General features: G+C 47.3%; 27 protein-coding genes and 3 pseudogenes (1 of these 30 only partly in view). 24 read left to right on the plus strand and 6 right to left on the minus strand.

Annotated features, from left to right (window positions below; translation table 11 throughout):
- The 4 genes in view from GC101_RS27310 to GC101_RS27325 are tightly spaced (at most 16 nt apart) and all read left to right on the plus strand, a layout consistent with a single transcriptional unit that may run on beyond the window.
- Nucleotides 1-953 carry the 3' portion of an ATP-grasp domain-containing protein gene (locus GC101_RS27310; RefSeq protein ID WP_171719892.1) on the plus strand. The gene continues 397 nt to the left of window position 1, outside the view, so 953 of the gene's 1,350 nt are visible here — the last part of the coding sequence; its start codon lies off the left edge, out of view; it ends in the stop codon at nt 951-953.
- A 16-nt stretch (nt 954-969) separates the two neighbouring features.
- Complete coding sequence (locus GC101_RS27315) at nt 970-2,091, plus strand: glycosyltransferase family protein (RefSeq protein WP_171719893.1); 1,122 nt, start codon at nt 970-972, stop codon at nt 2,089-2,091.
- Nucleotides 2,091-3,284: a radical SAM/SPASM domain-containing protein gene (locus GC101_RS27320; protein ID WP_171719894.1), complete on the plus strand. Its 1,194-nt coding sequence runs from the start codon at nt 2,091-2,093 to the stop codon at nt 3,282-3,284. Before GC101_RS27315 ends, GC101_RS27320 begins: the two co-directional genes overlap by 1 nt.
- Complete coding sequence (locus GC101_RS27325; protein ID WP_171719895.1) at nt 3,281-4,294, plus strand: Gfo/Idh/MocA family protein; 1,014 nt, start codon at nt 3,281-3,283, stop codon at nt 4,292-4,294. The genes GC101_RS27320 and GC101_RS27325 overlap by 4 nt, the downstream gene beginning before the upstream one ends.
- A 70-nt stretch (nt 4,295-4,364) precedes the next feature.
- On the opposite strand, the gene GC101_RS27330 is transcribed toward GC101_RS27325, so the two are convergent.
- The 3 genes from GC101_RS27330 to GC101_RS27340 all read right to left on the minus strand — a co-directional run bounded on the left by GC101_RS27330 (nt 4,365) and on the right by GC101_RS27340 (nt 8,412).
- On the minus strand, nt 4,365-5,162 hold the full coding sequence (locus GC101_RS27330) for a nucleotidyltransferase domain-containing protein (RefSeq protein ID WP_171719896.1): 798 nt from the start codon (nt 5,160-5,162) through the stop codon (nt 4,365-4,367).
- Between the two features lie 72 nt (nt 5,163-5,234).
- Nucleotides 5,235-6,899 (minus strand): cellulase family glycosylhydrolase, encoded by a 1,665-nt coding sequence (locus tag GC101_RS27335; RefSeq protein ID WP_171719897.1) that lies wholly within the window; start codon nt 6,897-6,899, stop codon nt 5,235-5,237.
- 214 nt (nt 6,900-7,113) lie between these two features.
- The gene (locus GC101_RS27340) at nt 7,114-8,412 is read right to left on the minus strand and encodes an MFS transporter (protein WP_171719898.1); all 1,299 of its coding nucleotides are present in this window, start codon (nt 8,410-8,412) and stop codon (nt 7,114-7,116) included.
- A gap of 308 nt (nt 8,413-8,720) precedes the next feature.
- Between GC101_RS27340 and GC101_RS27345 the strand changes: the two genes are divergently transcribed.
- Together GC101_RS27345 and GC101_RS27350 are read left to right on the plus strand one after the other, a co-directional pair.
- Complete coding sequence (locus tag GC101_RS27345) at nt 8,721-9,710, plus strand: tRNA dihydrouridine synthase (protein WP_171719899.1); 990 nt, start codon at nt 8,721-8,723, stop codon at nt 9,708-9,710.
- A gap of 41 nt (nt 9,711-9,751) precedes the next feature.
- Nucleotides 9,752-10,321: an SF0329 family protein gene (locus GC101_RS27350; RefSeq protein WP_171719900.1), complete on the plus strand. Its 570-nt coding sequence runs from the start codon at nt 9,752-9,754 to the stop codon at nt 10,319-10,321.
- Nucleotides 10,322-10,386: 65 nt separating this feature from the next.
- On the opposite strand, the gene GC101_RS27355 is transcribed toward GC101_RS27350, so the two are convergent.
- Both GC101_RS27355 and GC101_RS27360 read right to left on the minus strand, forming a co-directional pair.
- On the minus strand, nt 10,387-11,079 hold the full coding sequence (locus tag GC101_RS27355; RefSeq protein WP_246354536.1) for a response regulator transcription factor: 693 nt from the start codon (nt 11,077-11,079) through the stop codon (nt 10,387-10,389).
- The gene (locus GC101_RS27360) at nt 11,076-13,238 is read right to left on the minus strand and encodes a sensor histidine kinase (RefSeq protein ID WP_171719901.1); all 2,163 of its coding nucleotides are present in this window, start codon (nt 13,236-13,238) and stop codon (nt 11,076-11,078) included. The genes GC101_RS27355 and GC101_RS27360 overlap by 4 nt, the downstream gene beginning before the upstream one ends.
- 292 nt (nt 13,239-13,530) lie before the next feature.
- On the opposite strand from GC101_RS27360, the gene GC101_RS27365 reads away from it, so the two are divergent.
- Nucleotides 13,531-14,547 carry a carbohydrate-binding protein gene (locus tag GC101_RS27365; RefSeq protein WP_171719902.1) on the plus strand — a complete coding sequence of 339 codons (1,017 nt, stop codon included), beginning with the start codon at nt 13,531-13,533 and terminating at the stop codon, nt 14,545-14,547.
- 150 nt (nt 14,548-14,697) lie between these two features.
- The gene (locus GC101_RS27370) at nt 14,698-15,315 is read left to right on the plus strand and encodes a type 1 glutamine amidotransferase family protein (protein WP_171719903.1); all 618 of its coding nucleotides are present in this window, start codon (nt 14,698-14,700) and stop codon (nt 15,313-15,315) included.
- Nucleotides 15,316-15,446: 131 nt separating this feature from the next.
- Here the strand turns inward: GC101_RS27370 and GC101_RS27375 are convergent, their stop codons facing one another.
- On the minus strand, nt 15,447-16,010 hold the full coding sequence (locus GC101_RS27375; RefSeq protein WP_171719904.1) for a hypothetical protein: 564 nt from the start codon (nt 16,008-16,010) through the stop codon (nt 15,447-15,449).
- A 122-nt stretch (nt 16,011-16,132) separates the two neighbouring features.
- Between GC101_RS27375 and GC101_RS27380 the strand changes: the two genes are divergently transcribed.
- The 16 genes and pseudogenes from GC101_RS27380 to GC101_RS27450 all read left to right on the plus strand — a co-directional run.
- Nucleotides 16,133-16,441 (plus strand): hypothetical protein, encoded by a 309-nt coding sequence (locus tag GC101_RS27380; RefSeq protein ID WP_042133482.1) that lies wholly within the window; start codon nt 16,133-16,135, stop codon nt 16,439-16,441.
- Nucleotides 16,442-16,496: 55 nt separating this feature from the next.
- A complete protein-coding gene (locus GC101_RS27385; RefSeq protein WP_171719905.1) occupies nt 16,497-17,069 on the plus strand; it encodes a DinB family protein in 573 nt (190 codons plus the stop codon).
- A 181-nt stretch (nt 17,070-17,250) separates the two neighbouring features.
- Nucleotides 17,251-17,580, plus strand: coding sequence for a MazG-like family protein (locus GC101_RS27390; protein WP_171719906.1), 330 nt, complete (start codon nt 17,251-17,253; stop codon nt 17,578-17,580).
- Nucleotides 17,581-17,599: 19 nt separating this feature from the next.
- Complete coding sequence (locus GC101_RS27395; protein WP_171719907.1) at nt 17,600-19,492, plus strand: DUF2075 domain-containing protein; 1,893 nt, start codon at nt 17,600-17,602, stop codon at nt 19,490-19,492.
- 137 nt (nt 19,493-19,629) lie between these two features.
- A pseudogene (locus GC101_RS36980) lies at nt 19,630-19,875 on the plus strand (SF0329 family protein); the annotation flags it as partial.
- A 216-nt stretch (nt 19,876-20,091) separates the two neighbouring features.
- Complete coding sequence (locus GC101_RS27400) at nt 20,092-23,148, plus strand: BPTD_3080 family restriction endonuclease (protein WP_171719908.1); 3,057 nt, start codon at nt 20,092-20,094, stop codon at nt 23,146-23,148.
- A 14-nt stretch (nt 23,149-23,162) separates the two neighbouring features.
- Nucleotides 23,163-25,958, plus strand: a complete 2,796-nt coding sequence (locus GC101_RS27405) for a site-specific DNA-methyltransferase (RefSeq protein ID WP_216626768.1) — start codon at nt 23,163-23,165, stop codon at nt 25,956-25,958.
- Between the two features lie 1,506 nt (nt 25,959-27,464).
- Entirely contained in the window at nt 27,465-27,839 is a 375-nt protein-coding gene (locus GC101_RS27410) for a hypothetical protein (protein ID WP_246354537.1), read from the plus strand.
- 144 nt (nt 27,840-27,983) lie between these two features.
- A pseudogene (locus GC101_RS36815) lies at nt 27,984-28,673 on the plus strand (nuclease-related domain-containing protein).
- Nucleotides 28,674-28,716: 43 nt separating this feature from the next.
- Nucleotides 28,717-30,906 (plus strand): McrB family protein, encoded by a 2,190-nt coding sequence (locus GC101_RS27420; RefSeq protein ID WP_171719909.1) that lies wholly within the window; start codon nt 28,717-28,719, stop codon nt 30,904-30,906.
- Complete coding sequence (locus tag GC101_RS27425) at nt 30,878-33,292, plus strand: restriction endonuclease-like protein (protein ID WP_171719910.1); 2,415 nt, start codon at nt 30,878-30,880, stop codon at nt 33,290-33,292. Before GC101_RS27420 ends, GC101_RS27425 begins: the two co-directional genes overlap by 29 nt.
- A gap of 246 nt (nt 33,293-33,538) precedes the next feature.
- Entirely contained in the window at nt 33,539-36,496 is a 2,958-nt protein-coding gene (locus tag GC101_RS27430; protein ID WP_171719911.1) for a DEAD/DEAH box helicase, read from the plus strand.
- A 648-nt stretch (nt 36,497-37,144) separates the two neighbouring features.
- Complete coding sequence (locus GC101_RS27435; RefSeq protein WP_171719912.1) at nt 37,145-38,248, plus strand: slipin family protein; 1,104 nt, start codon at nt 37,145-37,147, stop codon at nt 38,246-38,248.
- Nucleotides 38,249-38,384: 136 nt separating this feature from the next.
- On the plus strand, nt 38,385-39,179 hold the full coding sequence (locus GC101_RS27440; protein WP_171719913.1) for a hypothetical protein: 795 nt from the start codon (nt 38,385-38,387) through the stop codon (nt 39,177-39,179).
- A 111-nt stretch (nt 39,180-39,290) separates the two neighbouring features.
- Nucleotides 39,291-39,731, plus strand: a pseudogene (gene ybiA, locus GC101_RS37040) (riboflavin biosynthesis intermediates N-glycosidase); the annotation flags it as partial.
- A 352-nt stretch (nt 39,732-40,083) separates the two neighbouring features.
- Nucleotides 40,084-46,250: FIVAR domain-containing protein (locus GC101_RS27450; RefSeq protein WP_171719915.1), on the plus strand; the 6,167-nt coding region annotated here is incomplete at its 3' end.

The raw sequence follows: 46,250 nt of genomic DNA on the forward strand, positions 1-46,250 counted from the left end.
ATGAGGCGGTTAAGCGGTATAAGCTTCAGCCCGCTCTCCCGGATGAACAGACTGTGCGCAAAGTGAACACCAAAACCTACTCTGCTGCTATGCGGGACAGGCTGCTGCTGCCGAATATCGCTGTTGTTGTCCATAGCGCGGAAGAGCTGCTGCAATCCGGACAAGCGCTGCTGGAGAAGGGGGCTTTTCTGATCAAGGATGAGTATGGTGTATCCGGCAAAGGCAATCAGCTCGTGGACACTGAGCGGATATTGCGCCGGATTGCCGGGTACCTGGAATCCAGCCGGAACCAGGACAAACGAATAAAGTTTGTGCTCGAACCGCTGCTGGACCGGGAGACCGACTTCTCCTGCCAATTTCACATTGATCCGGAAGGCCGGATCTCGATATTGTCCGTTCAGCAGCTGGTCAACCATGGCTTTGCCTTCGGAGAGTCCCACTCCCCGGAGCCGGCTCTGCTCGAAAGGCTGGACCGGGAAGACTATTGGGAGATCATGCACAGCATTGGGCGGGAGCTGTATGCAGACGGTTACTTCGGTGATGTATGCGTGGATTCCATGCTGCTGCGTGACGGAAGCCTCGCCCCTCTGGTCGAGATCAATGCCCGGAAGTCGATGAGTCTGATCAAGCATAATGTAGACCGCCAGCTCAAGCAGGAAGGAATGCATACCTGCCTGTTACAGGTGCCGCTGGCAACCATGGGCGAGGTTCATTATGCAGAGCTGCTGGGGCGGCTTGAGCGGGAAGGCATATTATTTTCGCTGGGAGCGGGGGAAGGCGTGATTCCGTTGGCTTCGGGCACACTCCAGCCTCCTGACCCGTCCCGGTCTGCCGGTTCCACTAAGGGCAAGCTGTATGCCGCACTCGCTTACCGGGATGAAGACAGCAAGCACAGACTCACCCGCAAGCTGGACGAATCGCTTCTGCGCTCGGGCTACACTATACTGCGATAAAGAAAGGGACCCTCCAATGAATAACACCGTGACGATTCTATGCTCTGGTTTTGGTCTGGGCTTCTATGTCCCCGGCCTGCTGATGGAACGGAGACTTACCGCACTTGGCATCCAGGCGGAGATTGAGGTTTTTGAAACACTCATGTCCGACAGCAAAAAACAGCAGACAGACAACAGCCGCAAAGCGTACCAGCAGAGCTTTGCCGTAGCCTTGACCTCGCAGAAAATACCGGGTGATATCCGGGGCAGCCTGGATGCTGCGGCCGTGGAACATTTATTACAGCAATGGAAGCAGGAAGAACGGCAGCGCTTCATTGTATTATCCGGGCATTGGGTGCATGTCATGGACAGGTACCGTGAACTGGCCGGCTTTCCTGTGGAGGCTGACCTGCTCTATATTGATGCCGACCTCTCGCCGTCATGGAAGAATCTCCGCAGGCTGAATCCCGGTTACGCGGAAGGCTACCGCGAAGTAATTATGTATGACCCTGCGGCAAGGGAGATTCTATGCAGCATAGATGCCGGACCCGCGGAGGCATTGCCCGCTGCGGCCAGGAACGGGAGACTGGTTGTTCATGGCGGCGGCTGGGGAATTGGCACCTTCCGTGAGAAGTTTGATAGCCTGGAGTCGGCAGGGTATGAACTGGATATAGCCTCATACAGTCCTCAGGAGATTGGAGAGGCCGTCCATGGAAGACGTTATTATATGAACGATCCGGAGTGGCGGACCTGGAAGCGTGACAGCAGCGGGCAGTATACCTTCCCGCCTTTTGCAGAAGTAACCGTCAGCCAGCCGGACCGCTATCCGCCCTGCCGTAACTACCAGGACGGGATGTATGGCGTCATCCGTCAGGCATTCGCAGTTATCAGCAAGCCCGGTGGAGGCGCCCTGATTGATTCACTGGCCTCAGGCACACCGCTGGTGCTGCTGGACCCTTTCGGCCCGCATGAGAAGATTAACAGCGATCTGTGGGTAGAGCTTGGGTACGGCATCCGGTACGGGGAGTGGGCCGAGATGGGCTTTGACCGTGAGGCACTGCGGAAGCTGGCGGACAACCTCCAGTCAGCCAAGGGCCGGTACCCGGATTATGCGGCAAGCTATGCGGAGCAGCTATCCGCAGCAGAAGGGAGAAGCTAATGCAGCCTACCAGTAGAGTGAGCCTGGACGCCAAGTCCTTTGAGGCCCTGAAACGTACGATTAAGAATGTGGTGGTCCCGCACAGGGAACGCAAGCTAGATCCAGGGTTCAAAACCGTTATGCCGGAGATTATGTCCCTGAAGCTGACCAACCGCTGTAATCTCCGCTGCAAGCATTGCTACCAGTGGAATGAATCCGGCTATCATCATGATATGGACACCGCCGAGCAGAACCTCGATATGGATGTGGAGATGATCCGGAGGCTGCTGGAGGAGACGGATGAAGCGCAGTCCCGCCTGTATTTATGGGGCGGCGAGCCGCTGTTTCACCGGGATACCAAGCAGATTCTGGAGCTCCTGCAAGAGCATCCCCGGGACACCACGATCTGTACCAATGCCTATCTGATTCCTAAGTATGAAGAGGAGCTGTGTGCAATCTCCGACAACCTGGAGCTGCTGATTCCGATCGAGGGGTTCGAGGCGGAGCATGATTTGCTGCGCGGCAAAGGTTCCTTTCAGAAGGTGATCGAGAGCGTCGAACGGCTGCTCGAGCTGCGCAGGCAAGGCCGCTTCCGCGGCCGGATCTCTGTGCACAATGTGATTAATGACAATATGATCGGCAGATTGTATGAGCTGGTGGAGTTTTTTGAGCACAAGGGCGTCGATCTGGTACTGCTCTGCTTCCCGTGGTATATCTCTGCGGACACCAGCCTGGAAATGGACCGGTTCTACGATGAGCACTTCCAGTGGCTGGCGGAGCTTCCGCCGGATCACCGGAGCAGCTGGCATGCCTTCAAATACCATATCAAACCGGAGAATGTCACAAGGCTGACCGAAGACCTGAAGCGGATCAACAGCAACACCTGGCATAATACCCGAATCCGTTACCAGCCGGGGCTCGACTTTGATGAAATCGAGGATTTTGTGGCGGGCAAGCCGATGCTCTCCCGCAGTACATCGAAATGTCTGGCGCTCAGTACCCGGGTGGATATTGCTCCGAACGGGATGGTGAGTGCCTGCAAATTTTTTGGCGAGCTGGCCATTGGCAATGTGAAGGAGCAACCGCTGACGGAAATATGGAATTCAGCCCGCTACGACAGGCTGCGGCGGATTCTGGATGAAGGCTTGTCGCCGGCCTGCTCCAAATGCAATGTGCTGTACCTGAATACCTATGCTGCCCTGACGCATGTATGAAGAACGGGTGTGATCAGCCTGCCTATAGGCTCGGTATCCTGGGTGCCTCGAATATTGCTGTACCCGCCATGCTGGAGCCAGCGCGGGTTGTGGAGAAGGTGCGGATAGCTGCAATCGCCAACCGGACATTGGAAAAGGCAGTGAAACTGGCGGAGGCTTACCAGATTCCTTATGTGGCGGGCAGTCTGGAGGAGCTGCTGGAGCTTGGCGGTCTGGATGGGGTATATATTGCACTCAGCAATGAGCTTCATGCAGAATGGGCATTCCGGGCATTGGAGGCGGGGAAGCATGTATTGGTAGAAAAGCCGATGTGCCTGCATCCCGAAGAAGCTGAACGGTTACGGCTGGTAAAAGAAAGCTCCGCCGCTCCGAAGCTCGCCGAAGGTCTCATGATTGCCTTCCACCCCTGGCAGCAGGCGCTTAAGTCCATAGTCGACTCCGGGCAATTCGGCCCGCTCTATAAGATCAGTACAAGAATATCCGTACCTGCCAAGGACAGATATGCCGGGAATTACCGCAGTGTCAAGGCGAAGGGCGGAGGTGCTTTTGCCGATCTGGGCTGCTATTGGCTGCAGTTTCTGCAGACCCTTATCGGTCTTCAGCCCAGTGAAATCAGGGCGAAGTCTGCTTTTGACGGGCCGGAGGGCTGTGATTGGACCTTTCAGGCGGCGCTGCAATATGAGAACGGTCTGGAAGCTGAATGTCTGACTTCCTTCGAGCTGCCCTTCCGGGCTTCGCATACCCTGCATTTCGCGCAGACAGTGCTGACGGTCCCGGATTTCTTCCGGCCGGTCAAAGGCTTCTACAAAATCAAAATACGGCATGATCTGCCGGACAACCGCAGCACCCTGTGTGAATTCGAGCCGATGAACTATTATGTCAATCAGCTGGAGGCTTTCGCAGAAATAATGAGCGGGCAAAAGGCGGAGAAGCTGGAAGCTACATGGGAACGGGTACACCTGCAATCCCTGATCATGGCCGAGGCGCAGCAGCACCGGGTTTATCTATGAAGTAGCAATCTGCCCCTGGCCCAAACGTCAAAACAGCGATTCTCCATCATCGGAGAGTCGCTGTTTGTTGTTAACGGTCCTGCAAGGAAGGAGGCTGCTCTATCCAAGAGCGCTCGTTGCTCACCACATAAATGCCCAGCGCCTGCTCGAAGGTAAGGCCGTGATTATAGAAAGCCAGCACCTTCGCGGCGAAGCGCATACTCTTATCTGCGCCGGGCGACTGCAGCAGCTCTGCAGCGAGCTTACGGAAGTCCTTCGGCTTAGCTTCTGCAGCCTCAACAGCATCCAGCAGCCCCTTGTGGCTTGGAAAGAGCATCCGGTTATAGGCCAGGATCATTCGCCCGCTGAAGAAGACCAGGTTGCTGGCCGTGTGAGCGAGCAGGTAGGCGTCGTTCTTCCGGGCCGCTTCTTTGGCGAAATAGAAAGCATACAGGAAGATCTGGGCGCAAAAGTCCCGCAGATTGTGTTCCCGGTTCTCTTCAGGATAGATTGGGATTCGGGCAACCAGCTCGCCCAGCTCCGGGATTCTGGAGAATAGTACATCCGATCCGGTAAAAGCATACCTCGTCGGCTCGTTGCCCCGCCCCGCGGCAAGCTCCAGGAACCGGAGGTTGATCACTTTGATATCGGCGTAACCGCCTTCATAGGTACTGACTTCCCGGTCTACGTAGGACAGCCTATTCTTCCGGTCATACTCTTCATAGGCCTCATCGGTGAATACCAGATGAACATCCACATCCGAGGTCTCCTTGGCGGTTCCCTGGGCTACCGAACCGCTGGTGATTACTGCCAGGCAGGAAGGGTCCTTCGCCTGCTTCTCCACCAGCTTCTCCAGCGTCTGTCTATGGTGCGCATACATCTCTTTCATCCTCCCTTAACGTGCTCCTGCACATTAAGCGTAACCATTAGACAGCTCACCAGCTATGGTCAATTCAGACATTTAGGGTTCAATTCCGTAGATCAGCTGGCCTTGATGATAAATCGTGATGTGGTCATTCGCGGCGTAGCTGATGATGGCGGGCTGGAATGAGTAGTCATTAGCCTGGTTGAGATTCGCCCAATTCGTGTTGTGAATGCGGAACTGAATATCTCCGGTTGTGCCGGAAGCTGCGAGTGAGCCAGCACCTGCCGTGAACCCGATCTCCGCATAAGTATCTGCACCTGTTCGCGGTGTAGCCAAGGGGACGATTTGCGTCAGCAATTTTTCTTTGCCGATGACCGCGTAATCAAATTCCAGGGTCTGTGCAGCATTCCCATCTCTGTTGTACCAATAACGTATCGTAAGCTCATTCAGCGGAATAGAGGTGCCGGATTCGTTCTTCAGCTGTAGACTCGCCCGGATTGAGCCCACGGCCGTCCCCGTCTCACCGGCACGGTAGAGCAGTGTGGCATGAGGGTCGCCAGATCCGGGGCCTTCACCGGGTCCGCCAGGATCACCAATAGGGGTGAAGGTGACCGGCTTCATAATAAGGTCCAGCATAGCCTGCTTCGGCGCATTCCAGGAGGTCCAGTCATCCAGCAGCAGTCCGCCGGTGTCTCCGCTGTTCGGATTCAGACTCCAGTACGTCCAGTAGAGATTGTTCTGGCCGATGTAGCTTACAAGCGCATGCTGCCATTTCCCTTCCGCCGAGAGGGTATCTACGCTGCGCCCGCCGAATTCTCCGGCAAGAACCGGGGCAATTTGTTCCTTGCTGATGTATCCCCAGGTATCATCCCACAGCTTCGGCAGATTATTGGGGAAGTCGGCAGCACTGAACCAGGTCTGTGAGGCAACGCCGGGACCATAATCATGCGGGGAATAGACCACCCGGTCCGGTACAGTAAGCGTGACCGGGTAATTACGCACGCCTGTCAGATTACCGCCCCACCAATAGCTGCTGGAGTTGCCCTGAACGTTGGTCTCAATGCCTTCGACAATAATGAGCCAGTTCGGATTCGCGGCGAGAATGGCATTGCCTGCCCGTTGACTGGCCAGCCGCCAGTCTGTGGCAGGATTACCTGTTCCCCAGCTTGCCGTACCATGCGGTTCGTTATGCAGGTCGGCTCCAATGACGGTAGGATTATCTGCATAGCGCTGGGCCAGCATCACCCAGTCACTGATCCAGCGGGTTTCGGGATAGGCCGCAGTATACCACAGCGCTGATTGTCCGCCGGAGTCCGGCCGGTGCCGGTCAAGGAAGATCCGGATGCCGCGGTTTCCGGCTTTCTCAATCAGTTTATCCATAATCTGCACCGGCGTAAGGCCGGCCAGATCAGGATTTTTGGCATAATCGATACTATTGGCTGCAGAGCCTGCATCGAACATCTGGTTGCAGTAGGGCAGCCGGATCAGGTTATAGCCTTCCGTCTTGATCTGGTCGAGCACATCATCCATGGAACGGGACCACAGCCCATGCGGAGAGTAATTCGCGGTTTCGAAGCCAAACCAGTTCAGTCCGTTGAATACGGCCGGATTCCCGGCGGAATCCACGATTTTGTTGCCTGAGGTGTGATAATAGCCTGCTGCACCTTCAGCCTTCACTTCATAACCCGGATACGCATAAGCACCTGCCAGCAATATCAAAGCTGCAAACCATACACCCAACTTCCGGAACCCGAACGACATCCATTTTCCTCCTCTTAGTGATTTCAGTGAGGTCAGACTTTATAGCATACGATCCGAATGTTAACGTATTCATCTGGATTAGGATGAATTATGAATAATTGGAAACGTTTATGTTAATTCGCATTTGGGATATATTCGGAAATTGAAAAAGCACAGGGCAGCCGTAGAGCCGCCCTGTGCTAATTGCAGTTGGGGTAAGTTGGGGGAGAAGAAGCTATTCCTCCAACCTCCAGATATGTTTGTCCGCCCGGAACGGCAGACAAGATAATGCACCGGTGATTCCGATTACCAGGAATAGCAAAGCTGCTCCGGAGCCTTTGCCTGTTCCGACCAGTGCGACCCACAGGCTGCCTAGCGGCTGCCCTGCCATAAAGGGTTCAAACACCCTGTCTACCAATATACCGCCGCACAGATATCCCAATGGAATGGTGAAAAACTGCAAGGTATTCCTTGCCGAATAGACACGCCCCTGCATCTCAATAGGAATTGTGGAGCGGAACAGCACATCCATATTAGCGTTCATAACAGGAATGAATATCCATCCGAGGATTGCACCCAAACACCATATAGGCGTGCTTCTGCCAAAGGCAAGGAAGAAATTCTCGGTGCTCATGGAAAAAAGCAGGCAATTACAAATGACCCGGACCCGGCTTCTGGGCGGCGGCAGGATAGCAACCGAAATACTCCCAAGCATCAGGGCTATCCCTGTAACGGTGTTGACCATCCCCAGCGCCAGCTCTCCGCCACCCGTCCGTGAGAGCATCATTGCGGGCAGGGCAGCATTGAAAATGGAGGCGGTGAAATTGATCAAGGCCAAAAAAAGGATCAAATCCAGAATGCCACGGTTATCCCTGAGATACCGCAGGCCGCTTGAAGCCGATTGCAATATCGTCTCGCTATCGGTGCTGCTCCGCTTAGGAACCTGCGGGATATGGACACAGCATAGCAATGCCGTGAACGCTGTGGCAAAGGTAATCAGATCAAACAGAATCACAACCCGGACACTGGTGAAGGAAAGTATTGAAGTAGCGAGTATAGGCGTCAATATGGTAACCAGTGAGTTGGAAAAGGAACGCATTCCGCTAACCTTCTGATAATGTTGCTGCGGAGCCAGCAGGCTGATCGCTACATCCGACGCCGGCTGCTGTACAGTGTTCATTACGCCAGTCAAGGTATTAATCAGATACAGATGCCAGATCTGGAGTTTACCCATTGTCATCAGTATAAGGACCGTGACGGTACAAAGTGCCGCAAAGCTGTCACTGATCAGCATCGTAGCCTTCTTGTTCCAGCGGTCGCTCAGTGCACCTGCGAAGATACTGAGCAGCACATAAGGTGCGTAGGAACAGATAACCAACAGAGAGCTGGTTAGAGCCGATCCATTCTGCTGATAAGACCAGATCACCAGGGCAAAGGCGGTCATTGCACTGCCCAGTGCCGAGAAGGACTGTGTAATCCATAAAATCAGGAAAGTACGAAGCTCCCTGAGGTTGACTTTGAATTTTGTTATCATGACTCTGCTCCTCTTTCAATGAATTCTTAACGATTCAATGAAAGTGCAAAGCCGAACGGACGAGTTCAATCCGCTCCGTGCAGTTTCGTCCGGTTCAGACTTTGCACGGAGCGTTGTCACTGCATATTCTCATATTCATTCTCCTTCTTGATCGCTTGAAGTTACATTCACCTGGAAAGTAAATTCTTCTTTATTTTACCATATGCGAGTCGTTCCGTCTTACATGAATTAATTGGGTAAGTATGTTTCCTCCGGGATTATGATATAATTTGCTTTAATATCTTGCTATTTATAGAGAGGTTTTTAATATGATGAATAATTTCTGGCGTGAACTACCACGCCCTTTTTTCATACTGGCACCCATGGAGGATGTGACGGATGTCGTGTTTCGCCATGTCGTAAGTGAAGCGGGCAGACCGGATGTGTTCTTCACGGAGTTTGCGAATTCAGAGAGCTATTGTCACCCGGAGGGGCACCATGCTGTGCGCGGGCGTCTGACTTATACAGAGGATGAACAGCCGATTGTCGCTCATATCTGGGGGGATAAGCCGGAATACTTCCGGCAGATGAGCATCGGCATGGCTGAGGAAGGCTTCAAGGGCATCGATATAAATATGGGGTGTCCTGTAGCGAATGTAGCCGAGAACGGGAAGGGAAGCGGCCTGATCTGCCGTCCCGAACTCGCAGCAGAGATCATCCAGGCGGCGAAAGCCGGAGGACTACCCGTCAGTGTGAAGACAAGACTCGGGTTCACTGACCTGGGAGAATGGCGCGGCTGGTTAACCCATATTTTGCAGCAGGACATTGTGAATCTGTCGATTCATCTGCGTACCCGGGAGGAAATGAGCAAGGTGGATGCCCACTGGGAGCTGATTCCGGAGATCAAGAAGCTTCGTGATGAGATCGCACCGCATACCCTGCTGACTATTAACGGGGATATCCCCGACCGTCAGACCGGCCTGAGGCTCGCTGAAGAGTATGGTGTGGACGGGATTATGATCGGGCGCGGGATTTTTCAGAATCCGTTTGCGTTCGAGCAGGAGCCGAAGGAACACAGCAGTGCGGAACTACTTGATCTGCTGCGGCTGCATCTGGATCTCTATGATGAGTATTCGGAACAGAAGCCACGTTCATTCAGTCCGCTTCAGCGGTTCTTCAAAATCTATGTCCGCGGCTTCCGCGGGGCCAGTGAATTAAGAAATAACTTAATGAACACGAAGTCGACAAGTGAAGTGCGTGCGCTGCTGGAGGAGTTCGGGAGCAGGGAGCAGGACGGGGCGGACGAGCTTGGGAATTAGACGGCCAGGATTCTAGAATTCCGTGTGGAAGGTGGGATTACATGTCCTGGAGCAAATTGAAGCAGCAGCTGGAGGGCTTTCTCAGTCCTGCGTTAGAGGGCAGGGTAGAATACCGCGCGCCGGGTTACCGTTATCTGCCTGATAAATCGGGAATCTGTTACATCTCAGTAGACAGAAGGAACATACTCAATATGGGCGATAAAACGAACACGATCCGATGGTATCAGACAGAGCTGGAGATTAAGAATGATCCGGAAATCCGCATTCCTGTCAGTAAGGACGACATTGAAGCGGTCAGACAAGCTGCCAAGGGACCCGTGCCGGAGGATCGCCTAATCATAATGGCCAGAAGCAGATTAAGTACAGAGCATGCCAAAGAGCTAATGTCCGCACAGGCAACACTCGTTAAATCGAATTTCATCGTGGCCGCGAATAAGTTCCTGACTACTCCTATTGAGGAGAGCCTGGAGAGCAGGGACATGGTACTTAATATTCTTGCGCTGGTGGATCGAAGAGTCGGGAAAAAGCGGATTTTGAGTATGACGGAGAAGATGGAGTTGAAGCATCCGGTGGTGCAGTATTTCTATGAGCTGCGGCGGGGGGCGCTCTGAATAGTATGCCAAAGGTTCAAGCGAGAGTTCATGCTTGAACCTTTATTATGGGAACATTGCTATGCTCAACGCTTGCCGGCAACCAGCATATATCCGGCCCCCCGAATCGTAAGGATTCTCTCCGGATTGACAGGATCTGCCTCGATTTTTTTGCGTAAATTACTGATGTGTACGGCGACCGTTCTCGTATCCTCCAGACTCTTCATTCCCCAGATGAGATGAAACAACGTATCGACCGTGACGACTTGATTAACGTTTTGTGCCATATAGGACAGTAGACTGAACTCTTTCTTCGATAAAAAAATCGTTTTACTGCCCATGTTGACGGACTGTGCGTAGAAATCCAGCGTCAAGCCCGGTAACTCCAGCAGCTGTTCCCTTCTGCCCGTCGATACTCTGCGAAGGTGAGCCTTAATCTTGGCCATGAGGACTCCCGGACTGAACGGCTTGGTCACATAATCATCGCCGCCATAAGATAATGCGCTGATCTTCACCTCGTCTTCCTCCTGACTGCTCAGAAACACAATCGGCGCATTCGTGTAGCTGCGTGCGTTCCTACACCAGTCAATGCCGTTCTCATTAGCGAGCAGTACATCCAGTACAATCAGATCCGGATTAAACGATGCAAGCAGCAGCATGGCTTCTGTCCCGCTATGGCTATACGAGGATACGAAGCCTTCCCGTTCGCAATACGCCTGGACAATCTCACAGATATGGGGATCATCATCGACGATCATAATTTTGTACGTGTCCATCATGTTGTCACCTTCCTGCTTCCCGGATACAAAGGCAGCGATACATAGAATAACGACCCCGTCTTGCCGTCGCTCTCCGCCCGGACCGTTCCGCCATGCGCTTGTACGATTTCCCTGCAAATCGCCAGCCCAAGCCCGCTGCCCTCTACTCCCATGTCCATACCCGGCCGCTCAACCCTGTAATTGCGGTCGAAGATTTGCTCGAGCTGCTCAGGGGGAATGCCCGTACCAGAGTCTTGTACGCTAATGATTGCAGAGCGGGTATCCTTCACCTCATCCCAGGTTAGAGCAAGACGCACCATCCCGCCGCTAGAGGTGAACTTCATCGCATTCGACACCAGATTAAATAGCGCCTGCGTTAATCTTTGCGCATCGATCCCGGCAACAGGCAAGAAGGCTCCCAGATCCTCCGTATGTCCGGTATCCAGGTTGAAATCAAGCCCCGCGTCACGCACTACCAGCTCATATTGTTCATAGAAACCGCGCAGGAAGTGAATCACATGAACCGGCTCCATACGATATTCTACCTGCCCCGTCTCCAGATGCGACAAGAAGGACAACTCCCCGATCATGCGGTTAATCCTTACCGTGTTATCCCGGATATACTCCAGGTACTGTTCATTGCGTTCCGGCTTAACCATGTCGATCACAGCCTCGACATATCCAAGCATGCTGGACAGCGGCATACGCAGATCATGTGTAATGTAGGCAAGCAGCTTCTTCCTGCCTTGCTCGGATTGAAGTAACCGCTCATACGACATGCGGAGGTCTTCGTGGGCTGCGGATAAGGCATGTGTACGCTCCATTACGAGCTGCTCCAGATTGGAATTCATTTCAGTCAGCTTGTTATTGGCTTCGTACAGCTCACGTGCAATTCTCTCTTCGTTCGTTACCGCCCGCGTATATCTGGAAGACAGCAGAATCATCTGTGCGATCGTGAATATGAGCAGCCCAAACGGAGAGGTATTACCGATGAGTGACCATTCATTGAAATACAGGAAATCGTTGATCACCGTTACCAGAGCAACCATCGACACGAGCAGGAAGATCAGCGCACCCTCCATACGCCGCACAGCCGCTTCAGCCAGACCCACCATCAGATACACCATGTGAAGAACAACGATTACACCGATCAGCAGTAACATTCTTGAATATATAATTGCAGGGGTCAGTACAACAACCAGACAGAGCGCGCTCGTTACGATCCGGCTGCCCAGACGAAACCACCGCGACACATAATTCGGGAAAATGCATTCAAAATACATGGTGATGATATAACCACTGACACATAGAATCAGATACTCGAGCTTGAACTGCAATTCCCACGGAAAACGGGGAAACCATTGTGTGAACATGAGCTCGCCGACCAGCAGGGACCGGATACCGAACAACACAGTGAATAGTCCAAAATAAAGCGGTGCCCTGTCCTTGCGCCGCAGCATGTAGAGTAGCAGATGATACACGCCGATGACCAGCAGGCTTGCGGTTATGAACATCTCTGCGGCAACCTTCCGAGTGGTCTTGGCCGCTAATACGTTACTGCCACCCAGCTCTATAGACGTGGTGATGCCGCCCCGCTTATGATGGAAGTTTGCAACTTGTATAACCAGCTCTACGGTATCGCTCCCGGGCTGGAAGAACACCAGCTTCGTTGCCAGACGCGGTGTCACGCTACTCTTGTCCTGACCAACCTCGCCAACTTCCGCCAGCAGATCTCCATTCACCCATAATTTATATGCATGAAAAATGGTAGGCAGCCGCAGCGCAAGCCGCTCATTCCTGTCCTGTTCACTAAGCCGGGTGACCAGCCGAAAGGTTGCATAGCCTTGCCCTTCCAGCTCTTGACCATCAAGCTTGTAGCCCAGCCAGGAGCTGGGGATGCTGATATACTGGTCAGCCCTTTCCCCGCTTGCCATCCGGCTCCGTATATCCTCTGGCGAGAGCAGCTCCTGCCAGTAGAATTCCCATTCCCCCTGCAACTTTAGCGGAGTCTTAAGGATAGAATCCTGCGTTAGATCCAGAACGCCTTCTTCGCTTCGAAGCTTGGGGGCGCCTGGCGTTACAGGCACGATGGCATAGCTTATGGCGAGACCGATAACAACGGCAACCGCTATGTGAAAGAAGATATTACGAGAAACGAACCTTAGAATACCCCTCATCATGAAGCCGACTCCAATCTACAAAATTCGCTATAAATGAGTTGATTGTTTCATGATAGCATCATTACAGGAAGCTGTGTTGATAGCGTGAAGTAAAAGTTATGTAAAAATTTCATGAATGCGTTAAATCACCAGGATGGAACCAAATGTAAGGAGTGAAAACGCGGAATTTGTCATAACAGCAAGGGGTTGGGGAGTAAAATTGATGGAATTATTTTCACAAACGACAATACAATATACCTGTGGTTCGCCTAATGGGCGAAACCGGTAAATTAAATAAAGGAGGTTTAAGAGATTGATTAAAAAAGTTCCAGCCAGAGCCTTATCCCTTTTGGTAGTTGCAGCCATATTCCTGTCCCTGTTCTTCACAGCCTTACCGCAGGCAAACGCGGCCACCAGAGGAGCATGGGCTCCTAATACGGCATATGCAGTAAATGATACAGTAACCTATAGCGGAGGTACGTATACCTGTCTTCAGGCACATACTTCCCTCACAGGCTGGGAGCCGCCTAATGTTCCTGCACTATGGAAGAGCGGAACAACAACAACACCGACCCCTACACCAACCACACCCCCATCAACAAACGGAGTCACATTCTATGCAGATATCAACTATGGCGGGAAGGCAGTAACCCTTGGAGTAGGCAATTATGTACTGTCCCAGCTGAATGCTGCAGGCATTCCGAATGACTGGATGTCCTCGCTCAAGGTTCCCGGCGGCTGGACGGTTGAAGTCTATGAGAATGATAGCTTTGGAGGAGCCAAATGGACCTATTCGGCAGATTCCTCCTGGGTTGGCGACAGTGTCAACGACAAGATGACCTCGGTTAAGATCTATACCGGATCACAGCCTCCTTCTGTAACCAAGCCTGCTGAGGTTCCAAGCCAAATCTGGACCTATGTCGTGAATGCAGACAATGCTTATGGCAAGGGTGGAGATTTCGCACTGCTGCTGAGTGCGGTGATTAAGAAGGAGAGCAGCTTCGGAGCAGGCCTGCCCGGCAGCCCATCCGCCGGCGACGGATTAATGCAGGTCGAACCGAACACCCGGGGTGCCTATGCCTCACAATTCAGCGCCAAATTCGGCCGCGCGTATAATCACAGCAGCGAACAGGATCAGGTATACCTGGGCGCATTGATCCTGAATGAGAAGATTGTCAGATTCGGAGATATCTATAACGGATTGCTGCATTATAACGGAGGCGACAACTGGTATCCGGGCGCTACCGACTCCTATGGCCGTCCTATCCTGGCAGATCAATATGCCAATGCCGTATACGCTACATATAAGGGGTATGGGGGGAAGAATTAATAGGGTTATCTTCATAAAAGAAGGAGAAAGACGCTCGGGAGGAGTCTCGGAGCGTCTTTGTTATATGTTCAGCTAAAATAGCTTCACTGACAGCAGCTGTCAGTGAAGCTATTTTATAATACAGGAAAGGACTTGAAGGAGGACGTACAAATGAATAATAAGGTATATCTATATGTGCTCGACACCATGGCAGACTGGGAGATAGGGTATTTAACTGCCGAACTGAACTCGGGAAGATACTACAAGAAGGGGCAAGCCCCATCTAAAATAGTTACCGTAGCCAATGAGAAGACGCTTATCACTACAATGGGCGGACTGGCAATAATGCCTGACATCACGGTGGATGAGTGCAGCATTACAAGCGCAGATGCCTTGATTCTACCCGGTGGAGAGACATGGACCGAAGCCATTCATAAGCCCATCCTCGGGCTTGCCGCGAGATGTATACAGGAAGATATATTAGTGGCAGCGATTTGTGGGGCTACAATGGGGCTTGCCCAGGCTGGACTATTGAATTCACGCCCACATACAAGCAATGATCTGGAGTACCTCAAAATGATCTGTCCCGCGTACACTGGCGAAGAGCTCTACCAGATGCAGTCTGCTGTAACGGATGGCAAGCTGATCACTGCCTCTGGAATAGCGCCGCTAGAATTCACTGTACATGTCTTGAAAGCCCTGGATGTAATGGCTCCAGAAAAATTGAAGGCCTGGTATAGTCTCTACAAGACTCAGGAAGCTAAGTATTTCTATGAGTTGATGGGATAAGAGTAGTTAATGAAGCGCCCTCTCTTTACGGAGAGGGTTTTTCTGTTTGTCCGGCCAGGGATGGCAGGACATCTTCTGGACATCTATAAGTAGTTGTGGGGGGATTTGCCGTGCTCCACTATAGGGTGAATTTAAGTTGCAGTTTTCATGTTACTGCGTAGAATTTTGAAATCTTCTAATATATTGGAGATTCTTAGAATCATATCTCTATTCATATCTTGTTCTGTAGGGTTATTTGGTAAGTACAAGCCCCACTGCTGAAACTTGCCCTCTAATAGAACAAATCCGGATACATGAGCTCCAAAACCATTTATTCTTGCAGATTCAAGAGTTAATCTGTCGTCATGAAATACATTCACCAGTAGATTCTCAGTCCCCATGAAAAATACCGGATACGTTATGTTACTGAAAAAATCTTTATATTCCTGCTTGGCTGCTTCAGCCAGATAATCCTTTGCAATGATTAAGCCATCATAATTTATATTATGATCTTCAATAATATCTTTGAGGCTTTTGGGTATGTAGCTTAGATTTCTAATGTTATCAAAAGGAACATCACCAACAACTGCAATTTCTAACTGGATTGAAGGGGGATTATAAAGCTCCTCCGTCTGAGGCTCATTTACAATTTTGATGTCACAGCTTACAAACAACACGGATAACAATATAAGAAGTAATAACATTTTGTTTTTCATTAGTGAGTATCCTTTTTTGTTTTATTATAATGGTTACTTTATATTTAAAAATATAGAAAAATAATCCTTTTTGCAAGTGGATAATTAACTCGTTTGAGCCTCGAATGATAGGAGGAAGGAAAATGAATGAAATAACCTCTCATAATTGTAATCTGAATATTTGGGCTCATCTGCCTGATGAAGTATGGAATACAGTTGCTAATATTTATGAGCGTATGCCTGGTTGGAGAGGGTACATAGATGGGATTCCACACTGGTTTGGGCAGGAAGATGAGGATGTTTATATTCAGGCATCCGTTGAGCCAAGTGGATTATCATTCTTTGCTCGAATGAATCAGAGTGATTGGGATTCTTGGATTGGAGCGTTTAAATCAGAAGCAACTAAAGTGTTAGGGTTTGAGGTGGGGGAGCCTGAGGATGGGTTTGTGTAGTATGAAATTTTAGAAGGTAAGGCAATTCATAGATAACTCGAAAGCGGGTGTAAACATGAATATAAACCAAGCGATTAACGTTATAGATAAGGAATTATCTCAAACATTAAGTGACTACCAACACTGGTTTACTTTAAATCCCGAAGAACTATCCTTTAAACCTCAGACCGGATGGAGTATTGAACAAATATTAGAGCATGTAACACTAACCAATCACTTTTTATTGATCCTAATAAGAAAAGGGACTCGGAAAGCAATAGAACTATCAACAAAGAAAGATTTAAATACAATAATAGAATCAAGCCAAATTAATTTACAAGAGCTTGATGCGATAGCTATACATAAGTCTTTTGATTGGATCAGACCAGAACATATGGAGCCTAAAGGAGAAACAGAACTAGGACAAATAAGCGCATTACTAGATAATCAAATTAACGAATGTAAAGAGCTTTTGAAAGAGATGAGAAACGGTGAAGGAATACTTTATAAAACTACAATGACGGTAAATAGCTTAGGCAAGATTGATGTTTATCAATATATCTATTTTCTGTGCCAACATGCCAAACGCCACATTGTACAAATGCAAAAAGTAACGGATGAGTATAGCAAATTAAGTGAGGCTGAGTAATTCAGATTCATGGAATCAGCATTTGATTTGGTGAATTGAGTTAAGGACTTCTGATTATCAGGAGTCCTTTTCTGTGTAATTTTAGGAATTTCATGGATTTACATTGAGGATTGGGCTATCATTATTTTGTGCAGAGCAAGTGTTAGAGATTGAATTAGATCAACATGAAGAGGTGCTAGAAATGGACGAACTAATCGAAAAAATCATCCAATTCCGCGACGACAGGGACTGGAAGCAATTCCACGATCCCAAAGATCTGGCGCTCTCTATCTCGCTAGAGTCTAGCGAACTGTTGGAACTCTTCCAATGGAAGAACAGCCAGCAAGCCATAGAGCAACATTACTCCGACATGCAGGACGAAATCGCTGATATTCTCATCTACACGCTAACGCTCGTTCATGATTTGAATATCGACGTAAAGGAAGCTGTCCTTCAGAAAATAAACAAAAACGCGGAGAAATATCCGGTATCCAGTTCCAAGGGAAGTTCGCAAAAAAGTAAGCGGCAGTGAATGAATAGGGGAGAACTCCATGATTATCTATGAATCGACCAAGCAGCAATTTATGAATGATGTGACCGAAGACAGCATTGCGGTAAAGATTCATAACCAGTACGTCCAAAAAGTCGGCAGAGTTTCCATGGGCGAAATCAACGCATGGAACAATTCCATGAACTACCTTTATAAGGTATTAAACACATCAACCATTCCAGATGACGTAGGAATCGCGATTGAATATAAAATTCCAGCGACCTCGAGAAGAGTCGACTTCATGATTACGGGCTTGAATGAACAGGATCAATACTCTGTAGTTATCATTGAGCTTAAGCAATGGACAGAAGTTGAAACGGTTGAGGACGCGGATGGTCTTGTTAAAACCTACTTTAATCGAACAAAGACTAGAACGCCGCATCCTTCTTTTCAAGCATGGTCTTACGCCAGGTTGATTAGCGAATATAACGAAACCGTGCAGAATGAAGCGGTCCAACTCTATCCTTGCGCTTATTTACATAACTATGTACAGACCGATAACGATCCTCTATTGCATCCTGTCTACAATCAATATCTGGAGGATGCTCCTGTCTTCTCTAAGGGAGATGCTCTAAAGTTAAGAGGGTTTATTTCGACTTTCATTAAAAAAACCGATAGAAGCAAGTCGCTTTACCTCATTGAACATGGCAAAATTAAACCTTCTAAATCGCTGCAGGATTCACTCCTCAGTATGCTACAGGGAAATCAAGAATTCATTATGATAGACGATCAGAAGGTAGTATATGAAGAAGCATTAAGATTGGCTCAGCAAGCACAGTCGGGCAAGAAACAGGTCCTGATTGTCGAAGGCGGACCAGGGACAGGGAAGTCGGTTCTCGGAATTAATCTTTTGGTAGAGCTTACGGCAAGAGAACTAGTCTGCCAATATGTAACCAAGAATAGTGCGCCTCGTGCCGTGTACATGAAAAAGCTACAGCAAAACGTGAAGAAATCGTTCATAGATAACTTATTTAAGGGATCAGGTGTGTACTATGAAGCATTGCCCGATGAATTCGGTTGCTTGATTGTTGACGAGGCGCATCGCTTAAATGAGAAGTCAGGCCTGTTCAAAAATAAAGGGATTAATCAGACGATGGAGATTATCCGCGCTGCCCGGTTTTCTGTATTTTTCATTGATGAATATCAGAAAATCGCCATGCATGATGTGGGCAGCAAAGAGCAGATTAGACATTATGCCGAACAAATGGATGCGGATATTACTGAACTGACATTGGCTTCTCAATTCAGGTGTAATGGCTCCGACGGATATCTGGCATGGCTCGATGATGTGCTTGATATCCGTGAAACGGCAAATGCAGATGGGTTCGATTTCGACTATGATATCCGACTCTATGATGACCCAAATGAATTACGGGATGAAATCTTCAGCAAGAATCAGATCAATAATAAGGCAAGAATGCTTGCCGGATACTGCTGGGATTGGAAGACGGATGGCAAGAACAATCCTGGCGTTCATGACATTCAGCTAGATCAGTATCAATTCTTCATGAGCTGGAACCTTAACAATACGACGACCTGGGCGATCGACCCTGAATCCATCGAACAAGTGGGCTGCATACATACCTCACAGGGACTTGAATTTGACTATGTCGGAGTTATCATTGGCGAAGATATGCGTTACGAGAATAACCGTATCATCACCGACCCGTTCAAACGAGCGAAGACGGATAAGTCCCTTTCAGGCTTCAAGACCTTGTATAAGAAAGATAAGGACGAGGCGCTCCGAATGGCCGATCAAATTATACGAAACACCTACCGGACGTTAATGACCCGGGGAACGAAGGGGTGCTATATCTACTGTGTGGACCCTCATCTGAAGGCGTACTTGCAAAGGCGATTGGCTTTGCAAAGTTCGGCGGTAATTTCGGGATAAGGCAATTGGGGGCGATAGAGAGTTATATTATTGATTTGAAAAGATTGAGGAAAGATTGATTGGAGAGGGGGTAACCCGGAGCCATTCTGCCGATCCTCTGTTTTGTTATGGATGGGGATTAAAAGTCCTTGAGCAAACTGAAGCAATCACTGGAGGACTCTTTCTATATCTTGCGTTAGAGAGAGAGGGGGAATGTGGCACCAGGATACCGTTATCTGCATGATAAATCAGGGATTTGTTATATCACGTTAGATAAAAAGAACATGCTCAAACATGAGTGATAATACAAATGCTATCTGATGGTATCAAACAGAGCTGTAGGTTAAGGATGATCCAGATACCCAAATCCCTATCACTGTGACGAGGTTGAAGCGATCAGACAAGCAAAGGGCCAGTGCCAGAGGATCTCTAATAGTAAGGGGCAGAAGCAAAAAAAGGACTTAAATTGGATATATCCATACTGTTTTTTGCTAGTTATAAGACTATCGATAAAAGGGGAATATTCCATTTTTATATTCAAAGTAGAGCGACAGAGTTATAATACTTTCAGGTGTTACGGTTTAGAAAAGTATTACTAATAGTAAATACAGGGGATAAATATGGATAATGAATTCTTTAAAAGGCCTATACTCAATTCGCCTTATGAATATCCCGCAAGATATTGGGAGTTAGATGAACAGGGTCAGCCTACGCATCAAATTATTAAAAATAGAAGGCCTGCTGAGTTTATCACACCGATTCCGAAACCTAGAAAAAGGAAAGAATCAGTCGAACAAATACAGATAGTATTTGATGAAGGCAGGGGGCTTTCAAATGAGGAACAACAGTACGATCCGACTTCAATTATCAATGCCATAAGGCGCCATGTGGATCACTGGAGAAACCTTCCGAATCCTGCTGATTGGCACGTCACTCCGGAAACCGCTCGCTTGCTCCAACATTGGCGTAATCATAAGTTCAGCAATACGCGCCCATTTTTTTGTCAGGTTGAGGCGGTTGAAACAGCCATTTGGTTAATAGAGGTAGCTCCAAAGATAGGTAAAACGGGGAAAGATTTTCTCGACCATCTTGTTAATGCTAGTAATGATGCGAATCCAGAACTGATAAGGCTTGCTCTTAAACTCGCAACTGGTGCAGGTAAGACGACTGTTATGGCAATGGTCATAGCTTGGCAAACAATTAATGCAGTTCGTCGACCTACAAGCAACAACTTTACGCGTGCCTTCTTAATTGTTGCGCCTGGATTAACCATTCGTGATCGGCTTAGGGTTCTTCAACCTAACGATCCTGATAGCTACTATAAAAGCCGGGAACTTGTCCCTAATGATATGCTTGGAATTTTGGATCGCACCAAGATTGTAATTACTAACTACCATGCGTTCAAGCTGCGCGAGCGGGTAGAACTTTCGAAGAGTGGTCGCGCACTTCTTCAGGGAAGAGGTGATGAACTCAATACCTTAGAATCTGAAGGGCAAATGCTCCAACGTGTACTACCGGAACTTATGGGTATGAAAAATATCATGATCATTAACGATGAAGCGCATCACTGCTATCGCGAGAAAAGGAGTTCAGATTCCGAAACGGAGATGACTCCGGATGAGAAGAAAGAGGCTGAGCTAAATAACGAGGCTGCTCGGTTATGGATTTCGGGTCTCGAAACAGTTAATAGGAAAATCGGCATTAGACGAGTCATTGATTTATCAGCAACGCCGTTTTTCCTTAGTGGGTCGGGATATGCCGAGGGAACGCTGTTCCCTTGGACTGTGAGTGATTTTTCTCTAATGGACGCAATCGAGTGCGGTATAGTAAAACTCCCTCGTGTTCCCGTGGCTGACAATATCCCAGGAGGGGAGATGCCAAAATTTCGTAACCTTTGGGAGCATATTCGTGCTCGAATGCCGAAGAAGGGTCGAGGCAAAGCAAATTCACTCGATCCACTCAGCTTACCGGTTGAATTGTTAACCGCTTTAGACGCATTGTACGGTCACTACGAAAAAACCTTTGAGCTGTGGAAAGCTAGTGGTATTAAAGTGCCTCCGTGTTTTATTGTTGTTTGCAATAATACTTCAACTTCTAAATTGGTCTATGATTATATATCTGGTTTTCAGCGTTTACATGATGATGGGTCTACAACTCTTGAGAATGGACGTTTAAAGCTTTTTCGTAATTTCGATGACATGGGAACCCCAATTGCACGTCCACGTACTCTTTTGATCGATAGCGAACAACTGGAATCTGGCAATGCATTAGACAAAGACTTTCGGAATATGGCTGATGATGAAATACAACGTTTTCGTAGAGAAATTATAGAACGAACTGGTGATCGCCGACGGGCTGAGGCGCTCTCCGATCAAGAATTGCTTCGCGAGGTCATGAATACAGTAGGTAGAGAAGGTCGCCTTGGCGAGTCAATCCGGTGCGTTGTATCAGTATCCATGCTTACAGAAGGGTGGGACGCTAACACGGTGACACATGTGTTAGGCGTTCGCGCTTTCAGCACTCAGCTTTTATGTGAGCAAGTTATCGGCCGTGCTTTGCGTCGACAATCATACGAATTAAATGAAGAAGGTCGTTTTAATGTGGAGTATGCGGATGTACTGGGAATACCGTTTGATTTTACAGCTAAGCCAGTTATTGCACCTCCACAGCCTCCTCGGGAAACAATTCATGTTAAAGCTGTTCGTCCTGAGCGTGATCATCTTGAGATAAAATTTCCACGGGTAGAAGGCTATCGAGTGGAACTTCCTGAAGAACGACTTTCTGCCATATTCGATACAGATTCCATTCTGGAACTAACTCCAGATATTGTTGGTCCTTCAATCACGAAAAACGCAGGGATTATAGGTGAAGACGTTGACTTGAGTTTAGGACACTTAAAAGATATACGTGACTCGACACTACTTTTTAATATTACTAAACGTTTGCTCTACACGAAGTGGCGGGATAGTGGAGAAGATCCTAAACTTCATCTTTTTGGACAGCTCAAGAAGATAACTACGCAATGGCTTGACACTTGCTTGCTCTGCAGAGGGGGAACTTACCCAGCGCTGTTAATGTACCAAGAATTGGCGGATATGGCCTGTAATCGTATTACTGCTGGCATTACCCGATCCTTGATAGGTGACAGGCCTGTCAAGGTTGTGCTTGACGCCTATAACCCTAGTGGATCTACGAAGTATGTAAGTTTCAATACGTCGAAAGTAACACGTTGGGAAACAGATGTTAGGAAAAGTCACGTAAACTGGGTGATATTGGACAGCGACTGGGAAGCTGAATTTTGCCGTGTTGCCGAGTCACATCCATTGGTAAAGTCATATGTCAAAAACCATAATCTTGGGATGATGGTTCCGTACCGTTATGGTTCTGAGCAAAGGAAGTACATTCCTGACTTTATTGTTCTCGTTGATGATGGACGTGGAGATGAAGATTTGCTACATTTGGTAATTGAAATAAAAGGGTATAGGCGTGAGGATGCTAAAGAAAAGAAAACTACAATGGATACCTACTGGATTCCTGGAGTTAATAACCTTGGCCGATATGGTCGTTGGTCTTTCGCTGAATTTACACAGGTTTACGAGATCGAATCTGATTTTGAGGCAAGATTACGGTCCGAATTCAATGAAATGATTATTTCAGCTACAACTCGAACGATGTAAAGGAGAAGTATTAATTGGACGAATATACAACAAGGAGAACGGTTGAAATTCTTAGACACGATGAGGCAACCCGCAAGAATATTCCTACGGTGGAATACCATTCTGTCATGTCTAAGGAAGAGCAAGAGACTATTCGAGTTTCCTATAATCGTCGGAATGTTGATCTTGATCCACAATTGGTTTGGCGTGGGAAAGACGATCAGGATTGGTCCGATCTGGTGGTTCAAACACCGCCTCTTTATATTCAGGAGAAGGTTCATCCCAAATTCTTGATCGATGATCTGCAGCGTCGTTCCGATAATGAGGAGAAATTGGACGACCTCCAGCTTGATTTATTTGACGATTTTAATGGTTTGCTAAATGAAAATGCAAAAACTGAGTTTTATCAGCATAATGCCAACTGGACAAATCGAATGATACTCGGTGACAGTCTTCAAGTCATGGCCTCACTTGCAGAACGTGAGGGCTTGCGCGGCAATGTGCAATGTATCTATATTGATCCGCCTTATGGTATAAAGTTTAATTCAAACTTCCAGTGGTCGACTGCGAACCGAGATGTAAAAGATGGAAACACAGGTCACATCACTCGCGAACCAGAGCAAGTTAAGGCTTTTCGAGATACTTGGCGAGATGGGATTCATTCTTACTTGACTTATTTAAGGGACAGACTAACTGCTGCACGAGATTTGTTGAGTGATACTGGTTGTGTTGTTCTTCAAATCGGAGATGAAAACGTCCATCGGGCTAGGGTGCTTCTTGACGAAGTTTTTGGTGATAGTAATTTTGTCTGTCTCATTACTGTAAAGAAGACACATCACCAAGAATCCAACTACGTTCCGTCAGTGTCTGACTATTTGGTCGTGTATGCTAAGTCTAAGACTCAACTTAAGTATCGTCCTATTCGCCCTAAAAAGGCGTTGGACGGAATAGATTTCTCAAAATTTAACAAGACGCTAGACTCAGAACTACGTGTGAACTCGATTCCAAAGGAATGGAAGGAAAATCCGGAGTTAATTCCAGAAGATCGCGTACCAATTCGAACAGACATTACTTTAACGCAGGATGGGGATTCTCAGAACTCGCAGGTGCCTTGGAATGTCTTTTCCAAAGAATACTATCCAGGTAAAGGGCGGCACTGGAGAACACATGAGGAAGGACGGCGGCGTCTAGAATATGCTGGCCGAGTTTCCAAAGGTACTACTAGACCATTCTATATCGAACCGTGGAACGATAAACCGGCTGCACCAAACAACAACATCTGGACCAAGAATCTTGCAGGTGCACAGCATAAGGTTTATGTTGTTCAGACAAACGTAAGGATTGTTGAACAAATACTCTTGATGTTTAGCGATCCAGGTGATCTCATACTTGATCCTACATGCGGCTCTGGAACTACTGCATACGTTGCGGAGCAGTGGGGACGTCGTTGGATTACGATTGACACTTCACGAGTAGCCCTTGCTTTAGCGCGCGCAAGGGTAATGGGAGCAACATACCCGTATTATTATTTGGCCGACAGTAGGGATGGTCAAATTAAAGAGGCTGAGTTAACTCGCACCGCACTTTCTGAAGGACAGACACACAATGACATACGTCATGGTTTTGTCTATGATCGAGTACCGCATATCACGTTAAAATCGATTGCCAACAATTCAGAGATTGATGTTATTTGGGAGAGATTTGACGATATTCTTGAACCAATTCGGAAAGCCTTAAATCGAGAAACTGGGAATGAGTTTAAAGAATGGGAGATTACACGAGAGGCTGACGAGAAATGGTCAGTAGGTGCGAAGGAACTGCATGCTGAGTGGTGGAATCACCGTATCGCCCGGCAAAAAGAAATAGACGCATCTATTGCAGCAAAGGCTGAATTCGAATATCTCTATGATAAACCGTTTGAAGATAATAAGAAAATTCGTGTTGCAGGGCCATTTACCGTAGAGAGTCTGTTGCCGCACCGTGTTCTAGCGGTGGATGAGAATGACGAGTTGATTGATTTCATTGTAGAATCAAAGGAAAGTTATGATGAGGTGCAGGATTTCATAATGATGATTCTTGAAAATCTGAGGACTGCGGGCGTGCAACAGGCCAATAAAGAAGACAAAATTAATTTCTCCTCTGTTACGCCTTGGCCTGGAGATTTAATATGTGCTGAAGGACGTTTTGCCGATGAATCTGGGGATTCGGTTATTGAAAAGCGTGCTGCAATCTTTGTTGGGCCTGAATTTGGAACTGTTTCGAGACCTGATCTTGTTGCCGCTGCACGTGAGGCAGGTGACGCAGGCTTTGATATACTCATTGCCTGTGCTTTTAATTATGATGCTCATTCTTCAGAGTTTCATAAGATTGGACGTTTACCGGTACTTAAAGCACGTATGAACGCAGATTTGCATATGGCCAATGATCTCAAGAATAATGGAAAAGGCAATTTATTTGTAATTTTTGGCGAGCCAGATATAGACCTCGTATATAGCGGGGATGATAAAGTTCAGGTAAAGATTAACGGAGTTGATGTCTTCCATCCAAGCACAGGTGAGGTACGTAGCGACGGGGCTGACGGGATTGCTTGTTGGTTTATCGATACTGATTATAATGAGGAAAGTTTTTTTGTACGCCATGCCTATTTCTTGGGGGCCGATGATCCCTATAAGGCTCTCAAAAATACACTCAAGGCTGAAATTGACATAGAATCATGGGAAACATTAAACAGTGATATATCGCGAACTTTTATTAAACCTAAAAGTGGACGCATAGCCGTCAAGGTTATCAACCATCTTGGGGATGAAGTGATGAAAGTCTTTCGTTTATAGCAAATGATTCAAATGTGGGCAACATTAAGGACAAAAACATTCTAACCTTTAAGTTAATAATCTATGTAGAGTGAACTTAAAAATCTAACTTGCTGTATGGACGAAATCCTGGGTAGCAAGGAAGGCGTCTATCAGCTGGCCATCATTCTTAAGTTCTTCTTAATATAGTAGGGACTCATAAACTTAAATTACTGGCCTAAGCGAATAGACGAAATACTAAGATACTGCAATTCATATGAGCGCCTTTTGGTGGGTGTGGTGGAATGGAAAAAAGACCGAATCAATATTAAATTATTACCAAAGACCAAGCGTTAAAGGAAACATATGAAGTTTTAAGAAATAAACACATCCCAGAAGGGTGAAAAAAGATTTTCACAATTTAATAATGGTGAAAACTACCAAACAAAGTTTTCCTGGAAATTATTAGGAAATAAGTGTTGGTCACAAGGTGCTCTACTCAGTACATTGATAGTAGTAAAAAAGGATTGCATCACGAGCTCGTAACCACAAAAAACTTAATTTATAAGAATCATTTGCCGATTCATTTTTTGGAGGTGGATTTAGAGGAACCTGAGTATTGGTTGGATGTGTGTATTCGCTTGCATGATTACTGATGAAGAGAATAAACTGTATTTGGGTGGGAAACTAACAACAAACATTAATGGTTTATGAGAAAATGGGCGAGTTACCTTAAGGCAGGTCTTACAGACATTTGGATTGTTAAATGGGAGGAAAGAACCTCAATTCAAACATAAAAAAAGACCTGATTTACGGAAAAAATTATATAAATTTATAATTCATGATACCTCCTTAAAAGCGTGATCCATACGCTACAGCGAAACGAGGATTTGAACTTTCACGGTTCGCCGCTTTAGACCACATACAACTATAGAAGGATGCCCAATCGGGTATCCTTTATTTCGCTTTATAGAATCGTATCATAAATAGTAGTTAAGTAGAGTGGAGAATAATTATTATTTTTTTATTTTTAATTATGATTTCACTTTCATTCCCCCAACACCTCCCCAACAGAAACCTCCAACGCTCTCGCAATAGCAACCACCTCATAATCCTGCATAAGTCTATATTGACCTTCCAATCGCTATAAACTGGTTGGGCTACTTTCTAAGCCGAAGGTTTGTAACCTGGCGAGAAAATCCTTTTGCTTCATTCGCTTAGCTTTTTGAATGGACCACTCGGGTTCTGATGATATTTTTGTCACCTGGTGGTTCTGGGCAATGCTTCATTTCGAAGTCGCCTCACAATATTTTATTTTATTTCGATATTCGCATTAAAATAATACTTACCTCGCATACAATTGGATTAATACGCACTGAAATTTCTATATATCGTCTATAGACATACCCTTCCAGAAAGGAGGGAGTGTAATTCAACAACTAATGCACAAATACGAGGAGGAAAAGCGCAAGTTGAATGAACTCGGGCAGTGGTCACTGGAGCAGGGTATTTCGTTAAGCGGCAATGTAGCAAGCCCAGAGTCGTAGAGTGGATGAACTTATTAATCAGATGTATCAAGAAAAGAACGGATATTCACATGCGTTTCGGTTAAACTTCTGTCGTGGAGGAGATGTGGTGAGCTTTCCAGTATGGTTTATAGAAACGATTCGAGGTCGATTGGATGAGGTGAGCGCACGGATTGAACGTCAATCGGAGCCTAGACAAGCTTTTGAAGAAGAGCAAAAAGCTTTTCAAGCGTTGTTTGTCTCCATGGATATTGCACGTAAGCCAGAGTTTGAGTATTGGGAAGATAAGCTTTCTTTAAAGCACTCCGTTATTTATGAACGTCTATATCTACAAGGGTTTAAGGATGGAATGCAGCTTGCTAATGCATTTGCTGCTCCTTCTATTCTCTCAGATTAAGACGGAATCCAAGGTATACGTTAACTTTATGTTGGGGCTGTCCATGCGACAGTCTTTTTTTGTTGTGTATTTTTGGAAGGTAATCCTTCCCATATTGTCGAATTACCATACATATTGTAAATCCAGATGATATGAGGTTGGGCTATGTTTAAAGCACTGTTGTCTCTCTTCAAAAAGTCAGACGCTAAACCGTCACTGGCTGTGCGTAAGGCACCAACTCCAAAGTCGAAGCCGAAGGTAGCCCCCACACGAATTGGAGAGTTAGGCGAGCATAAAATCAATATCCAACTTGACCAACTACCCAAGGAGTGTAAACCGTTAAGCGATCTGTTGCTCCCTAATTCTAGGTCACGAACAGGTTACACCCAGGTAGATCATGTTGTTATTTCTCCATATTGCTTATTTGTCATCGAGACGAAAAACTACAATGGGTAAATTAAGGGTGGACGGACGGATCAGCAATGGTCAGTGAGCAATCGTTATAAGATGTATAATCCGCTGAAGCAGAACTACGGGCATATCAGGGCCATTGAGAGTCTGATAAAAGGTGTAGCAGTAGTGAAGTTTGTCTCTATGATCTCATTCACAATGAGATGTCGGTTTAGTATTGATCCTGAGCTTCGGAAGATTCATTCGGACGAGCTGGTTGTCTATGATGTGGAACTAAGTGAGTTTATCTCTAGGAAGCTGATTAGTTTGAAGAATGGAACTCCTGAGCCTCCCATTTCTGTGGCGCAGGCCCAGACCATATACGATCATTTAGTTCAGGCTAATATCACCGATCCCGAGATTCGTAAGCTTCATATACAGAGAATAAAGGGGAATAAGGTGTAGCAACAGTAAAATACCTATCATTGGACTAAGGGAGTTAACATACATGATCAAACAACTACGAAGCTGGTGGAAGGATACAGAGATATCTAACTTAATCGGCCGCAAAAAAGTGGACTTTTCCATCTTTCGTGATGGTACGCATATTCCCGTTGAGTTTCATCCGGATTTCCTGGAAGCGAATCAAGGTCAACAGCCTAACCTGGGTGAAGGAATAAAGGTTAAGCTCTTCTATGAAGATCGAGACTATGAAGCCACGCTATTTAAAATTGATCAAGCATCCGCTAGTCGGGAAGCTCTTCAACTTCGCTATAACGGAAATCAGACGTTGAAGGAGTTGTTAATTGAAGTCTTCAAGCATTCCTATTCCTACATTATGCAAGAGAGAACGAATCAACTAGCAGATGATGCGAAGCGACCTCAGGTTGTTGTTCCTGAAGATCAAGCCGAATACATAGATTTCTTTGCGACAGGAGTTCCTTTCGAATACCGTTTAGAGTTCATAACGTATCAGCCGAAGCCTAATGTATGGTGGGTGAATCAGGGAACCACCATTCAAGCGGAGAAGGAAGCGGGGATTCTGTGGGCACCTCTACTGAATACTCAAGGCCGTAAGCTATATCACTGGGAGACGATGAAGGAGGTTAAACAAGGAGATATCATCCTTCATTACTCCAATAAGGCTATTCGTTATGTTAGCCAGGTTACAGATGCGGCAGTAGAAGCACCGAAACCAGGCTCTATGGCTAATACGGGTTGGCAAGAGGAAGGAAGCCTGGTTCGCACCAATTACGTAGAACTCATTCCGTTCATTGCGTTACAACAGTTCAATCAGCAAATTATGCAACTGAATATCACCCAAGGACCGCTCCATACTGGAGGCGGAGTGAATCAAGGGTATTTGTTCCGCTTTTCAAGACAAGGGCTTCAAGTGCTTCAGTCACTCACGACAGAAGTGAATTGGCCTAATTTTACTATTCTAGAGCAAGATGAGGTTGCCTCCAGTATGGAGAGCTTGCGTGAGGTGATTCCTATTCTACCACCATCCGATTCTAGCATTACAGCTTTTCTCCACCAAATCCAATCCCACATCCGCCGCCAAGGCTTCTTTTTCCCAGAGCACCTGATCGAGAACTTCTACCTCTCGCTGAAGGCGAAGCCGTTTGTCATTCTGGCGGGGATATCGGGGACGGGGAAGACACGCCTGGTGAAGCTGTTTGCGGAGGCGCTGGGGGCGACGCGGGATAATGAACAGTATACCTTGATTCCGGTGCGGCCGGATTGGAGTGATCCTGCGGATCTGCTGGGGTATAAGGATCTGTCGGGCAGGTTCCAGCCGGGTCCGATGACGAAGGTGTTCGTGGAGGCGCGGCAGCCAGAGAATCGGCATAAGCCTTATTTTATCTGCCTGGATGAGATGAATTTGGCCCGGGTGGAGCATTATTTCAGTGATCTGTTAAGTGTGCTGGAAACGCAGGAGTGGCGGGACAGTGAGATTCAGACGCAGGAGCTTATCTCTCGTGCCTTGCTGGGTACACCTGAGGATCGAGAGATATATGGCGGCCTGGGCATCCCGGAGAATGTGTTCCTGATCGGGACGGTGAATATGGATGAGACTACGCATCCTTTTAGCAAAAAAGTTCTGGACCGTGCAAGCACCCTGGAGTTCAATTACATCAATCTGCAGCAGTATCCGCAAGGGGCTGAGCAGGACGCGGGTGATCCCGCTGATCTTAATGAGCTGAATCATCTCTTCCTCCGTTCCGATTATTTGCAGCTGGTGGATGCCTATGATACTCATCAGGAGCTCGTTGTGCGGACAACGGAGAGACTGGTTCAGATTAATACGCTGCTGGAGGATATCCATGCTCATGTGGGCTTCCGGGTGCGGGATGCGGTTTGCTTCTATATGATCTATAACGAGCGCTATGGTCTGATGGTTGAGGAAGAGGCGTTTGACTGGCAACTGCTGCAAAAGATTCTGCCGCGTATCCAGGGAAGTCATTCCTCCGTGCGCCGGGTGCTGCTTAATCTGATGAAGGTTGCGATAGGTAGCAGTGCCGGCATTACGGTTAATGTTCGAGAACTCATGGACGATGATGCTTCGCCACTCTATCTGAGATGGGCTGCCGGGCAGAATCCGCCTGGGGTCAAGCATCCGCAAAGTGCCCGTAAATTGGCTTATATGCTTAGGAGGCTGGAGGAAGATGGATTCACCTCATACTGGCTCTCTTAATCAGGCGGTGGAATTGCTCCGTATCGAGACGGAGCTTTTTACGCTATATGTGCAGGGGCGGCCCTATCATCCTACGGTGGAGACGTTGCAGCTTCATCGCTCCCCGCAGCAGGAGTGGGTGAATGCTCAGCTTGGAATTACCTGCTCGCAACGGCTTGGGGAAGTGCAGATTAAGGTGTTCTCGCCTGAAGCCTATGGGCTGGTAGACTGGCAGCCGGGAGAGTCGTCCTTTCCTTGCTTTTATGAGACGCAGCCGTATGAACTGGTGATTCAGAACAAGACAACGGATAACCTAACTTTTTACCATGAAAATGTGCTGCTACGGCAGGCGGTTAAGCCGCTGGGTGAGTCTATCCTTGCAGGTGTGCTGAACTTTGGGAATGAGGTTGGGCTGACGGAATGGGAAGTTCGTAGTAATGGACAGACCTTGTTGCGGGTGGAGATGGAGATTTTCCCCTCAAAGCTGGATTATAAGCTGGATTACCAGAACCTTCTGCATGAGGTGAATGCACAGATCTATAATTTGGCCTTTGATTTTCTGCGCCGGACCTACCAGCTAACTGGCCTTAAGGAGACGCAGCATCAGAGCCTGACGGAGTTCTTCGCCATCCTACAGCATGTATTCAGACAGCTCTTGGATGCCGTTGAGCGGATCAACAAGAATCCTAATGTTGCACTGCTCCAGGAACGCCGATTAATGGATGCAGGCCGGGTCAAAAAAGCCGGAAGAGAGAACATTCGCGAGCTCGCGAAGCATCCTGAACGGTTAAGAGAAGACATGGACCATGGCTTCTTAACGATCGGCAACCGGACCTACACAGCATCGCACTTAATAGAGACACGGAAGCGCCTTGCCTATGATACAAGTGAGAACCGGTTCATCCGCTGGATGCTGGAACGTATTCACGGGAAGCTGAAGGAGCTTAAAAGCCGCTGGAAAGAGAACAGCCGAACCTCAGATTCGCTACTCATCCGAAGAATCGACACATTGCTCACTCAGCTAGAGCGGGTACTTAAGATTGATTTCCTGCGGGAGGCTGGAGCACTGAAGCAGATGTCCGTTACGCTGGTGCTGCAGATGGCCCCCGGATACCGGGAGGTCTATCGCTGTTATCTCATGCTGCTCAAAGGCCTGTCGATCCAAGGCGACTTGCTTCGCCTATCCATGAAGGATGTCGCGCAGCTCTATGAATACTGGTGCTTCCTTAAGCTGAATCAGCTTCTGGGGCAGAAGTATAAGCTAGTGAAGCAGGATATTATTAAGGTGAACCGGAATGGGATCTTTGTGACGCTGGATCGCTCGCAGAGCGCTCAGATGGTCTATGAGAATCCGCTCAACGGGGAACAGTTCATCCTGTACTACAATGCGATTCCTGGAACAGACAGGACCCCGACGCTCAGTCAACGTCCTGACAATGTGCTTACCTTGAAGAAGAAGGATGCGGGTCAGATCAAGGAGTATAAGTATGTGTTCGATGCGAAGTATCGGTTGAATCCGGCGTATGAGGGGACTTCCTATCAGCAGAAATATAGACAGCCTGGACCGGAAGAGGATGATATTAATACGATGCACCGCTACCGGGACGCGATAGTCTATCAGGAGACAGGTTCCGGGGAATACGAGCGAAGCATGTTCGGGGCGTATGTGTTATTTCCGTATCCTGATGAGGAGCGGTACAAGACCCACCGTTTCTACAAAAGCATCGGGCTGCTGAACATTGGCGCCTTGCCGTTCCTGCCGAATTCTACAAGCCTGGTGGAGCAATTCTTAGCTGAGATTATTCAGGATAGTCCGGAAAAAGCTTACGAACGCTCGACACGTCCGCGCGGCACGAAGGAATACTACGTCAATCAGCTTGCGGGCAAAAATGTGCTGGTCGGATCTGTCCGGGGGCCGGAGCAGGTGGCGGTGGCGGTGCGGAAAGCTTTTTATCATATGCCGCTTAAGAATCTTGCCAGCCAGAAGCTCCTAACCCAGATCGAATACATTGCTATGTGCCAATCTCGAAAGAAGTTCATTGATCCCGCCAAAACAGGCATTCACTGGGTAGGGAAGGTAGCGGATTGGAAGGTGCTGCGGCGTAAGGAGATTCAGGAAATCCCTTGTCGGCCGGGTACCGAGGAGGAGCTGTATGTACGCTTCACGATTGAGGAATGGAAGAACATAGCCGTTCCTATTACGCTGGGGGGCCAAGGGATCTACACAGTGCTCTATACCAGTAAGTATATCCTGGACCGGGCTTTGGAGATTGCCGAGCTCCGTCTAGAAACAGAGGAAGCGCTGCGGGAATGGCGGGAGAAGCGTCGCAAGGGCCGGGTGAAGGTAAAGCTGGATCATGAGGAGTATGTGGATTTGGGTAGGGTTGTGGAGGTTAGGAATATATAGGGGAGTAAAGGATGCGTAATAGTAAGTGAAATAGAAAACGCAGCGGTACAGAGTTTATCTGTATCGCTTTTTTTGGTGTATAACGATGAAGATTTAGTGAGATCTATTACAAATATTCCTATTCTAGGTATACTTAATGGCAGAGCTCTTAGGGAGCAGCCTTGTTTACGAAGCTGGATTACTGTGTGTTCTTAAGCGAACTAGCTTTTTACGATGGAGATCAAATATATATTTCAGGAGTCTGATATGAACAGAGAAGCAGAAAGTGTTACAAAGTATTTCAGAAGTGCTGTGGCGGCCCAGGCAAATACAGGCTTGGATTTTAAAAACGATACCTTTTTTATTATTGAGCCCTCTCAATTGTTGGAGGGAAGAATTCATAGTGAGGTGTGCGAGAAGGTCTTTGTTGAAGCTAATAAGGATTCCAATGATGAGGGTTACAAGCCTAAAAAAACATCTATTAACGTCATTGCTTGTATTAAAACAGTAAAGACAATATATGAAGCAAGTGCCAAAATACAAGATGATATTGACGAGTTGACAGGACTGTTTTTTGTACCTGCAAAATTAAACGATAACGGCTACCTTTCATTCGACTCTGATAATAAAAAGCTGCCATGGTTCCCCAGAGAGTACTTGCAACCGATGATAGAACCTAAATTAGCTATCGGTAGTGCAAGTAATGTTGATTCTTATATAAGTGACCATGTTGATCAAGTACAGTTGATTAAAACATGGGACGATTATCTCTCGTTTGTTATAGAGTTTTATGAAAAGATAACGAGTAGTAAATTTGAAGATAGCAGCATTACTAATGAAGAAGAGCATACTCAGATTGAACTGGAAAAGAATATGTATCTTTTTATTGATAGCACAGTTAATGCTACATTCAATATTATGAGGCTGTATAATCACATCCTTGAAGATTCACAGGCTAAGCCCCTATATGATACCTTCATTTCAACATCAGAAGCGATCTCGGAGCCATTGATTCCTAATTCACTGTCTAATATGTATTTGCATGCTGGACAAATGGGTGGAGAGTACCCACTATCTCCTTCTCAAAGAGAAGCCATTAATCATTACAATAATATGAATAACGGTGAAGTGCTGGCTGTCAACGGGCCCCCGGGAACCGGGAAAACCACGCTCTTACAATCTATAGTTGCTGATACATATGTGAAAAGAGCAATTTCAGAAGACAAGCCGCCTCTGATTGTAGCAACATCAACCAATAATCAAGCTGTTACGAATATTATTGCCTCCTTTGGCAATATTAAAAAAATGTTTGATTCGAGTCTTGAAGAACGTTGGGTAGAAGGTGTTCATAGCTTTGCTACTTATTTCCCTTCTGGAATGAAAGTGAAGGAGGCGGCACAAGGCTATCAAATCACCAATAATAAAGGCGAATACTTTTTATCAGATATCGAGACGGAAACGAATATTAATAATTCCAAAGCTAAAATAATAGATCAATGCGGGAAACATTTTAGTAAAGAATTCAATACAGTGGGGGAGTGCCGCATTGCTCTTCACCAAGAGTTATTGTTCTTGGAGGAAAAGAAAAAAAATCTACTTGCCCTATGTGAGGAATCTAAACAATTCCATAATCCTGATTTCCCCATAAATCTGCAGTTAGATAAGCTTAAGGAAAAGATAGATGGTTTCGAAGAGCAAATTCATAGATATCAAGATAGAGTATCTGGGTGGGAAGCGACATATAGCAAAGTACCTTACTTGGTTAGACTTTTCTCGAAAATAATTAGAAAAAATCTCAAAAGAATTCAAACGGAATTCAGGCTATTTATTTCCACGGATGAGCTTACGATTCTTAATGAATACATGACTGTTGAAGACATCAAGGAAATATACAGTCTCAAAATTTCTGAACTCCGGAGTTCATCTGTATCCTTACAAAAAGATGCACAATTCATTGAGGACTGGATTAAGAGTTATGACGAACAATTGAAAATACTGAGAGAGCACGGGGTCACCCTCCATGATCACGAATCTGATATGTATAAGATTTCGATGGATACAATCAATGAACTAATTGATAAGAAAATTCGTTACCATGAGTTTTGGTTAGCGGTTCATTACTTCGAATGTAGGTGGGCAAGCGGCGAAGATGAACTGAGTGACAAGCAAAAAGGCAGAAATTATGAAAATGTACTTGTTAAATTGTATAACAGACTCTCTTTGATTACTCCTTGCTTAGTAATGACTTTCCACACGCTTCCCAAGCAATTCTTGGCATATACAGGTCAGAAGAATACTTTTCTCTACAACTTTATTGATTTGTTAATTGTAGATGAAGCTGGACAAGTATCACCGGAACTTGCCGCTGGCGCATTCGCACTCGCAAAGAAAGCGGTTGTCGTTGGGGATGTTTATCAGATTGAACCTGTATGGAGTGTTAACAAGTCGTTGGATAATACATTGGCTCTGACTAGCGGGTTAATCCAATCAGCTGACGAATACAGTAATTTAGAAGAGCTTGGTTTGACCAGCTTCGGATCAAGTGTAATGAAGGTTGCCTCAAAAAGCTGTAAATATGAAAAATATGATGAGAAGGGTTTGTTTCTATCCGAACATCGGCGTTGTTATGATGAAATCATAGATTATTGCAATAAGCTGGTGTATAGAGGAAACCTCATTCCTATGAGAGGAAGAGGAGCTAACCGTAAGAATCGTCTGCAAGCTTGGCCGCAAATGGGATTTCATCAAATTGAAAGCGATAAATCAAAGAAACAAGGAGCCAGTAGGTATAACCATACGGAGGCAGCTGAAATCGCTGAATGGGTGCATCAACATTTTGATACAATCCGTAGTGCATACCCGGAAGATGCGGAGAATAATCTGATTGGAATAATAACGCCGTTTAAATCTCAAGTAGGATATATAAAAGCAGCATTAAAGAGAAAAATGCCTCAATTATGGAAAAAAATAAGTGTGGGCACTGTGCATGCATTTCAGGGGGCTGAACGGAATATAATCATACTCTCAACAGTATATGGTGTGAATGATGGATGCTATTTTATTGATGCTAATAAGAGCCTCATGAACGTAGCCGTATCGCGGGCCAAAGATCATTTCTTTGTATTTGGGGATACTCGTTGCTTGAAAAATAACCAAAGTAGCGCTAGCGGACTGCTTAAATCGGTTATGCAGGGAACAGTGAACGCTAAGGAAGTGAAAATATAAAATTCTACAACTGGAAATAAACTGAATCCCCAAAAAAAGCTCAAGCGCAGGCTTCCCATCCCTGCCTTTGAGCTTTTTTCTATGCAGTTCAAGACTCCCCTCTGGAAATTTATTCTTCCGTCGTAATACTTTCGCCATGTTCGTTCGGGGGGATATCAGCGATGATAGAACCTGTAAGATGATAACGCCGAGCGCGTTCATCCTACATCCGGTTCTTATCCGGGCGGGCGTAACGAGGCGGGGATCTCAGGTGATCCCGCAGTGCCGGCATGTATGTTACGGTATCCTGTACGGTCCGTTTCGGTAAGAGTCCCTAATCGCCTTCTAAGCGACGTTGGTACAGTACTCGATTTCCATCGAGCGACAATTGAAGCGCAATCTGAGTAAGGAAACCAATGGACAGAATCTCTGGCGGCTAGTAGAGCGCACTGCGGAAGGGCTTTGCAATCCGTGGATACCGATGGTGCGGCAACTGGGGAGGCTGTGGCAAGGATTGAAGGGAACGAAGGCCGGCTGAAGTAGGGTTAGCCTCGGACCTCAAGTAGTCCTCCCGGACCTCCCGGCAGGGCCGCCTGTCTCAAACGTGATTCCGCCTGAGCTGCAGCGGGATTCTGTCAGCCATTGGTCAAACATGAAGGAGGCATACATATGTTGAAGCAAATAACGATTCAAGCGGACCAGCGCGGTCTGCTCTTTCATAAGGGAAGTTATGTGAAGCGGCTGCTGCCGGGAACCTACCGTTACTTATCATGGTCGCAGCATACAGTGGCAGTACTGAATATTGCCAAACCGTTTGGTGTCGAGGGCAAAGACCTGCAGCTGTTCCTACAGGATGATGAACTCCTCCGGGAGCTCGATGTCGTACGCGTACAGGATCATGAGATTGTTCTGCACTATGAGGATGGCCAATTCATGCAGCTGCTGAAGCCGGGTGTGTATGCTTATTGGAACCTCCTGAGAAAGCACACCTTCGTACATACGGATATAGGGCAGCCGGAGCTGCCTGCCGGGATCGACCGCTCGATTATCTCGAAGCTTACTCCGTATGTGCAGTGCTGCGAAATCGCGAGCTACGAGCAGGGATTCCTGTTCTATGATCATACGCTCAAGCGGGAGCTTACGCCTGGTAAGTATTATTTCTGGAAGGGTCCGGTCTCGGTGCTGACGAAGACGGTCGATCTAAGACAACAGCAGATGGATCTGGTTGGCCAGGAAATGATGACAGAAGATAAGGTCTCGCTGCGTCTGAACTTCGTATGCCAGTACACCATCGTAAGTCCGCACCGCGTTCTGGAGATGAAGGCTTTTGACGAGCAGATACACATCCAGCTACAGCTCCTGCTCCGGGAATATGTCGGGACGCTGAAATTGGACGATCTCCTGAAACGAAAAGAGGATGTTGCCACATTCATTCTGTCCCGTATCCAGGAGAAGGAAGAGGCGTTCGGGGTGCGTTTCCTCGGGGCGGGGGTGAAGGATGTAATTCTGCCGGGGGAAATGAAAGACATCCTAAACACCGTGCTGCTCGCAGAGAAGAAGGCGCAGGCGAACCTGCTTACCCGCCGGGAAGAGACGGCTTCCACGCGCAGCCTGTTGAATACAGCGAAGCTGATGGATGAGAATCAGACACTGTTCCGTCTGAAGGAGCTGGAATTCCTCGAGAAAATATGCGACAAAATCGGCTCTATCTCTGTAACCGGCGGTGGAGACCTCCTGGAGCGGTTAAGCTCGCTTATCGGCAGTAATAAGTAGATCGCCTCCTGGCGGTCTATTTTAGTGCGGATAGATAGAATTAAGCTTAGTCAAAGTTCCGGAAAACAGGTAATTACATAGAAGCTATAGAACTAAGCTATAGAGCGGATTAAGCCAAACCCGAGGAAGTGACTCCATGGACAACAAAGCAAAGAAAATCCTCATGAACACCTTCTGGACCTCCGCTGGCTGGAAAAGCAGCCCTGCTGCCTTCACCGGTGAGGATTTCGACTATGCCAAAAGCAAAGGCCTGATGTTCGATCCTGTGACAATTACTCATGACGAGATTGTCTTGCGGCTGCATGAGCTGCATGGGGCGATTACCAAGGAGCGGGCAGCGGCCGCGTTCCTGCACAGTCTGTCGACGAAGAAGGTCTATTTGCGGAGCGCCCTGTCAAGCTGGGTTCTGACTTCCGCGCTACCAGTACATACTTATGAGCAGCGGAGTGTTGTCCGGCCCAATTATAGCAGCTGCGGGGATTGTAACTTTTACAGATTAATGTCAGACCGGGAATATATAAATAATGATCTGAATGTGCTGAATTTCGAACGGGTCAAATGGGGCGGTATTCGTCTGAACTGGCTTTTATACTGCTGGATGGACCTTGAATTATTAAGTAAAGAAGAAGAGTTCGAGGTTACCACCGAGGATACTGCCATACTCTCCGGGATGCTCGAAGCGATACGGGATTGTGCGGACCATGAGAGTGCGCGGATGCTGGAGAAGCGGTGGAAGGACGTAATTCCCTCCAGTAAGAATGAACGGGATGTGTTGATGGAGGTCTGGGGCTATGCCGGATTGCTGGTACCGCGGGACACACCCCGGAAGCGCAAAGGCGGGAGTCATGATTTTAACTCTATGGCGGAGTGGCAGGGAGAAGACGGCTATTCTCAGGAGGCGGTAGAGTTGTATTTCGGCGCGTTTTTGTAGATTTACTATGAACTTGAATGACGGTTAGATAATATAGGACAAGGAGGCACGCTCATTATGAACACCCCGGAACACATCCAGAAGATACTTGAAGACAACAGAAGAAAGCTGCTGGCTCTCAATCCCGAAGAACGCTTTATACGCTTCTATGAAACAGATAAGCCTTACGGTTGTTTCTCTAATTTTGCCAAGTACCCCATTGTGTTAAAAGGCAAGGCGTGGGCAACCACGGAACATTATTTTCAGGCGCAGAAGTTCACAGGCACTGAGCATGAGGAAGAGGTCCGGCTCGCCGGAACGCCGATGGAGACAGCACGGTTGGGGCGGGACCGGAGTAAGCCGCTTCGTTCCGATTGGGAAGAATGCAAGGTTGAGGTCATGAGAGAAGCGCTGATGGCTAAGGTTGAGCAGCATCCCGCTATAAAGTCCATCCTGTTGTCGACGGGCGATTGTACCTTAGTTGAACATACGGCCAATGATGCCTACTGGGGAGACGGCGGTAACGGCCAAGGCGGCAATATGCTGGGCAAGCTGCTGATGGAGATTCGGAACGGATTAGATGAATATGTGCCGGAATTCTTGCTGCCGCAATGGCTGGTGTATCCTGAAATTGAGCCGTTCAGCATTGGCTGGAGAATGGGGTATGGTGAAGATTACTTGATTCATTTACGGGAATGGAGAGAGCAGCAGTCGCCGGAGGCGCTGAAGGAGTACGATGCGTACTTCACTCCGCCGGAGGAGTGGGCTGAGGCTAAAAGAATCCAAGAGGAATATAGGAAAAAGAATAAGGATCAGGACTGAACCCCGTAGACAATCCATTACTTCATGCCGCCACCCTTCGTGGCGGTTTTCTTGTTTATTCTACGTTTAGCGCTGTCGTGTAGAATAAATTGATGTAGAAAAAATGAAAATAATGGAGGAAAAGGCATTGAGATTTAAACGGATAATCGCCTTGTTGCTAGTGTTTGCCATGGTCATACCGACGGGCTTGATACATGCGGCTGATCTGGTATTGAAAGAGGATGCAAATATAGTGAAGCAGATGCCTTCTGGTTTGACAGAGCTGGAAGGTATTATTGATGTTACGGATGAACCGTATGAGGCAGAGATAATTGTTACCTCTGCGTATGGGATATTGGCTTATAGTCCACAATCTGTCCAATTATCAATTGAGGAAGAAAATCCGGTAGGCAAGCGGATTGTGGGCAACAAACTGCTCATTGATCAAGGAGCTCCAGCTGGAACGATTACCATCAAAGCTGTATTGCCTGGGAATTATTACACTACTCATACTATTACTGTGAATTCAGGTGGGGGTACTCAGCAACCGGCGCAGCCAAGAATAGCCCATACGCTGCTGGATACAAGTGATCTTAATCATCTCATCGTAAGTGCAACGGCACTGGATGGCGGAATTCACAATGTACAGATAAGAACATTTTATAAGAATGCCTCAGGAATGGTAGGGGGAGACATTTCCAATCTGACCCGGGAAGGCAATAGTTCAGTATTTTCTGCAGACATTACCGATCAGGTCTCCAGTAAGATGAGAGATTCCAATGCCTATGAAATGACTTATTTCTTCACGATGTCTAATGAAGATGAGGAATTCCTGCAATATCCCGAGGTTATTGACATGAACTCGTTGGAGGGTGCTTTGACGGTTAAGCTGGCTGATCCACCGGATTTATCCACAGCAGCTATAGTCGAGCATACCCCGCCTGTTGTTACCAGTTTCGACAACATACCCGCTACATTCAAGATTACGCAGTTGCAGGAAGGCGAAGTTCCAACAATCAATGTCTATTACAGATCAGAATTAAATTCCAACAGTTTAAGTATAGTGAAGGGAATGGGCCAATTAACCCATGTGGACGGTGATACGTATACCGTTAATTTAGCTGACCCCGAATTTAAACAATTGAAAGCCCATACGATAGAGTACTTTATATCCACGAATCGGGGAAACCAATGGGTTTATTACCCGCAGGGCATGAATCCTTCTGCTCTTACCGGCTTATATAGCACCTCCATCCCACGCGAATTATACGGTTCGGAGGAACCGGAAGAGCCGGAAGAACCGGAGATAAAAAAGGCTGACTTAGAATCCAAAATTTTCGAAGCGTCCGACCTTTGGTTTAATAGCATTGAGGGGAACGGTGTAGGAGAATATTCTAGACAAGCAAGAGACGCTTTACTCGATGCCCTTATGCAAGCAGAAGATGTGTACTACTTTTCAGAAAATCAAATGCAAATTAACAATGCATATCAAATGTTATCCGATGCAATAGAGATATTTCGCGCGGCAGCAGTGACTCCGCTTCAGGCTATTATTAACGATGCACAATGGCAATATGACTATTACCCGATAGGGTCAGATTTCGATCAATATCCGGCTGAGGCAAAAAATGCGTTAGGAGCTGCTATTACTTCGGCTAAAGAATGGAATAATCCGACCTCTACCGAAGCTGAGCTAGATGCTGCCTATCAAGCTTTAGATGCCGCAATTACAAAATTCTTAGACTCCATAATTAAGAGGGGAGATCCCTCGGTACTCCAGGAGAAAATTGATGAAATTCACAACATTTTGATATTTACTTCGGAAGGGGATGGACCAGGACAGTATCCTTACTCAGCATACAGAGATTTGGATAGTGTCATCGATGCCGCAAATCATTTGATTTTTTATTCAGGAACCCAAGCACAAATTAATGAGGCATACGAGAATTTGAAGGACGCATTTCAAATTTTCCTGGATGCCAAAAATCCCGATGCAGATAAAGTCGCGCTCCAGGCTGCGATTGAGACTGCCAAGGCATTTTTGAACAACAATGTGGTAGGTACCAAAGTTGGACAATATCCGGAAAATTCGAAGAACATCCTCCAAGGTTCCATAGATGCTGCGTGGGAGACGTTAATCAACCTGATGTCTACACAAATTGAGGTTGATCAAGCGTTAACTTCTGTGAATAATACATTGGCGGATTTCAAGGCATCTGTCCTCGTACAAGGAAATCAGCTATTCCTTCACGTAACCATCATTGATGCGAAAGAGCTCCTGGATAATAGTCCAGTAGGAGAGGGTGCTGGTCAATTCCCATCTGATGCTATGCATGCACTTGAAGCAGCAATTGGTGTGGCGGAAACGGCAATCAGCGGACCGATGACGCAAGTCGAGCTTGATGAAGCGCGGCAAGTGCTGGAAACAGCAGTCACGACCTTTAAAGCTGCAGAAATCAAGGCAGTAGATAAAACAGCGTTACAGGGCAAAATTGACGACGCGACATCTGCTTACAATATGAGCCGGGTTGGCACTGATTTTGGAGAATATCCGGCTGAAGCAAAAACGGCTTTGAAGGCAGCCATTGACGCTGCTAAAGTTCTGATCGACAAGTCAGCAGCTTCGCAAGCTGAGATTGACGCGGCAACTCAAACACTAAATGCTGCAATTACAACCTTTTATGCTGCAGCGGTCGAAATGGGAGATTACCTTAAACTTCAAGAAAAAGTTATAGAAGCGCGATCCCTATATCGGGAAAGTCCACGAGGCGATGGGATCGGTGCATACCCAGATGCGGCATTTAATGACTTTGATGAAGCTATAGAGCTAGCTAATGAAATAGCGACCTATCTAGCCAGCCAAACCAAACTGGATAAGGCCCTCCAGGCATTATCGGATGCAATGGAGAAATTCGAAGAATCTGTAATTAAGGCGGGAGACAATACAGCACTACAAGCCGCAATTACTGAGGCGAAAATCCTCCTGGAGGGAAGTACTGAAGGAAATGCTGTAGGAGAATATCCGCTAGAAGCCATGGACTTACTGGCATCCGCGATTACAGATGCAGAAAACTTGGCAAATGAAGAAGCGACTCAAGTAGCAATGGATGAGGCTATCCTAACTCTGAACAACGCAGTTGCAGCTTTTGAAGCTGCGGTGATCAAGGAAGGGAACAGCACAGAGCTCCAACTCAAAATTGAAGCAGCAAGAAATCTTTTGAGTTTTAGCGCAGAGGGTGATCGTCCTGGAGAGTATCCGTCAGAAGCCTTCGATGCTTTGGATAAGGCTGTTGAAGCTGCCGAGACTCTGATGGATTCCCCCGGGACACAGCAACAGATTGATGATGCCCATCATGATTTGGTACAAGCAATCGAAGCTTTCGAAAATGCTAAGATTCAGGAGGGCGAGTATGCCCCGCTTCTAATGGCGTTATCGGAGGCAATGACACTCTATGATACTAGCCCGGAGGGCTACGGTGCAGGGCAATATTGGCCGGAGGTCAAAGAGTTGTTCATGACAGCCATTGAGGAGGCAAACATAGTAGCAGGCGGGCCGTCAACTCAAGAAGAAATAGAGGAAGCACTTCAAACACTTGCGGATGCGGTTGAAGATTTTCAGAAATCTGTAGTTCGTGCCGGGGACAGCACAAATCTTCAATTGGCCATTACGGAATTGACCACTCTTTTGAGCAACAGCAAAGAGGGGGATGACGCAGGAGAATATCCGGCAGGTTCAAAAGCGATTTTGCAGGCAGCGGTTACGGCAGCATCGAATGTGATCAGCGAACCGGCTACCCAGCAGGAGATTGACCAGGCTTATGAGGAACTGATAGATGCGGCAGGTATTTTCATCGCTAAAATAATTCCAGCGGGCAATATCTCGAAAGCTCTCGAAAAAATTTATGAGGTAGGCAGGCTTTTGGAGGCCAGCAAAGCAGGAACCGGAGTTGGACAATATCCGGCTGAGGCAATAGCAGCATTGGAGGCAGTATTTGATGCAGCGATTATTGTGGTCGATAAACCTTCTTCGCAAGTGAAGCTTGATGCTACTTACCAAGCCCTTGTAGACGCGGTCGATGTGTTTAAGAAGGCGCAGATACAGGCTGGCGATACTGAAGAAGCTGATGTGGTAGTGAGCAGCGCAGAAACGCTGCTGAGAGACAGCGTTGTAGGCGAAGGCGTAGGCGAATATCCGCTGGCAGCCAAAACGACACTGGAAGCAGCGATTGCAGCAGCCAAAGAAGTGTTTGAACAACCAGCGACACAAGCGCAGATTGATACAGCTAAAGCGGCGTTGGAAGCAGCGATCACAACTTTCAAGAATACAGTGAATAAAGAAGGCAGCAGCGAAGAAGCTGACGCAGTCGTGAGCGAAGCGGAAACGCTGCTGAGAGACAGCATTGTAGGCGAAGGCGTAGGCCAATATCCACTGTCTGCCAAAACAACACTGGAGGCTGCGATTGCAGCAGCCAAGGAAGTGTTTGAACAACCGGCAACACAAGCGCAGATTGATACAGCCAAAACAACATTGGAAGCAGCAATCAAGGCATTTGAAGCTGGGGTGAATAAAGAAGGCAGCAGCGAAGAAGCTGATGCGGTAGTGACCGAAGCAGGAACGCTGCTGGAAGACAGCGTTGTAGGCGAAGGCGTAGGCGAATACCCGCTGGCAGCCAAAACAACACTGGAAGCTGCTATTGCAGCAGCTAAGGAAGTGCTGGAACAACCAGCGACACAAGCGCAGATTGATACAGCTAAAGCGGCGTTGGAAGCAGCGATCACAACTTTCAAGAATACAGTGAATAAAGAAGGCAGCAGCGAAGAAGCTGATGCAGCTGTGACCGGCGCAGAAACGCTGCTGAGAGACAGCATTGTAGGCGAAGGCGTAGGCCAATATCCACTGTCTGCCAAAACAACACTGGAGGCTGCGATTACAGCAGCCAAGGAAGTGTTTGAACAACCGGCAACACAAGTGCAGATTGATACAGCTAAGGCGGCGTTGGAAGCAGCGGTCGCAACTTTCAAAAATGCAGTGAATAAAGAAGGCAGCAGCGAAGAAGCTGATGTGGTAGTGAGCAGCGCAGAAACGCTGCTGAGAGACAGCATTGTAGGCGAAGGCATAGGCCAATATCCACTGTCTGCCAAAACATCACTGGAGGCTGCGATTACAGCAGCCAAGGAAGTGTTTGAACAACCGGCAACACAAGCGCAGATTGATACAGCTAAGGCGGCGTTGGAAGCGGCAATTACCGCATTTGTAGCTAAGGTAAATGGAGCAGGTAGCAGTGAAGAAGCTGATGCGGTAGTGATCGGCGCAGAAACGCTACTGAAAGACAGCGTTGTAGGTGAAGGCATAGGTGAGTACCCGCTGGCAGCCAAAACAACACTGGAAGCAGCGATTGCAGCAGCCAAGGAAGTGTTCGAAAACCCTGCAACGCAGGCTCAGATTGATGAAGCCAAAGCAACGTTGGAAGCGGCAATCAGTACATTTGAAGCTGAAGTGAATAAAGAAGGCAGCAGCGAAGAAGCTGATGCAGCTGTGACCGAAGCAGAAGCTTTGTTGGTTGATGTGCCAGTAGGGGAAGGCGTAGGCCAATATCCGTCAGAAGCGGTCGACGTGTTAAAAGCAGCTATCAAGGCAGCCAAGGAAGTGTTCGAAAACCCTGCAACGCAGGCTCAGATTGACGAAGCCAAAGCAACATTGGAGGCGGCAATTACCGCTTTTGAAGCTGCAGTGAATAAAGAAGGCAGCAGCGAAGAAGTTGATGCAGCTGTGACCGAAGCAGAAGCTTTGTTGGTTGATGTACCAGTAGGCGAGGGCGTAGGCCAATATCCGTCAGAAGCTGTCGACGTATTGAAAGCAGCAATCAAGGCAGCGAAAGAAGTGTTCGAAAACCCGGCAACGCAGGCGCAGATTGATGCAGCCAAAGCAACATTGGATGCAGCAATCACGACATTTGAAGCTGCAGTGAATAAAGAAGGTAACAGCGAAGAGGCTGACGCAGCTGTGACCGAAGCAGAAACATTGCTGGTCGACGTGCCAGTAGGCGATGGCGTAGGTCAATATCCGTCAGAAGCAGTCGACGTATTGAAAGCAGCAATCAAGGCAGCGAAAGAAGTGTTCGAAAACCCGGCGACACAAGCGCAGATTGATGCAGCCAAAGCAACATTGGAAGCAGCAATGACGACATTTGAAGCTGCAGTGAATAAAGAAGGCAACAGCGAAGAGGCTGACGCAGCTGTGACCGAAGCAGAAACATTGCTGGTCGACGTGCCAGTAGGCGATAGCGTAGG

The sequence above is a fragment of the Paenibacillus phytohabitans genome, from assembly GCF_013141775.1.
GTDB classification, from domain to species: Bacteria; Bacillota; Bacilli; order Paenibacillales; family Paenibacillaceae; genus Paenibacillus_AQ; species Paenibacillus_AQ phytohabitans.

Bases quoted from the DNA above. Each gene is read 5' to 3' on its own strand.
- GC101_RS27315 (WP_171719893.1), top strand. From the start codon at position 970: ATGAATAACACCGTGACGATTCTATGCTCTGGTTTTGGTCTGGGCTTC.
- GC101_RS27320 (WP_171719894.1), top strand. From the start codon at position 2,091: ATGCAGCCTACCAGTAGAGTGAGCCTGGACGCCAAGTCCTTTGAGGCC.
- GC101_RS27325 (WP_171719895.1), top strand. From the start codon at position 3,281: ATGAAGAACGGGTGTGATCAGCCTGCCTATAGGCTCGGTATCCTGGGT.
- GC101_RS27330 (WP_171719896.1), bottom strand. From the start codon at position 5,162: ATGAAAGAGATGTATGCGCACCATAGACAGACGCTGGAGAAGCTGGTG.
- GC101_RS27335 (WP_171719897.1), bottom strand. From the start codon at position 6,899: ATGTCGTTCGGGTTCCGGAAGTTGGGTGTATGGTTTGCAGCTTTGATA.
- GC101_RS27340 (WP_171719898.1), bottom strand. From the start codon at position 8,412: ATGATAACAAAATTCAAAGTCAACCTCAGGGAGCTTCGTACTTTCCTG.
- GC101_RS27345 (WP_171719899.1), top strand. From the start codon at position 8,721: ATGATGAATAATTTCTGGCGTGAACTACCACGCCCTTTTTTCATACTG.
- GC101_RS27350 (WP_171719900.1), top strand. From the start codon at position 9,752: ATGTCCTGGAGCAAATTGAAGCAGCAGCTGGAGGGCTTTCTCAGTCCT.
- GC101_RS27355 (WP_246354536.1), bottom strand. From the start codon at position 11,079: ATGATGGACACGTACAAAATTATGATCGTCGATGATGATCCCCATATC.
- GC101_RS27360 (WP_171719901.1), bottom strand. From the start codon at position 13,238: ATGATGAGGGGTATTCTAAGGTTCGTTTCTCGTAATATCTTCTTTCAC.
- GC101_RS27370 (WP_171719903.1), top strand. From the start codon at position 14,698: ATGAATAATAAGGTATATCTATATGTGCTCGACACCATGGCAGACTGG.
- GC101_RS27375 (WP_171719904.1), bottom strand. From the start codon at position 16,010: ATGAAAAACAAAATGTTATTACTTCTTATATTGTTATCCGTGTTGTTT.
- GC101_RS27380 (WP_042133482.1), top strand. From the start codon at position 16,133: ATGAATGAAATAACCTCTCATAATTGTAATCTGAATATTTGGGCTCAT.
- GC101_RS27385 (WP_171719905.1), top strand. From the start codon at position 16,497: ATGAATATAAACCAAGCGATTAACGTTATAGATAAGGAATTATCTCAA.
- GC101_RS27390 (WP_171719906.1), top strand. From the start codon at position 17,251: ATGGACGAACTAATCGAAAAAATCATCCAATTCCGCGACGACAGGGAC.
- GC101_RS27395 (WP_171719907.1), top strand. From the start codon at position 17,600: ATGATTATCTATGAATCGACCAAGCAGCAATTTATGAATGATGTGACC.
- GC101_RS27400 (WP_171719908.1), top strand. From the start codon at position 20,092: ATGGATAATGAATTCTTTAAAAGGCCTATACTCAATTCGCCTTATGAA.
- GC101_RS27420 (WP_171719909.1), top strand. From the start codon at position 28,717: ATGATCAAACAACTACGAAGCTGGTGGAAGGATACAGAGATATCTAAC.
- GC101_RS27425 (WP_171719910.1), top strand. From the start codon at position 30,878: ATGGATTCACCTCATACTGGCTCTCTTAATCAGGCGGTGGAATTGCTC.
- GC101_RS27430 (WP_171719911.1), top strand. From the start codon at position 33,539: ATGAACAGAGAAGCAGAAAGTGTTACAAAGTATTTCAGAAGTGCTGTG.
- GC101_RS27435 (WP_171719912.1), top strand. From the start codon at position 37,145: ATGTTGAAGCAAATAACGATTCAAGCGGACCAGCGCGGTCTGCTCTTT.
- GC101_RS27440 (WP_171719913.1), top strand. From the start codon at position 38,385: ATGGACAACAAAGCAAAGAAAATCCTCATGAACACCTTCTGGACCTCC.